This is a genomic window from Streptomyces sp. TLI_146 (genome assembly GCF_002846415.1).
Taxonomy (GTDB): domain Bacteria; phylum Actinomycetota; class Actinomycetes; order Streptomycetales; family Streptomycetaceae; genus Streptomyces.
In genome coordinates, this window is sequence record NZ_PJMX01000001.1 from 6331166 (window position 1) to 6388836 (window position 57671).

Genomic DNA, 57671 nt, shown 5'->3' on the forward strand with positions numbered 1-57671 from the left:
TGGCGCAGGCGCTCTCGGGCGAGGCACCGGTGGTACGGCACGAGGCGCATCCGCCGCTCGACCCGCACACCTGCCCCTCCGAGCCTGTGGAGAGCGCCGGGCCCGCCTTCGAGGTGATCTACCTCCTGGAAGCCGATGACGACGCCGTGGCCCGGCTGCGGGGCCGCCTCGACGTGCTCGGGGACTCCCTGGTGGTCGTCGGCGGCGACGGGCTGTGGAACGTCCACGTACACGTGGACGACGCGGGCGCGGCCGTCGAGGCAGGCGTGGAGGCGGGCCGCCCGTACCGGATCCGCATCACCCACTTCGGGGCCCGCCCCGAGCCGCGCGAGCAGGTCCAGCGGGCCGTCGTGGCGGTCGTGCCCGGCGAGGGCCTGGCCGGGCTGTGCGCCGAGGCCGGGGCGACCGCCGTCCTCGCCCGGCCCGGCGAGCCCCCGGCCAGCGGCGAGCTCGTCGACGCGATCCGCCGCGCCCACGCGCGCGAGGTCGTGCTGCTGCCCAACGACGCCGAGCTGCGCCACACCGCCGCCGCGGCCGCGGAGCAGGCGCGCACCGAGGGCGTACGGGTCGCGCTCATCCCCACCCGGTCCGCCGTCCAGGGCCTCGCCGCGCTCGCGGTGCACGCCCCCGACCGCCGCTTCGACGAGGACGTGGTCGCGATGACGGCGGCGGCCGGGGCCACCCGGTACGCGGAACTGGCCGTCGCGGAGCGGCAGTCGTGGACCACGGCAGGCATCTGCCAGGCCGGGGACGTGCTGGGCCTCATCGACGGCGACGTGGCCGTGATCGGGCAGGACCTGGCCCGTACCGCGAAGGCGGTCCTGGACCGGATGCTGGCGGCGGGCGGCGAACTGGTCACCCTGGTGCTGGCCGCCGACGCCCCCGCCGAGCTGGCGCCCGGCATCGAGGCCCATGTGCGCGAGGCCCATCTCGCGGTCGACACGCTCGTCTACGACGGCGGCAACCAGAGCGCCCCGCTGCTGATCGGCGTCGAGTAGCGGGGCGCGTGGCCCGTCGAGTGGGCGCCGTACGCGGTGAGTTGTCCACAGGGGGCCGGGGGATCCTGCGGGATGTCAGTGGTGTGGTGTGCAATGGATCGCGTGCCTGCGCTCGATGAACCCCTCAAGAAGCTGCTCGGCGGCCCCACCGCGAAGGTCATGGCCGAGCAGCTCGACCTGCACACGGTCGGCGACCTCCTCCACCACTACCCGCGGCGGTACGAGGAGCGCGGCCAGCTGACCAAGCTGGCCGAGCTGCCCCTCGACGAGGACGTGACGGTCGTCGCCCAGGTGGCCGACGCGCGCGTGCACACGTTCAACGGCGGCCGCGGCCAGCGCCTGGAGATCACCATCACCGACGGCAGCGGCCGCCTCCAGCTGGTCTTCTTCGGCCGCGGCATCCACAAGCCGCACAAGGAGCTGCTGCCCGGCAGCCGCGCGATGTTCGCGGGCAAGGTGTCGATGTTCAACCGCCGCCTCCAGCTCGCCCACCCCACGTACGCGAAGCTGAGCGCCGACGGCGACGACTCCGCCGAGGTGGTGGACTCCTGGGCGGGCGCGCTCATCCCGATCTACCCCGCCTGCAAGGGCCTGGAGTCCTGGAAGATCGCCAAGGCGGTCGACGCGGTGCTGCCCAGCGCCCAGGAGGCAGTGGACCCGCTGCCCCCCTCCCTGCGGGAGGGCCGTGGCTTCGTCCCGCTGCCCGAGGCGCTGCTCAAGGTCCACCGGCCGCACACCAAGGACGACGTGGAGCAGGCCCGCCAGCGGCTGAAGTGGGACGAGGCGTTCGTCCTCCAGGTGGCCCTGGCCCGGCGCCGTCACGCGGACGCCCAACTGCCCGCGGTGGCCCGCAGACCCACCCCCGACGGCCTGCTCGACGCCTTCGACGCCAAGCTCCCCTTCACCCTCACCGACGGCCAGCGCACGGTCTCCAAGGAGATCTTCGACGACCTGGCGACCGAGCACCCGATGCACCGGCTGCTCCAGGGCGAGGTCGGCTCCGGCAAGACGATGGTCGCCCTGCGCGCCATGCTCGCCGTGGTCGACAGCGGCGGCCAGGCAGCGATGCTCGCGCCCACCGAGGTCCTGGCCCAGCAGCACCACCGGTCCATCACCGAGATGATGGGCGAGCTCGCCGAGGGCGGGATGCTGGGCGGCTCCGACCTCGGTACCAAGGTCGTGCTGCTCACCGGGTCGATGGGCGCGCCCGCCCGCCGCCAGGCGCTGCTGGACCTGGTCACCGGCGAGGCGGGGATCGTCATCGGCACGCACGCGCTGATCGAGGACAAGGTGCAGTTCCACGACCTGGGCCTGGTCGTCGTCGACGAGCAGCACCGGTTCGGCGTCGAGCAGCGCGACGCCCTGCGCGGCAAGGGCAAGCAGCCCCCGCACCTCCTGGTGATGACGGCCACCCCGATCCCGCGCACGGTCGCCATGACCGTCTTCGGCGACCTGGAGACCTCCGTCCTGGACCAGCTCCCGGCGGGTCGTTCGCCCATCGCCAGCCATGTCGTCCCCGCCCAGGACAAGCCGCACTTCCTGGCCCGCGCCTGGGAGCGGGTCCGCGAGGAGGTCGCCAAGGGCCACCAGGCGTACGTGGTGTGTCCGCGCATCGGTGACTCCGCGGACGAGGCGGACGGGAAGAAGGCGGGCAAGAAGAAGTCCGCGGAGGACGAGGCGGAGAAGCGGCCGCCGCTCGCCGTCCTGGACATGGCCGAGCAGCTCCGCAAGGGCCCGCTCCAGGGGCTGCGCGTCGAGGTGCTGCACGGCCGGATGCAGCCGGACGACAAGGACGACGTGATGCGCCGGTTCGCGGCCGGCGAGGTGGACGCGCTGATCGCGACCACGGTCATCGAGGTCGGGGTGAACGTGCCGAACGCCACCGCGATGGTGATCATGGACGCGGACCGGTTCGGTGTCTCGCAGCTGCACCAGCTGCGCGGCCGCGTCGGCCGCGGCTCGGCCCCGGGCCTGTGCCTGCTGGTCACCGAGATGCCGGAGGCGAGCGCGGCCCGGGCCCGGCTGAACGCGGTGGCCGCCACCCTCGACGGCTTCGAGCTCTCCCGGATCGACCTGGAGCAGCGCCGCGAGGGCGATGTGCTGGGCCAGGCCCAGTCGGGTGTGCGCTCGTCGCTGCGGATGCTCGCGGTCATCGAGGACGAGGAGGTGATCGCGGCGGCCCGCGAGGAGGCGGTGGCCGTGGTGGCCGAGGACCCGGATCTGGAACGGCTGCCCGCACTGCGGACGGCCCTGGACGCCCTGCTGGACAAGGACCGCGAGCAGTACCTCGACAAGGGCTGACATGGGGCTGACAAGGGGCCGACCGGGGCGCGCGGGCGGCGTTCGCGCCGGGTTCTGAGAAACTGGGGGACACCAGTGACGTACGTACACCGACAAGGACTCAGATGACCCGCGTGATCGCCGGCCGGGCCGGCGGACGCCGCCTGGCCGTACCGCCGGGCAACGGCACCCGCCCCACCTCCGACCGCGCGCGCGAGGGCCTCTTCTCCACCTGGGAGGCCCTGCTCGGCACGCTGGAGGGGATCCGGGTCGCGGATCTGTACGCCGGGTCGGGCGCGGTCGGCCTGGAGGCCCTCTCCCGGGGCGCCTCGCACGCGCTGCTCGTCGAGGCCGACGCCCGGGCCGTGAAGACCGTCCGCGACAACGTGCGCGTACTGGGCCTTCCGGGCGCGGAGGTACGTAACGGAAAAGCGGAGCAGATCGTTGCGGGCCCGGCTCCCGAAACCCCCTTTGACGTGGTGTTTCTCGACCCGCCGTATGCGGTGACCGACGACGATCTTCGCGAGATCCTCCTCACACTCCGCACGGAGGGCTGGCTCGCCGACGAGTGCCTGGTCACCGTGGAGCGCAGCACCAGAGGCGGAGAATTCGGCTGGCCGCAGGGGTTCGAGGCACTGCGGGCCCGTCGCTACGGCGAGGGCACGCTTTGGTACGGTCGCGCCGCCTCTACGTGCGAAGACGCACCATGACCGGGAGCGAGGGACATCAGTTGCGCCGAGCAGTCTGTCCGGGGTCGTTCGACCCCATCACCAATGGACACCTCGACATCATCGCCCGCGCCTCCAAGCTGTACGACGTGGTGCACGTCGCGGTGATGATCAACCAGTCGAAGAAGGGCCTGTTCACCATCGAGGAGCGGATCGGGATGATCCGCGAGGTGACCGCCGACTTCGGCAACGTGGAAGTCGAGTCCTTCCACGGCCTGCTGGTCGACTTCTGCAAGCAGCGTGACATCCCCGCCATCGTGAAGGGCCTGCGCGCGGTCAGCGACTTCGACTACGAGCTCCAGATGGCCCAGATGAACAACGGGCTCTCGGGCGTCGAGACGCTGTTCGTGCCGACCAACCCGACGTACAGCTTCCTGTCGTCGTCGCTGGTCAAGGAGGTCGCGGCATGGGGCGGAGACGTCTCCCACCTGCTGCCCGCCACCGTCCACGAGGCACTGGTCGCCCGGATCGCCGAGCAGCGCTGAGCTGACGATGCGTCAGCTGGTGTCGGGCGGGCCCCGACTGGCCTTACAGTCGTCCCGTCCGTCTCCCAACCAGTCGTAGAGAGTGGCGAGCCCACGGTGGACGTGCAGAAGAAGCTGGACGAGATCGTCGACGTCGTCGCCGGTGCCCGCTCCATGCCCATGTCGGCCTCGTGCGTGGTCAACCGCGCCGAGCTGCTCGCGCTCCTGGAGGAGGTGCGCCAGGCCCTGCCCGGCTCACTCGCCCAGGCCCAGGAGCTGATCGGCGGCCGCGAGCAGCTGGTCGAGCAGGCCCGCCAGGAGGCCGAGCGGATCATCGAGTCCGCGCACGCCCAGCGGGGCACGCTGATCTCCGACACGGCCGTCGCCCGGCAGTCGCAGGACGAGGCCGACCGGATCCTCGCCGACGCCAAGCGCGAGGCCGACGAGATCCGCGCCGAGGCCGACGACTACGTCGACTCCAAGCTGGCCAACTTCGAGGTCGTCCTCACCAAGACCATCGGCTCGGTCGACCGCGGCCGCGAGAAGCTGCTCGGGCGCGGCCCCGGCCTGGACGAGCAGGGCCAGGCCGACGCGGACGCCCCCGAGTACAGCCCCGACCCGCAGACCCTGATCCGGCGGGCCGACGAGTACATCGACACCAAGCTCGGCGCCTTCGAGGCCGTCCTCGCCAAGACCCTCGAAGCGGTCGGCCGCGGCCGCGAGACCCTGCACGGCCGGATCGCCAGCGACGAGCTGGGCGCGCACATGGCCGCCCAGGACGCCGCGGGAGCCCTCGGCGGGGGCCACACCAGCGACGCGGACTACCTCGCGGGCCTGGCCGAGCTGGCCGACCCCCAGCCGCAGGCGGCCGCGCCCCAGCAGGCCCAGGTCCCGGCGCAGGTCTACGACCCGTACGGCTACGGCCAGGCCCAGGCGCAGCCCCAGCAGGACCCGTACGCCTACCAGCAGCCCCAGCAGCAGTACGCGCAGTACGGCTACGACCAGCAGCAGCCGCAGCAGGACCCGTACGGCTACGACCAGCAGGCCTACGGCCACCACGGCCAGCAGGCCGTCCCGCAGCAGCCCGCGCACCCGCCGCAGCCCGCCCTGGACGAGACCAGCCTGTTCGACACGAGCATGATCGACCTGGAACAGCTGCGGCAGTACGAGCAGGGGCGGTAGCCGGGCGCCGCGGCCCGGATTGGGTCAATCGCGGCGCGTCCAGTATCCTGGCTGTTCGGTCGCGCGTACGTCCGCGATCAACGCTGCCCGCGCATCGCCGCACCCACGGCGTCGCAAGGCGGCCACCCTCCACGATCCGAAAGCGGGAAGAACCCTGAGCACGCACCTCGACCACCGCAACCCCCTCGTGTTCGACACACACGAGCTGGGCCGGCGTCCCGGTGCGCTCCAGCGGATCTCCCGCACGGTCGAGGCGCCCGCCGATCTCGGGATCGACGGCGTCGTCGGAGTGCCCCAGGGCGCGCCGGTGGAGATCGAGCTCCGCCTGGAGTCGGTCATGGAAGGGGTGCTTGTCACAGGCACCGCCCGTGCATCGGCCGAGGGTGAGTGCGTAAGGTGTCTGGAGCCGCTGGAGCTCGCGCTCGATGCGGACTTCCAGGAGTTGTTCTCGTACCCTGACGCCGACGACCGGGGCCGCAGCAAGAAGGCGGAGCCGGCCGACGACGCCGAGGACGAGGACGACACCATCCCGCTTGAGGACGGACTTTTCGACCTTGAGCCCGTGCTGCGTGATGCGGTGGTGCTCGCACTGCCGATGCAGCCGGTGTGCCGGGAGACCTGCCTCGGCCTGTGTTCCACATGTGGATTCAGGCTTGAGGACGACCCCGACCACCACCACGACGCCGTCGACATCCGTTGGGCGGCACTGCAAGGACTCGCCGGGACCATCCAGGACGGCGAGAAGGACAACATGAGCGGCACTGCCTCTGACGTGCAGCGCGCCGCCGAGAAGCAGGAGAAGTAGCCGTGGCTGTTCCGAAGCGGAAGATGTCGCGCAGCAACACGCGCCACCGCCGGTCGCAGTGGAAGGCTGCGGTCCCCACCCTGGTTACGTGTGAGCGTTGCCAGGAGCCGAAGCAGCAGCACATCGCGTGCCCGAGCTGCGGCACCTACAACAAGCGCCAGGTCCTCGAGGTCTGAGCGGCTGGTGAGAGGCCCGATGTCTGATCTGTCGAATGCCGGCGCCAAGAAGGCGGGCAGTAGCGACAACAACTCGGCCTCGTCCCACACGCTTCTGGAAGGGCGGCTCGGGTATCACCTTGAGTCCGCCCTTCTGGTGCGTGCGCTGACCCATCGTTCGTACGCGTACGAGAACGGCGGTCTGCCGACCAACGAGCGGCTGGAGTTCCTCGGGGACTCCGTGCTGGGCCTGGTCGTCACGGACACGCTGTACCGCACCCACCCCGATCTCCCGGAAGGCCAGCTGGCCAAGCTCCGGGCCGCGGTGGTCAACTCTCGTGCGCTGGCGCAGGTGGGCCGTGGGCTCGACCTCGGCTCCTTCATCCGGCTCGGCCGGGGCGAAGAGGGCACGGGCGGCCGGGACAAGGCTTCCATCCTCGCCGACACGCTTGAAGCGGTGATCGGCGCGGTCTATCTGGACCAGGGTCTTGAGGCGGCTTCCGAGCTCGTCCACCGGCTCTTCGACCCCCTGATCGAGAAGTCCTCGAACCTCGGGGCCGGCCTGGACTGGAAGACCAGTCTCCAGGAGCTCACCGCGGCCGAAGGCCTCGGCGTTCCGGAGTACCTGGTCTCCGAGACGGGTCCCGACCACGAGAAGACCTTCACTGCTGCCGCCCGCGTCGGTGGTGTCTCGTACGGCACCGGCACCGGCCGCAGCAAGAAGGAAGCGGAGCAGCAGGCCGCGGAGTCGGCATGGCGCGCGATCAGCGCGTCCGCCGACGAGCGGCTGGCGAAGGCCAAGGCGGAGGCCGAGGCCGCCGTCACCGAGCCGGAGGGCGGGACGCCGACCCCCGCCGCCGACCCGGCCGCCTGAACCGTCTTCCTTGATCCCCGTCGCACTCCGGTGCGGCGGGGATCGTTGCTTTTCACGCGCGGGGCCGGTGAGCCCGGCCGGCCCACCGGCCGCGCCCGGGGCCGCGATACGCTGCGCACACCCCAGAGACCCGCCCCCCTTCCGAGGAGTCCCCGTGCCCGAACTGCCCGAGGTGGAAGTCGTGCGGCGGGGGCTGGAGCGCTGGGTCGCCGGGCGGGTCGTGGATCACGTGGACGTGCTGCACCCCCGGGCCGTGCGGCGCCATCCGGCCGGGGCGGCGGACTTCGCGGCCCGGCTCAAGGGACACCGCATCGGGGTGGCCCGGCGGCGGGGGAAGTATCTGTGGCTGCCGCTGGCGGACACCGGCCAGTCGGTGCTCGGGCACCTCGGGATGAGCGGGCAGCTCCTGGTGCAGCCCGAGAGCGCGCCCGACGAGAAGCACCTGCGGATCCGGCTGCGCTTCCAGGACGCCGCCGGCACCGAGCTGCGCTTCGTCGACCAGCGGACCTTCGGCGGGCTCTCGCTCCACGACAACACGCCCGACGGGCTGCCCGACGTGATCGCGCACATCGCGCGCGACCCGCTCGACGAACTCTTCGACGACGCCGCCTTCTTCACCGCGCTGCGGCTGCGGCGCACGACGGTCAAGCGCGCGCTGCTCGACCAGTCGCTCATCAGCGGCGTCGGCAACATCTACGCCGACGAGGCGCTGTGGCGCGCCAAGTTGCACTACGAGCGCCCCACTTCGACGCTCACACGCCCCAAGTCCGCCGAACTCCTCGGCCACGTACGGGACGTGATGAACGCGGCGCTCGCCGCCGGCGGCACCAGCTTCGACAGCCTCTACGTCAATGTGAACGGGGAGTCGGGGTACTTCGACCGCTCCCTCGACGCGTACGGGCGCGAGGGCGAGCCCTGCCGCCGGTGCGGCACGCCGATGCGCCGGCGGCCGTGGATGAACCGGTCCAGCTACTTCTGCCCGCGCTGTCAGCGCCCGCCGCGCACCGCGTCGTAACGCTCGCGGGCTTCGAGGACCGTCGGCATCCGGTCCTCCATCAGGTGGATCAGCCCGAGCAGGCGCTCGGCGACCTCGTACCCCAGCGGGGTCAGGGTGTAGTCGACGCGCGGCGGGTTGGTCGGCTGGGCCTCGCGGTGGACGAGCCCGTCGCGCTCCAGCGCGTGCAGCGTCTGGGAGAGCATCTTCTCGCTCACCCCGTCGACCCGCCGCCGCAGCTCGTTGAAGCGGAAGCTCCCCTCGTGGAGCGCGCCCAGCGTGAGGCTGCCCCAGCGGCCGGTGACGTGCTCAAGGGTGCCGCGCGAGGGGCACGCCTTGGAGAAGACGTCGAACGGCAGGTCCGCGGGGTCGGCGGTGGCGGTCTCTTCCATGTCTCCCACCATACGACGAGACAGCGCTAACCAGAAGTTAGCGCTGTCTCATAGAGGGTTCTGGGGAGCGGCTCAGAAGCCGAAGTCCTGCGTCCACCACGGGCCGCCGTCACCGAAGTGCACGCCGACGCCGAGCGTCTTGTAGTCGCAGTTCAGGATGTTCGCGCGGTGGCCGGGGCTGTTCATCCAGGCCTCCATGACCGCCTTGGCGTCCGCCTGGCCGCGGGCGATGTTCTCGCCGCCCAGATTGCCGATGCCCGCCTTCGCGGCCCGGTCCCAGGGGCTCTTGCCGTCCGGGTCGGTGTGGTCGAAGAAGCCGCGCGCCGCCATGTCGTCGCTGAACGCGGTGGCCAGCGCCGCCAGCGAGGCATCGGCCCGCACCGGGCTGCACCCGGCCTGCGCGCGCTGCTGGTTGACCAGGGAGACGATGGTGGCGGCGGCCGCCTGCTCGGCGCTGGGCGCCTTGACCTGCCGCTGCTCCGGGACGACGACCTTCGCCTTGGTGGGCCGCGCGGACGGCGTGGCCGCCTTGGGCTCGGCCGCCGGGGCGGTCGTCTTCTCCCGCGTCGGGGTCGGCGCGGCCGACGACGGCTTCTGGGAGGGCGTCGCGGAGGGAGAGGTGAGGGGCGCGTGGCTGCTCGGCGAGGTGATCGGCGCCGAGGGGGCCGCGCTGGTCGGCTTCACGGACTCGCCGCCCTGCTGACGCAGATCGGAGGTGCCGCCCGCCTGGACGTGCTCGCCCGTGGGCCCGCCGTTGAGCTCGAAGGAGGAGCCGCCCGGCAGCAGGCCGGAGGCTATGGCCACGGCGCCCACCGCCACGGCGGCGGACGCGCCGAGCAGCCCGGTGCGCACGGGCACCACGGGCTTCTTCTTGGTGGGCGCGGCGGAGCGACGATGGCGTCCCATCTGCGGGCCTCCCTCATTGCTTCAGTGCTGTGGTCCCTGAGCCGGGGGTCCCGTCCGGGGGCGATGGATGCTGCTCCGAACGGGTGAGGCTCATTGCGTCGGGACTGTACGCCATGACGTAAGAGGGCGAAGTGCTCCGTGAGCTATTGGCCGGTTAGCGTGCACCCATGAACGAAGATGCACGGCTCACCGCCTGGGTACGCGGCCGAGTACAGGGAGTGGGCTTCCGCTGGTTCACCAGGGCAAACGCTTTGGAGATCGGCGGCCTCACCGGGTTCGCCCTCAACCTCGACGACGGCAGGGTGCAGGTGGTGGCCGAGGGGCCGCGTGATAAATGCCACCGTCTGCTGGAGTGGCTGAGGGACGGCGACACACCCGGCAGGGTCGACGGCGTCACCGAGATCTGGGCCGCGCCGCGCGGCGGCTACGACGGCTTCGCGATCCGCTAGGACGGCCCGGCCGCCCGCAGCGCGGCCCGAGGCTCGCGTACCAGTCGGTCGGTCCGGGTCCGGGGCCCCTGACCTCGTACGACTTCGTTGTTGCCAATCGGGGCCCGGCGTGCAAGGCTGCCGCTAGAAGGATGATCTCCACGCCCCCAGGGCTCCGAGGAGAGGCCTCGCCGGGTGCGTCCCGGCCGAACGGCCCCCGGATTGCCCGCCGATACGGGGCGTGATCGTGTTGACCGTCAAACTTTTTGGTGAGACGCTGGAAGCCCCGCGCACCTTAGCTGTTTGGCATGAAGAACCGCAGTCGAAGTCCAAGCACTGCGGGTGCGATTCCCTCACGACCCACACCGCTTCGGTCGGTCACTCATTGTGGAGGACCATCCATCATGGCAAAGGCGCTTCTCGGTTACGTCGGCGGTTCCGACCCGCGACTCCTCGCCGAGATGCGACGGCTCCAGCAGCGTGTCCAGGACCTCGAGTCCGAGCTCGTACGGATCCAGTCCGAGAAGGACGCGCTGTCCGCTGCCGTTGCTTCGCACCGCGGAGACTCGCTGCTCGAAGGCATCGACATCGACGTACCCCAGGCGGAGCCTGCGCTCACCTGATCCACGGGCCGCACCGCGAAGGCCCGTAGGTGAGATCCACTTCTCCTAGAGTAGAGACAGATATGCAAGGGACGCCTTGGCGTCCCTTCTTTCTTGCCCGGCCCCTCTGCTCTTTCTCATCCGGTGTGCCCTGCGTGGCCAGAGGTGAAACCGCCGGGGCTGTGCCTTCCCGGGGCTCGGGAGGGCGCGGAGAGTAGAGTCCGACGGCGTGCACCTCAAGGCCCTCACCCTGCGCGGGTTCAAATCCTTCGCTTCCGCGACGACATTGAAGTTCGAGCCCGGCATCACCTGTGTGGTGGGCCCCAACGGCTCCGGCAAGTCCAATGTGGTGGACGCGCTGTCCTGGGTCATGGGCGAGCAGGGCGCCAAGTCGCTGCGCGGCGGCAAGATGGAGGACGTCATCTTCGCCGGGACGACCGGCCGCCCGCCGCTGGGCCGCGCCGAGGTCTCCCTCACCATCGACAACTCCGACGGCGCCCTGCCCATCGAGTACGCCGAGGTCACCATCACCCGGATCATGTTCCGGGGCGGCAGCAGCGAGTACCAGATCAACGGCGACACCTGCCGGCTGCTCGACATCCAGGAGCTGCTCTCCGACTCGGGCATCGGCCGCGAGATGCATGTGATCGTCGGGCAGGGCCAGCTCGACTCGGTGCTGCACGCCGACCCGATGGGCCGCCGGGCCTTCATCGAGGAGGCGGCCGGCGTCCTCAAGCACCGCAGGCGCAAGGAGAAGGCGCTGCGCAAGCTGGACGCGATGCAGGCCAACCTCGCGCGCGTGCAGGACCTCACCGACGAGCTGCGCCGCCAGCTCAAGCCGCTGGGCCGGCAGGCCGCCGTCGCCCGCCGGGCCGCCGTCATCCAGGCCGACCTGCGCGACGCCCGGCTGCGGCTGCTCGCCGACGACCTGGTGCGGATGCGCGAGGCGCTGCGGGCCGAGATCGAGGACGAGGCCGCGCTCAAGCAGCGCAAGGACAGCGCCGAGGCCGAGCTGAAGGCCGCCCTCGCGCGCGAGGCGGAGCTGGAGGACGAGGTCCGCAGGCTCACGCCCCGCCTCCAGAGCGCCCAGCAGACCTGGTACGAGCTGTCGCAGCTGGCCGAGCGGGTGCGCGGCACCGTCTCGCTCGCGGACGCGCGCGTGAAGAGCGCCACCGCCCAGCCCCCCGAGGAGCGCCGGGGCCGCGACCCGGAGGACATGGAGCGCGAGGCCGCCCGGATCCGCGAGCAGGAGGCGGAGCTGGAGGCGGCCCGCGAGGCGGCCGAGCGCGCCCTGGAGGACACCGCCTCCCACCGCGCCGAGCTGGAGCGGGAACTCGCGCTGGAGGAGCGCCGTTTGAAGGATGTGGCCCGGGCCATCGCGGACCGGCGCGAGGGCCTGGCGCGGCTGCACGGACAGGTCAACGCGGCGCGGAGCAGGGCGGGTTCGGCGCAGGCGGAGATCGACCGGCTGGCGGCCGCGCGCGACGAGGCGGGCGAGCGGGCGGCGCTGGCCCAGGAGGAGTACGAACAGCTGAAGGCCGAGGTCGACGGCCTGGACGCGGACGACCACGAGCTCGGCGAGGCGCACGAGCGCGCCAAGCGCGAGCTCGCCGAGGCCGAGGCGGCCCTGAGCGCCGCCCGGGAGAACCTCACGGCCGCCGAGAGGAAACGTGCCGCCGTGGCCGCCCGCCACGACGCGCTCGCCCTCGGCCTGCGCCGCAAGGACGGCACGGGCGCGCTGCTCGCCGCCCAGGACTCGCTGCAAGGGCTGCTCGGCCCCGCCGCCGCCCTGCTCACCGTCGTGCCCGGCCACGAGGTGGCGGTGGCCGCGGCCCTGGGCGCCGCCGCCGACGCGCTCGCGGTGTCGGGCCCGGCCACCGCCGCCGAGGCGATCCGGCTGCTGCGCAAGCAGGACGCCGGACGGGCCGCGCTCCTGGTGGGCGGGCTGCCGGGGCCGCAGGAGCCCGAGCCCGTACGGCCGGGCGGGCCGCCCTACGCGGCGGACCTGGTGCGGGGACCCGAGGAACTGCTGCCCGCCGTACGGAAGTTGCTGCGCGGGATCGTGGTCGTGGGCACCCTGGAGGACGCCGAGGACCTGGTCTACGCGCAGCCGGGCCTGACCGCCGTCACCGCCGAGGGCGATCTGCTCGGGGCGTACTTCGCGCACGGCGGGTCCGCCGGGGCGCCCAGTCTGCTGGAGGTGCAGGCGTCGGTCGACGAGGCCGCCGCCGAGCTCGCCGAGCTCGCGGTGCGGTGCGAGGAGCTCACCGAGGTCCAGCGGACGGCGGGGGAGCGGCGCACAGAGTGCGCCGAGCGCGTCGAGGAGCTGGGGGAGCGGCGCCGGGCCGCCGACCGGGAGAAGTCGTCCGTCGCCCAGCAGCTCGGGCGGCTCGCCGGGCAGGCGCGCGGCGCCGCGGGCGAGGCCGAGCGCACGGCGGCGGCCGCCGCCCGCGCCCAGGAGGCGCTGGAGAAGGCCCTTGAAGAGGCCGAGGAGCTGACCGAGCGGCTGCTTGTCGCCGAGGAGATGCCGGTGGAGGAGGAGCCGGACACCTCCGTACGGGACCGGCTCGCCGCCGACGGCGCCAACGCCCGCCAGACCGAGATGGAGGCCCGCCTCCAGCTGCGTACGCACGAGGAGCGGGTGAAGGGCCTGGCCGGGCGGGCCGACGCGCTCGACCGGGGCGCCCGCGCCGAGCGCGAGGCGCGCGCCCGGGCCGAGGAGCGGCGCGCCCGGCTGCGCCACGAGGCTCAGGTGGCCGCGGCCGTGGCGGCGGGCGCGCGGACCCTGCTCGCCCACGTCGAGGTCTCGGTGGTGCGGGCCGAGCGGGAGCGGGCCGCCGCCGAGGCCGCGAAGGCCGCGCGCGAGCAGGATCTGGCGGGCGCCCGGGCCACCGGCCGCGACCTCAAGGGCGAGCTCGACAAGTTGACGGATTCGGTGCACCGCGGCGAGGTACTCGGTGCCGAGAAGCGGATGCGGATCGAGCAACTGGAGACGAAGGCGCTGGAGGAGCTGGGGGTGGAGCCGGCCGGGCTGGTCGCCGAGTACGGCCCCGACCAGCCGGTGCCCCCCTCCCCGGCCGCCGAGGGAGAGGAGCTGCCCGAGGACCCGGACCACCCGCGCAACCGGCCCCGGAGTTTCGACCGCGCGGATCAGGAAAAGCGACTGAGGTCAGCCGAACGGGCGTACCAGCAGCTGGGAAAGGTCAACCCGCTCGCGCTGGAGGAGTTCGCGGCCCTGGAAGAGCGGCACCAGTTCCTCTCCGAGCAGTTGGAGGACCTGAAGAAGACCCGGGCCGACCTTCTTCAGGTGGTGAAGGAGGTGGACGAGCGCGTCGAGCAGGTCTTCACGGAGGCGTACCGGGACACGGCCAGGGAGTTCGAGGGCGTCTTCTCGCGGCTCTTCCCGGGCGGCGAGGGGCGGCTGATCCTGACCGACCCGTCCAACATGCTCACCACCGGCGTGGACGTGGAGGCGCGGCCGCCGGGCAAGAAGGTGAAGCGGCTCTCGCTGCTCTCGGGCGGTGAGCGGTCGCTGACGGCCGTGGCGCTGCTGGTGTCGATCTTCAAGGCGCGGCCGAGCCCGTTCTACGTGATGGACGAGGTCGAGGCGGCCCTCGACGACACCAACCTCCAGCGGCTCATCCGGATCATGCAGGAGCTCCAGGAGTCCTCGCAGCTGATCGTGATCACGCACCAGAAGCGGACGATGGAGGTCGCGGACGCGCTGTACGGCGTATCCATGCAGGGTGACGGCGTCTCCAAGGTCATCAGCCAGCGACTTCGTTAGATCACCGCTAGCTGATCTTCAAGACTTGAACAAGTGCGACACGCAAGGGTCGCTCAACTCACAGGTCTGCCCCTATTGACTTCGAAACTTGAAGGCATAGTCTCTGCAACGTTGCTTTTACCTTCAAGTGGTGGGTGACCTGAAGTTGTGCGCCACTTGAAGTGCCCCCAACGCCCGGCGACGCTGCCGGGCGGCCCCAGGAGTTCACGTGACCAGCACTACGCAGCCACCGGCCTCGGGAGCCCGTACGGCGCACCCCGAGCACCTCGCCCACGTCGTCTTCATCGCGGCGGCGGCAGCGATGGGCGGCTTCCTCTTCGGTTACGACAGCGCCGTGATCAACGGCGCCGTCGAGGCCATCAGAGGCCGTTACGACATCGGCTCCGCGGCGCTCGCCCAGGTCATCGCGATCGCCCTGATCGGCTGTGCGATCGGTGCCGCCACCGCGGGCCGGATCGCCGACCGCATCGGCCGCATCCGCTGCATGCAGATCGCCTCCGTGCTCTTCACCATCAGCGCCGTCGGCTCCGCGCTCCCCTTCGCGCTGTGGGACCTGGCCTTCTGGCGCATCATCGGCGGCTTCGCCATCGGTATGGCCTCGGTCATCGGCCCGGCCTACATCGCCGAGGTCGCCCCCGCCGCGTACCGCGGGCGGCTCGGCTCCTTCCAGCAGGCCGCCATCGTCATCGGCATCGCGATCTCGCAGCTGGTCAACTGGGGCATCCTCAACGCCGCCGGCGGCGACCAGCGCGGCGAGCTGATGGGCCTGGAGGCCTGGCAGGTCATGCTCGGCGTGATGGTCATCCCGGCCGTCCTGTACGGCCTGCTCTCCTTCGCCATCCCCGAGTCGCCGCGCTTCCTGATCTCCGTCGGCCGCGACGCGCGCGCCCGTGAGGTGCTCAAGGAGGTCGAGGGCGAGCACATCGACCTCGACGCCCGCGTCGCCGAGATCGAGCACGCCATGAAGAGCGAGCACAAGTCGTCCTTCAAGGACCTGCTCGGCGGCTCGTTCTTCTTCAAGCCGATCGTCTGGGTCGGCATCGGTCTGTCGGTCTTCCAGCAGTTCGTCGGCATCAACGTCGCGTTCTACTACTCCTCGACGCTGTGGCAGTCGGTCGGCGTCGACCCGACGCAGTCGTTCTTCTACTCGTTCACCACGTCGATCATCAACATCATCGGCACCGTGATCGCGATGATCTTCGTCGACCGGATCGGCCGCAGGCCGCTGGCGCTCATCGGCTCGGTCGGCATGGCCCTCGGCCTCGCCCTGGAGGCCTGGGCGTTCAGTTACGACCTCGTCGACGGCAAGCTGCCCGCCACCCAGGGCTGGGTCGCCCTGGTCGCCGCCCATGTCTTCGTGCTCTTCTTCGCCCTGTCCTGGGGCGTGGTGGTCTGGGTCTTCCTCGGCGAGATGTTCCCGAACCGGATCCGCGCCGCGGCCCTCGGCGTCGCCGCCTCCGCGCAGTGGATCGCCAACTGGGCCATCACCGCGAGCTTCCCGTCGCTGGCCGACTGGAACCTCTCCGCGACCTACGTGATCTACACGATCTTCGCCGCCCTCTCGATCCCCTTCGTACTGAAGTACGTGAAGGAGACCAAGGGCAAGGCGTTGGAGGAGATGGGCTAAAACCCCGCTGCCCTCTCTCCTCGACACACGTACTGCCCCGGCTCACCCATGGAGCCGGGGCAGTACGTCGTCCGTGAACAGGCGCAGGCTGCGCCACCCCTCCTCCAGCGGCATCCCGCCGCACAGCGGGTGCAGCACGAGGCTCTCGGCGCCGAGCGCGGCGCACTCGTCCGGCGTCACGATCCGGTAGACGCCTTCGGCGCGCAGCTGCGCCACGGTCGCGGCCGTGGACCGCACCGCCGAGCGGATGTCCTTGGACTGCCAGGACGCGTACATCCGCGCCTCGTGCAGGAAGTGCTCCCCGTACAGTGCCCAGGCCCGGTCCGGGTCCTCGCTCAGATGCAGCAGCGGGGTCTTCTCGGCGGGCATCATCGTCCAGCCCTCGGTGCCGTGCAGGGCCAGCTGCTCGCGGTAGTACGCCTCCAGGTCCGGCAGATGGGCGCTCGGGAAGAACGGCAGCCCCAGCCGGGCCGCCCGCCGGGCCGCCGCCTTCGAGGAGCCGCCGACGAGCAGCATCGGGTGCGGCTGGGTGAACGGGCGCGGAGTGACCCGTACGGTACGGCCCTCGTAGGTGAACGGCTCGCCCGTCCAGGCCTTGAGCAGCGTCTCCAGGAGCAGGTCCTGGAGCTTGCCGCGCCTGCCCCACTCGACGCCCGCCTGCTCGTACTCCTCGGGCCGGTAGCCGATCCCCGCGACCGTCACCAGGCGCCCGCCGCTGAGCAGGTCCAGGACCGCGATGTCCTCGGCCAGCCGCAGCGGGTCGTAGAGCGGGCCGATGATCGCGGAGACGGTGACCGCGATCCGGCTGGTGGCCCCGAAGACCGCGCCCGCGAAGGCGAACGGGGAGGGCAGCCAGCCGTTGCCGGTGCCGTGGTGCTCCTCGGTCTGCACGGTGTCCACGCCGTGCGCGTCGGCGTACGCGGCCATCTCCACCGCGGCGCGGTAGCGGGCCGACAGGGTCTCGGGCGGCTCGTGCGGGGCCACCAGGTTCATCCGTACGACCGTGAACGGCATGGGAAGTCCCCCTCCGCCGGGCTGGATCCGGTGGAGGGGGACGGTAGCTGACGAGGCGTCAGACAGCCAGGGGTGCGCGCTCCTCGTCCGCTTCGTCCGACCCGGCCGGGGCCGGCACGGCGGGCTTCGGCAGGACCACGTACAGCACGCCCGAGACCACGATGGTGGCCACCCAGCCCAGGCCGTACTCGCCGACCGGGTTGTTGGCGGCGAGCGGGCCGGTGAACCAGTCCGAGGTGGTGAAGAGCAGGCCCGAGCCGAGGCCGATCGCCCAGGCGGCGACGGCGGCGGGGGAGAAGCCGCCCGTGTACCAGTAGGCGCTGGTGGGGGTGGTGTCGAGCAGCGCCTTCGCGTCGTACTCGGTGCGCCGCAGCATGTCCGCGCCGAAGACGCCGACCCAGGCGGAGAAGGCGACGGCGAGCAGCGAGAGGAAGGCGATGAAGGAGCCCATGAAGCTCTTGGCGACCAGCATCAGGACGCCGCCGAAGGCCAGCGAGATCACGGCGTTGACCGAGACCGCCCAGTGGCGCGGGATCCTGAAGCCGAGGGTCTGCGCGGTGAAGCCCGCCGAGTACATCGACATCGAGTTGATCAGCACCATGCCGACCAGGGCGATCAGCAGGTACGGCACCGCGATCCACAGCGGCAGGATCTCGCCCAGGAAGGAGACCGGGTCCGCGGCCGAGGCGAGGTCCGGCGTGGAGACCGCCATGACCGCGCCCATCAGGACCATCGGCAGCACGACGATCCCGGCGCCTCCGACGGAGCTCGCGACCATGGCCTTGGAGGAGGCCGTGCGCGGCAGGTAGCGGGTGAAGTCCGGGGCCGAGGGGATCCAGCTCACGCCGCCCGCGGCGATCAGACCGGTGCCCGCCACCATCAGCGACATCTTGCCCGCCGGGCGGTCGAAGACCGCGCTCCAGTCGGTGTTCATGGCCAGGTAGACCAGCACGAGCACGGAGAACGCGCCGAACAGATAGGTCGCGTACTTGTTGCACTTCTGCACGACGTTGATGCCGAGGCCCGAGATCGCGAAGGTCGTCACCACGAAGAGCAGCAGCGTCACGATGATCAGGAAGGTGTTGCTCTTCACGCCGAACAGGATGTCCAGGACGGTCAGCATCGCGTAGGCGCCGGTGACCGCGTTGATGGTCTCCCAGCCCCAGCGGGCGACCCAGATCAGCGCGCCGGGCAGCAGGTTGCCGCGCTGGCCGAAGACCGCGCGCGAGAGCGCCATGCCGGGGGCGCCACCGCGCTTGCCCGCGATCGAGATGAGCCCCACGAGGCCGTAGCTGACGAGCGGCGCGCAGACCGCGACGACGATCGCCTGCCAGAAGTTCAGCCCGTACGACACGACGAGGCTGGCGCCCATCGTGAGCAGCAGCACGCTGATGTTGGCGGCGACCCAGGTCGGGAAGAGGTCTCTGGTTCTGGCGGTGCGCTCGTTGTCGGGGACGGGCTCCAGGCCACGGGTTTCCAGTGCGCCTTCGGACTGGGATGTGGTGCTCATGAGGTGCTTGTTGCCTCTCGCTCGGCCCTGGCGGGGGCCGTGTGGGGGTCATCTCGGGGGACTCTACGCGCGTTGACGCCTCCCCCTCCATCGTAACTTAATACGACGATTGCCCCATAATTCCCTTTGATCTTCATGCGAAGACACGACCGGGGCCCCTCGGCGGCCCATGACTGATACTGGGGACGTTATGGAATTCGTCATCCTTGCTGTAGTCATCGCCCTGGTCGCGGTCGGCGTGATCAGCGGGCTCGTGGTCAGCGGTCGCAAGAAGAAGCAGCTGCCGCCCACGGCGCCCACGTCCACGCCGACCATCACTGCCCCGCCCGCCGAGCCCCACGTCGGCGAAGACGCCGCGGAGACGGCGGAGGAGCAACGCCGCACGATCGAGGAGGTCGCCCTCCCCGAGGCCCCGGCGAGCCCCGTCGTGGTCGAGGAGGCGCTTCCCGAGGCGCCCGCCGCGCCCGAGATCGAGGTGCCCGAGCCGACGGCCGGCCGCCTCGTACGGCTGCGCGCCCGGCTCGCCCGCTCCCAGAACTCGCTGGGCAAGGGGCTGCTCACGCTGCTCTCCCGGGACAACCTCGACGAGGACACCTGGGAGGAGATCGAGGACACCCTGCTCACCGCGGACGTGGGCGTCGCCCCGACCCAGGAGCTCGTCGAGCGGCTGCGCGAGCGCGTCCGCGTCCTCGGCACCCGCACCCCCGCCGAGCTGCGCACCCTGCTGCGCGAGGAGCTCGTCGCGATCCTCGGCCCGGACTTCGACCGCACGGTGAAGACCGAGGGCGGCGCGGAGACCCCCGGCGTCGTGATGGTCGTCGGCGTCAACGGCACCGGCAAGACCACCACCACCGGCAAGCTCGCGCGCGTCCTCGTCGCCGACGGCAAGTCGGTCGTTCTGGGCGCGGCGGACACCTTCCGCGCGGCCGCCGCCGACCAGCTGCAGACCTGGGGCGAGCGCGTCGGCGCCCGTACCGTGCGCGGCCCCGAGGGCGGCGACCCGGCGTCGATCGCCTTCGACGCGGTCAAGGAGGGCATCGCGGAGGGCGCGGACGTCGTCCTCATCGACACCGCGGGCCGGCTGCACACCAAGACCGGGCTCATGGACGAGCTCGGCAAGGTCAAGCGCGTCGTGGAGAAGCACGGGCCGCTGGACGAGGTGCTGCTGGTCCTGGACGCCACCACCGGGCAGAACGGGCTGGTCCAGGCCCGCGTGTTCGCCGAGGTCGTCGACATCACGGGCATCGTCCTGACCAAGCTCGACGGCACCGCCAAGGGCGGCATCGTCATCGCCGTCCAGCGCGAGCTGGGCGTGCCGGTCAAGCTGGTCGGGCTCGGCGAGGGCGCGGACGACCTGGCGCCGTTCGAGCCGGGGGCGTTCGTGGACGCGCTCATCGGGGACTAGGGCGCCCACTGTCCGGGGGCCGTGTGGTGCATGGCGGCCGCGGGCCTTCTGTGGCTGGTCGCCCAGTTCCCCGCGCCCCTGGGCATAACGGGCTTGCCGCCCGATGAAGGGCCCCGCCTCTGTGGCGGGGCCCTTTCGTCTTCCTCCCTACGACGGCGCCCGGTGGCAGATGTACGCCAGCGTGCCCAGCAGCAAACGGGCCTCCGGGGGGCGCGTCGCCGTGTCCAGGGACGGCGGGCGCAGCCAGCGGACGTCCGCCGACGGGGGAGCCGGTACGTACTCCCCGGGGCCCGGGCAGACCAGGTCCAGGTCGGCGTCGTCCCAGCCCATCCGGTAGAGCAGGCGCGGCAGTTCGGCCGCGGCCCCCGGCGCCACGAAGAAGTGCGTGCGGCCCGCCGGGGTGGTCGAGACCGGGCCGAGCGGCAGCCCCATCCGCTCCAGGCGCACCAGCGCCCGCCGCCCCGCGGGCGCCGCCACGTCCAGGATGTCGAAGCTGCGGCCCACCGGCAGCAGCACCGCCGCCCCCGGGCACTCCGCCCACGCCTTGCCGACCTCGTCCAGGGTGGCGCCCGCCGGGATCTCCGGCGCGAAGCCCAGCGGGTGCGCCCCCGGCGCCGGGCAGCCCGGCTCGCCGCACGAGCACTGGCCGGAGAGCGCGCGGGCCCCCGGGGCGACGTCCCAGCCCCACAGTCCCGTGTACTCCGCCACCGCGGTGACCTCGGTCGCGCGGCCGCGACGCCGCGAGCCGGGCCGGATTTCGCGGATCCCCCGGCTGCCGCCGATCGTGAACCCCATGCCCCCTCCAACGGATCTGACTCGACGGTGGTTACGATCCGGAGTTCCCTGATTGCGCTCTGCTCACCCGACGGCTCGCGGCGGAAGGGGAGGTGGTGCGAACCGGTCCGCGCGCCCCGGCGTGCACCGTTCCATCGACTCCTGATCGACCTGTGTCAAGTGAATCGCGCGCAGCGCCAAGGGAGTTCATTCGAAGGGGTGGCGAATGGTGGCGTTTCTGCAATCGCCCTCGCGGGACCCGTGATCGTAGGATTACTTTCGGTGCATGGACCCTGGAGGCTCACGCGCTCGTGGGTATGCCAACGGCAAGGAGCTGTACCGGCTGTACCGTCCGGGGGCCGCGTCCCGCGGACAACGGGCTGCGGTTAGCGGCATTCTGATAGGGGTTCGCGTGGCAGGGAAGACGCACAAGGCTTTAGCTGAATGGGGGCGTTCCAGTGGGCGGCAGTGGGGCTAGCGGTACGAGCGCCGGCAAGCGCCCCAACGAACAGCTGAGTTCGTGGTTCGTACGGAGCGGCTGGTCGAAGGGCGAGCTCGCGCGGCAGGTCAACCGGCGGGCGCGCCAGCTCGGCGCGCACCACATCAGCACGGACACCTCCCGGGTGCGCCGCTGGCTCGACGGCGAGATGCCGCGCGAGCCCATCCCGCGCATCCTCTCCGAGCTGTTCTCCGAGCGGTTCGGCAGCGTCGTGGCCGTCGAGGACCTCGGGTTGCGCACCGCACACCAGTCCCCGTCGGTCTCCGGGGTCGACCTGCCCTGGGCGGGCCCCCAGACCGTCTCCCTGCTCAGCGAGTACTCGCGCAGCGACCTGATGCTGGCCCGGCGCGGCTTCCTCGGCACGTCCCTGATGCTCTCGGCCGGGCCCGCCCTGATCGAGCCCATGCAGCGCTGGCTGGTGCCCGCGCCCCCCGGCGAGTCGATCAACGTGGAGACCCCCGCCAACGCCCGGCGCCCCTCACGGCTCTCCGAACCGGAGCTCGACCTCCTGGAGACCACCACCGAGATGTTCCGCCAGTGGGACGCCCAGTGCGGCGGCGGACTGCGCCGCAAGGCCGTCGTCGGCCAGCTCCACGAGGTCACCGACCTCCTCCAGGAGCCGCAGCCCCAGGCCACCGCCCGCCGTCTGTTCCGGGTCGCGGCCGAACTCGCGGAACTGGCCGGGTGGATGAGCTACGACGTGGGCCTCCAGCCCACCGCCCAGAAGTACTTCGTACTCGCCCTGCACGCCGCCAAGGAGTGCGGCGACAAGCCCCTCGGGTCGTACATCCTGTCCTCGATGAGCCGCCAGATGATCCACCTCGGCCGCCCCGACGACGCCCTGGAACTCATCCACCTCGCCCAGTACGGCAGCCGCGACTGCGCCACCCCGCGCACTCAGGCCATGCTGTATGCGATGGAGGCGCGCGCGTACGCGAACATGGGCCAGCCCAGCAAGTGCAAGCGGGCCGTCAGGATGTCCGAGGACGCCTTCGGCGACGCCGGGCTCGACGGCGAGCCGGAGCCCGACTGGATCCGGTTCTTCTCCGAGGCCGAGCTCAACGGGGAGAACGCGCACTCGTTCCGCGACCTGGCCTATGTGGCCGGGCGCAGCCCCACGTACGCGACGCTCGCCGAGCCGGTGATGGAGAAGGCGGTCGCGCTCTTCGGCAAGGACGAGGTCCACCAGCGTTCGTACGCGCTGAACCTGATCGGCATGGCCACCGTCCACCTCCTCAAGCGCGAGCCCGAGCAGTCCACCGTGCTGGCCGGACAGGCCCTCCAGATCGCCAAGACGGTCCGCTCCGAGCGGGTCAACACCCGGCTGCGCAAGACCGTCGACACCGCCGTGCGGGACTTCGGGGACGTGGCCGAGGTCGTCCAGTTCACCGATCTGCTCGGCCGGGAGCTGCCCGAGACCGCCGAGGCCGTCTGACCGCCAGAGGAGCCGCCACGGCGGCATACAGGACGCCGGCCGCGACGCCCACCCCGTACACCCCGACTCGGCTCCCCCACGCCAGGTCAACCGGGGGACGTCGCGGCCGGTCACCCGTCCGCGTGTACGCGGATGGTAGCCGCCCCCAGGACGGTGATCCGGCAGTTTATGCCGGTGTAACACGCCCGACCTCTTCGTCACGGTGGCGAAACATCGTGCGGCATCGACGGAAACCGCGCTGCGCCAACCTCATGGCGCATAACGGCCCACCCCTTCGCAGCCACTCGTTCGCCCCCGCACGGGCCGCCGTACCGACGACGAGGAGACGCCGATGCCCCCAGGCATCACGCTCGCAGCTGACGCTCCGCAGCTGTCCAGCGCCAACACCGGTTTCATGCTGATCTGCTCGGCGCTGGTGATGATCATGACCCCCGGCCTGGCCTTCTTCTACGGAGGCATGGTCCGCGTCAAGAGCACCCTCAACATGCTGATGATGAGCTTCATCAGCCTCGGGATCGTCACGATCCTGTGGGTGCTCTATGGCTTCAGCCTCAGCTTCGGCGAGTCCAACGGCTTCATCGGCTGGTCCAAGGACTACTTCGGGCTCAGCGGCATCGGCATCGTCCAGCTCTGGCCCGGCTACACCGTCCCGATCTACGTCTTCGCCGTGTTCCAGCTGATGTTCGCGGTGATCACCCCGGCGCTGATAAGCGGCGCGCTCGCGGACCGCGTCAAGTTCAGCGCCTGGGCGCTGTTCATCACCCTGTGGGTCAGCGCCGTCTACTTCCCCGTCGCGCACTGGGTATGGGCCTCCGACGGCTGGCTCTTCAAGAAGGGCGTGATCGACTTCGCGGGCGGCACCGCCGTCCACATCAACGCGGGTGCGGCGGCCCTCGGCGTCATCCTCGTCATCGGCAAGCGCGTCGGCTTCAAGAAGGACCCGATGCGGCCGCACAGCCTGCCGCTGGTCATGCTGGGCGCCGGGCTGCTGTGGTTCGGCTGGTTCGGCTTCAACGCCGGCTCCTGGCTCGGCAACGACGACGGCGTCGGCGCGGTGATGTTCGTCAACACCCAGGTCGCCACCGCCGCCGCCATGCTCGCCTGGCTGCTCTACGAGAAGCTGCGCCACGGCTCCTTCACCACCCTGGGCGCCGCCTCCGGCGCGGTCGCGGGCCTCGTCGCCATCACCCCGTCCGGCGGCTGCGTCAGCCCCCTCGGCGCGATCGCGGTCGGCGCCATCGCCGGTCTGCTGTGCGCCATGGCCGTCGGCCTCAAGTACCGCTTCGGCTACGACGACTCCCTGGACGTCGTCGGCGTCCACATGGTCGGCGGCATCGCCGGCTCCCTCCTCGTCGGCCTCTTCGCCACCGGCGGCGTACAGTCCGACGCCAAGGGCCTCTTCTACGGCGGCGGCCTCGACCAGCTCGGCAAGCAGGCCATCGGCGTCGGCGCGGTCCTCGGCTACTCGCTGGTGGTCTCCGCGGCCCTCGCCTTCCTGCTCGACAAGACGATCGGGATGCGGGTCCCCGAGGACGACGAGGTCTCCGGCATCGACCAGGTCGAGCACGCCGAGACGGCGTACGACTTCAGCGGCGCGGGCGGCGGCACCGCCACCCGTACGCCCGCCCCGGCCCCGGGCGAGAAGGCAGCGCAGAACAAGAAGGTGGACGCATGAAGCTGATCACCGCGGTCGTCAAGCCGCACCGCCTGGACGAGATCAAGGAGGCGCTGCAGGCCTTCGGAGTCCAGGGCCTCACGGTCACCGAGGCCAGCGGATACGGGCGCCAGCGCGGCCACACCGAGGTCTACCGCGGCGCCGAGTACACCGTCGACCTCGTCCCCAAGATCCGCATCGAGGTCCTGGTCGAGGACGACGACGCCGAGCAGCTGATCGACGTCGTGGTCAAGGCCGCCAGGACCGGGAAGATCGGGGACGGCAAGGTGTGGAGCGTGCCCGTCGAGACGGCGGTCCGGGTCCGCACCGGCGAACGCGGCCCCGACGCCCTCTGAAATAGGTCCCCCGATTCGGTACGGACAGGAGCTGCCGGGTGACGAGTGTGGAAGTCAGCACAGAGACAGAAGACTCCGGATCCGGCGGCTACGCGGCGGCCCGGCTGCGCCTTCTCCACCAGGAGGCGCGGTCCGGGCCGCCGCGCCGTGCCGCCCTGGCCAAGCTCACCGACGACTGGCTGGCCCAGCTCTTCACCGGGGCAGCCAGGGCGGCCGGGGTGCGCGGGGCCGCCCTGATGGCCGTCGGCGGCTACGGGCGCGGCGAACTGTCGCCCCGCAGCGACCTCGACCTGGTGCTCGTCCACGACGGCAGCGCGAGCGCGAGCGCCGTCTCCGCGCTCGCCGACAGCCTCTGGTACCCCGTGTGGGACCTGGGCCTGGCCCTGGACCACTCGGTCCGCACCCCCGCCGAGGCCCGCAGGACCGCGGGCGCCGACCTCAAGGTGCACCTCGGCCTCCTGGACGCCCGCCATCTGGCGGGCGAGCAGTCCCTGACGGCCGCGCTGCGCACCGCCGTCCTCGCCGACTGGCGCAACCTCGCACCCAAGCGGCTGCCCGAACTGGACGCGCTGTGCCGCGAACGGGCCGAGCGCCAGGGCGAGTTGCAGTTCCTGCTCGAACCCGACCTCAAGGAGGCGCGCGGCGGCCTGCGGGACGCCACCGCCCTGCGCGCGGTCGCCGCGTCCTGGCTCGCGGACGCGCCCCGCGAGGGCCTGGGGGAGGCCCGGCGGCGGCTCCTGGACGTCCGGGACGCGCTGCACCTGGCCACCGGCCGGGCCACCGACCGCCTCGCCCTCCAGGAACAGGACGCCGTCGCCGCCGCGCTCGGCGTGCTCGACGCGGACGTGCTGCTGCGCCAGGTGTACGAGGCCGCGCGGACCATCTCGTACGCCAGTGACGTCACCTGGCGCGAGGTCGGCCGGGTGCTGCGGGCCCGCTCCGCGCGGCCCCGGCTGAGGGGGCTGCTCGGGGGCCGGACGGCGGCCCCCGAGCGGACCCCGCTCGCCGAAGGCGTGGTCGAGCAGGACGGCGAGGTGGTGCTCGCGCTCGCCGCGAAACCCGAGCGCGACCCAGTGCTGCCGCTGCGGGCCGCCGCGGCCGCCGCCCGCTCCGGGCTGCCGATCTCGCTGCACGCGGTGCGCCGCCTGGCCGCCGCGGTCCGGCCGCTGCCGGTGCCCTGGCCCGCCGAGGCCCGCGAGGAGCTGGTGACATTGCTGGGCGCGGGGGAGTCCACCGTGCCCGTCTGGGAGGCCCTCGAAGCCGAGGGGCTGATCACCCGGCTGCTGCCCGACTGGGAGCGGGTGCGCTGCCGCCCGCAGCGCAACGCCGTGCACACCTGGACCGTCGACCGCCACCTGGTGGAGACGGCCGTCCGGGCCTCCTCGCTCACCCGCCGGGTCCACCGCCCCGACCTGCTGCTGATCGCCGCCCTGCTGCACGACATCGGCAAGGGCTGGCCCGGCGACCACAGCGTGGCGGGCGAGGTCATCGCGCGCGACGTGGCCACCCGGATCGGCTTCGACAAGGACGACGTGGCCGTCGTCGCCGTCCTCGTACGCCACCATCTGCTGCTCGTGGAGACGGCGACCCGGCGCGACCTGGACGACCCCGCGACGGTACGGGCGGTGGCCGAGGCGGTCGGGACGGCGTCCACGCTCGAACTGCTCCACGCGCTCACCGAGGCGGACGCGCTGGCGACCGGACCGGCGGCCTGGTCGTCGTGGCGGGGCTCGCTGGTGGCGGACCTGGTGAAGCGGGTGGGGGCGGTGCTCGCGGGGGAGCCGGTGGACCCGGAGCCGCCGGTCGCCACGGCCGAGCAGGAGCGCCTCGCGATGGAGGCCCACCGCACGCGCGGCCCGGTCCTCGCGCTGCGCGCCCAGACGGACGCGCCGGTGGACGAGGGGGCCCGCGAACCGCTCGGGGTGGAGCTCCTGATCGCGGTCCCGGACCAGCCGGGGGTGCTGCCGGCGGTGGCGGGCGTGCTCGCGATGCACCGGCTCACCGTCCGCACGGCGGAGCTGCGGGCGATCGAGCTGCCCGATCCCGTGGGCGGGGAGATCCTGCTGCTGGACTGGCGGGTGGCGGCGGAGTACGGCTCGCTGCCGCAGGCGGCCCGGCTCCGCGCCGACCTGGTCCGGGCGCTCGACGGCTCCCTGGACCTGGCCTCCCGGCTGGCCGAGCGCGAGGCGGCCCGCCGCCGCGGCCCGGCCGCGCCCCCGCCGCGCGTCACGGTGGCCCCGGCGGCGTCCCGCCTGGCCACGGTGATCGAGGTCCGCGCCCAGGACGCACCGGGCCTGCTGCACCGCATCGGGCATGAGCTGGAACGGGCGGGGGTGCGGGTGCGCAGCGCGCACGTGTCGACGCTGGGGGCGAACGCGGTGGACGCGTTCTATGTGACGGACGGGGAGGGCGAGCCGCTGGGGGTGGAGGCGGCGGTGGGGGTCGCGCGGGGGGTGGAGCGGGCGCTGGGTTCTGAGGGCGGCTGATTCCCCCGCCCCGCCCCTTCCCTCAAGCCCTCTGGTGGGCGGCCTGGGGCTTTGCCCCGGACCCCCTTGGCTTGTCTGCGGGCCGTCCCCAACTGGTCGCGCAGTTCCCCGCGCCCCTAAATGCGCCCCTTCGAGGCGCCCAGGGGATTGCCGCGCAGCGGCATTCCTAGGGGCGCGGGGAACTGCGCGAGCAACCATCGACGGTCCGCAGACGAACGACGGCCGGGGGTCCGGGGGCGCAGCCCCCGGGAAAACGCCTCCGCCCCCACCCACCCCCGGAGGGTTAAGGGAACGGGGCGGGGTGGGGAAAACCTCTCCCGGGATACCCTGGGGGGCGTTCACCCGACCGCCCTACGAGCCGAGGATCCGCGACCACCGTGTTCGACACCCTCTCCGACCGCCTCAGCGCGACATTCAAGAACCTCCGGGGCAAGGGCCGCCTGTCCGAGGCGGACATCGACGCCACGGCCCGCGAGATCCGCATCGCGCTCCTCGAAGCCGACGTCGCCCTGCCCGTCGTGCGCGCCTTCATCAAGCAGGTCAAGGAGCGCGCGTCCGGCGCGGAGGTCTCCCAGGCGCTCAACCCCGCCCAGCAGGTCGTCAAGATCGTCAACGAGGAGCTCATCACCATCCTCGGTGGTGAGACCCGCCGGCTGCGGTTCGCCAAGACCGCCCCGACGGTCATCATGCTCGCCGGTCTCCAGGGTGCCGGTAAGACCACCCTCGCCGGAAAGCTCGGCCAGTGGCTCAAGGGCCAGGGCCACGCGCCGCTGCTCGTCGCCTGCGACCTCCAGCGGCCGAACGCCGTCAACCAGCTCTCCGTGGTCGCCGAGCGCGCGGGCGTCGCCGTCTACGCGCCGGAGCCCGGCAACGGCGTCGGCGACCCGGTCAAGGTCGCCCAGGACTCCATCGAGTACGCCCGGTCGAAGCAGTACGACGTGGTCGTCGTCGACACCGCCGGCCGCCTGGGCATCGACCAGGAGATGATGCAGCAGGCCGCGGACATCCGCGACGCCGTGAAGCCCGACGAGATCCTGTTCGTCGTCGACGCCATGATCGGCCAGGACGCGGTCAACACCGCCGAGGCCTTCCGCGACGGCGTCGGCTTCGACGGCGTGGTGCTCTCCAAGCTCGACGGCGACGCCCGGGGCGGTGCCGCGCTCTCCATCGCGCACGTCACCGGCAAGCAGATCATGTTCGCCTCCAACGGCGAGAAGCTCGACGAGTTCGACGCGTTCCACCCGGACCGCATGGCGTCGCGCATCCTCGACATGGGTGACCTGCTCACCCTGATCGAGCAGGCGGAGAAGACGTTCAGCCAAGAAGAGGCCGAGAAGATGGCCTCCAAGCTGGCGTCGAAGAAGGGCCAGGACTTCACGCTCGACGACTTCCTGGCGCAGATGGAGCAGGTCCGCAAGATGGGCTCCATCTCCAAGCTGCTCGGCATGCTCCCGGGCATGGGGCAGATCAAGGACCAGATCAACAACATCGACGAGCGCGACGTGGACCGTACCGCCGCGATCATCAAGTCGATGACCCCGGCCGAGCGCCACGAGCCGACGATCATCAACGGCTCGCGCCGCGCCCGTATCGCCAAGGGCTCCGGTGTCGAGGTCAGCGCGGTCAAGAACCTCGTCGAGCGGTTCTTCGAGGCCCGCAAGATGATGTCGCGGATGGCCCAGGGCGGCGGGATGCCCGGGATGCCCGGCATGCCGGGCATGGGTGGCGGCCCCGGCCGCCAGAAGAAGCAGCAGAAGGCCGCCAAGGGCAAGCGCAAGAGCGGCAACCCGATGAAGCGCAAGGCCGAGGAGCAGGCGGCCGCCGAGCGCCGCGAGCAGGGCGCCGCGGGCCTGCCCGCCCCCGCCCAGGCCCCGCAGGACTTCGAACTGCCGGACGCGTTCAAGAAGTTCATGGGCTGACGTCCGACCCGAGCGTCTCCTGCGTACTTCGTACGTACGGGACGTCCGGCGAAGGTGTCGCAAGGGCCCGCGAGCCGTACAGGCCGCGGGCCCCTGCGCGTACCCGGGCCCCGGCAGCCCTGTCGGCCCACCCGGAATGCCCCGCTCGGCCCGCTCTCCGATAATCGCCGTACAGGCCAGAGGAGAGCAGCGTGCCCAATCCCGTACCCCCACGAGATCGCACCGACCAGCCATGGCGCTCCGAGGGCGCGCCCCCGTCGCCCCCGCCGAAGCGGAAGATGCCCGGGGGCTGGGGCAGCCTGATCCTCGCCGCGCTCGTCGTCTACCTGATCACCAATCTGATCCTGTCGTTCCTCGACGAGGGCAACGAGCCGACGCTGTCGTACACCGAGTTCAGCAAACAGGTCTCGGCCGGCAACGTGGAGAAGATCTACTCCAAGGGCGACGCCATCCAGGGGCAGCTCAAGAGCTCCCAGACCGTCCCCGGCGGCAGCGACAAGTACACCAAGTTCACCACCCAGCGGCCGACCTTCGCCGACGACGACCTGTGGTCCCAGCTGACCAAGCAGAACGTCACCGTCACCGCCCAGCCGGTCGTCGAGCACCGCAGCTTCCTGGCCAACCTGCTGATCTCGCTCGCCCCGATGCTCCTGCTGGTCGTCCTGTGGCTGTTCATCGCCCGCCGGATGAGCGCCGGGCTCGGCGGCGGGATGCTGGGGCGCAAGGCGCCGCCCAAACCCGTCGAGCTGACCGAGGACAAGAGGACCACCTTCGAGGACGTGGCCGGCATCGACGAGGTCGAGGGCGAGCTCAACGACGTCGTGGACTTCCTCAAGAACCCGTCCGCGTACCGGAAGATGGGCGCCCGGATGCCCGGCGGCGTCCTGCTCGCGGGCCCGCCCGGCACCGGCAAGACCCTGCTCGCGCGGGCCGTCGCGGGCGAGGCCGGGGTGCCGTTCTTCTCCGCATCGGCCTCCGAGTTCATCGAGATGATCGTGGGCGTGGGCGCCTCGCGGGTACGCGAACTCTTCGCCGAGGCACGGAAGGTGGCCCCCGCCATCATCTTCATCGACGAGATCGACACCATCGGACGGGCGCGCGGCGGCGGCGCCGGGATGGGCGGGCACGACGAGCGCGAGCAGACGCTGAACCAGATCCTCACCGAGATGGACGGCTTCTCCGGATCCGAGGGCGTCGTCGTCATCGCCGCCACCAACCGGGCCGACGTCCTGGACCCGGCGCTCACCCGGCCCGGCAGATTCGACCGGATCGTGCAGGTCAGCCCGCCCGACCGGGGAGGCCGCGAGTCCATCCTGAAGATCCACACCCGTGAGATCCCGATGGCCCACGACGTCGACCTCGCCCAGCTGGCCCGCACCACCCCCGGCATGACCGGCGCCGAACTCGCCAACCTGGCCAACGAGGCGGCCCTGCTCGCCGTCAAACGCCGCCAGAGCGAGGTCACCCAGTCCGACCTCTCCGACGCCCTGGAGAAGGTCCAGCTGGGCGCCGAGCGGCCGCTGGTGATGCCGGAGGAGGAGCGCCGCCGCACCGCCTACCACGAGAGCGGCCACGCCCTGCTCGGCATGCTCCAGCCCGGCGCCGACCCCGTCCGCAAGATCACCATCGTGCCCCGGGGCCGGGCGCTCGGCGTGACGCTGTCCACCCCGGACGCCGACAAGTACGCGTACACCGAGGACTATCTGCGCGGCCGCATCATCGGCGCGCTCGGCGGCATGGCGGCCGAGCACGTCGTCTTCGACGTGATCACCACCGGCGCCGAGAACGACCTCGAACAGGTCACCAACCTGGCCCGGGGCATGGTGGCCCGATGGGGCATGAGCAAGAAGATCGGCCCCCTCACCGCCCTGCCGGGCGACGCCCAGCAGGCGTACGGGCTCGCCGCGGCCCCCGAGACCCTGGACGCCATCGCCACCGAGATGCGCCGCATCGTCGACGAGTGCTACGCCGAGGCGTGCCGCCTGCTGCGCGAGCACCGCCCCAAGCTCGACGCCCTCGCCGAGGCGCTGCTCAAGAACGAGACGCTGGAGGAGGAGGCCGCGTACCGCGCGGCGGGCATCCCGCGCCTGGCGAAGACGGACTCCTGAACGGGCCCGGCACTCGCTCTACGCGCGCGTGGTCGAAGGGCGCGCCTGCGACGGTCGGCAAAGGGCTCGCCCTACGCGCGCGTGGCTGCCCAGGCTCGCTCTACGCGCGCGTGGCCCAAGACCGTGCGCCTGCTACGGCGTGCGCGCGATCAGATAGCGGAATACGTTCGGCATCCACACCGTGCCGTCCCGGCGCAGATGTGGGTGCAGCGCCTCCGTCAGCTCCTTCTCGACCTGGACCTGGTCGGTGGCCCTGGCCGCCGCGTCGAACAGGCCCGTCGACAGCAGCCCGCGCACCGCGCTGTCGGTGTCCGCGTAGCCGAACGGGCACGCCACCCGCCCCGAACCGTCGGGCCGCAGCCCCGCCCGCGACGCCAGGTCCTCCAGATCGTCGCGCAGGCTCGGCCGCCAGCGCGGCGCGTCGGCGAGCCGGGTCGCCACCCGCAGCACGCCCGAGGTGGCACACCGCTCCGGCGGGCCCCAGCCGGCCAGCACCACCGCGGCGCCGCGCTCGGCGAGCCCCACCGCGGCCTCCAGGGCCGCCCCGGGGCCGTCCGCGTCGCCCGCCGCGCAGCCCACCGGCTCGAAGGCGGTCACCAGGTCGTAGCGGGCCGCGGCGGGACCGGCGGCCTCCGGGCCGCCCTCCAGGACGCGGGCGCCGTCGCGGTCCCCGGCGCGCCCCCACACCCCCTCCGGCAGCAGCCGCTCACGGGCCAGCGCGAGCCGCTCCGGCCGGGTGTCCACACCCGTCACGCGCGCGCCGCGCGAGGCCGCCATCAACAGGGCGAGCCCGGAGCCGCAGCCCAGGCCGAGCAGCCGGGTGGCGGGTCCCACCTCCAGCCGCTCGTACACCGCTTCGTAGAGCGGTACCAGCATCCGCTCCTGGATCTCCGCCCAGTCACGCGCGCGTGCACATGCCTGCGCGGGCGGGGCGGAGGCCGCGGGGGACTGATGCCGGACGAGCGTAGGTGTCATGGAAAGCGCCCCAATCCGCAGAAGAGGTCAGCCGTGCGCTGATGGAAAGCCCCCGTACACGTGCGGTCGCACTCCCCCCGTATGCCAGGGAACTCCGCATCCGCCATCGCGTCCAGAGGGAGGGCGATTCACGTTCGGGGCCGCCGGGCCCGTACCATTCGCGCCATGGCAAAGGCACCCGTTCTCACGCCCCAGGCGGAAGACTTCCCCCGCTGGTACCAGGATCTGATCAACAAGGCCGAGCTCGCGGACAACGGTCCGGTGCGCGGCACCATGGTGATCCGACCGTACGGCTACGGCCTGTGGGAGCGGATGCAGCAGGAGATGGACGCGCGCATCAAGGACGCGGGCGCCCAGAACGCGTACTTCCCGCTGTTCATCCCGCAGTCCTACCTGACCCGCGAGGCCGAGCACGTCGAGGGCTTCGCGCCCGAGCTCGCGGTGGTCACGCACGGCGGCGGCAAGGAGCTCGAAGAGCCCGTCGTGGTGCGCCCCACCTCCGAGACGATCATCAACGACTACTTCTCGAAGTGGGTGCAGAGCTACCGCGACCTGCCCCTGCTCATCAACCAGTGGGCCAACGTGGTCCGTTGGGAGATGCGGCCGCGCGTCTTCCTCCGTACGAGTGAGTTCCTCTGGCAGGAGGGCCACACCGCGCACGCTTCCTATGAGGACGCCCGCGACTACGCGGCGCGCATCCACAAGGACGTCTACGCGGACTTCATGACCAACGTCCTGGGCATCGACGTGGTCCTGGGCCGCAAGACGCCCAAGGAGCGGTTCGCCGGCGCCATCAACACCCTCACGCTCGAAGGCATGATGGGCGACGGCAAGGCCCTCCAGCTGGGCACCAGCCACGAGCTGGGCACCAACTTCGCCAAGGCCTTCAACACCCAGTACCTGTCCAAGGACGGCAAGCAGGAACTGGTCTGGCAGACCTCGTGGGGCGTCTCCACCCGCATGGTCGGCGGTCTGATCATGTCGCACGGCGACGACAACGGCCTGCGGGTGCCGCCGCGCCTGGCGCACGTCCAGGTCGTCGTCATGGCGATCAAGGGCGACGAGGCCGTCGCCAAGGTCCGCGAGCTCGGCGACCGCCTGAAGGCGCTGGGCATCCGCGTCCAGGTCGACGACCGGGTGGACACCCCCTTCGGCCGCCGCGCGGTGGACTGGGAGCTCAAGGGCGTGCCCGTACGCGTCGAGATCGGCCCGCGCGACCTGGAGGCCGGCACCGCGATGCTCGCCCGCCGCATCCCCGGCGGCAAGGAGCCCGTCGCCATCGACGCGCTCGGCGAACTGCTGCCCAAGGTCCTCGAAGAGGACCAGGCACAGCTGCTGCGCGAGTCCCGCGAGCGCCGCGAGTCCCGCACCAGCGAGGTCACCACCCTGGAGGAGGCCGCCGAGGCCGCCACCGCCGGCGGCTGGGCGCGCATCCCGTGGGCGACCCTGGGCGCCGAGGGCGAGGCCAAGCTCGCCGAGCAGGCCGTGTCCGTACGGTGTCTGGTCGCCGAGGACGGGTCGGTCCCCGACGCCGACGACGCCCCCGGTACCGTCGCCATCGTCGCCCGCTCCTACTGAGCGGCCCGCGGCCCGTTCGGGTCGGCCGAAAACGCCTCTTGCGCACCGGCTGATTCCTGGCACCCCGGCGTGTGGACATCATCTACGCGCCGGGGCGTACGCGCCGCTACGTACTACCTTGGTGTGAGCTGTGAGGCTTCTCCGCAGATCAGCGCACCCGCCCTCGTCCGGACGCATCAACGGCAACTGACGGGTACGTGCAAATTATTTGGGATGCCCCGGAATAGGAACACCGGGGCACTCCGGCTCGTTGTCACGACGTGAGCACGACACCACCTGTTCTCGCCGCAGAGCTGGCGCAGGCGTGGGCCGACATTCAGCGGTACCACCCCGAGCTGCCTGACCTTGCCGCGCCCGAGTCCCTGATCGGAGAGTCGTCGTCCGCCTGCGGCGCCGAGCTCTCCTTCGAGCGACTGCTCCATGAGGCAGTCCACGGCATTGCCGCCGCCCGGGGTGTCCGCGACACATCCCGGGCCGGGCGGTACCACAACCGCAGATTCCTGGCCATCGCCGAGGAGCTCGGCCTCGACCATCCCGAGGAACCGCACCCCAGCAGCGGCTTCTCCCTGGTCGCGCTGAACCCCGAGGCGAGGCGCCGCTACCGGCCGACGATCGAGCGGCTGCAGCGGGCCCTCAAGGCACACACCGTGGCCACCGCCGCCGACACCAAGCGCTCCTTCAGAGGCCCGGCGGCACGGCACGGCTCCTCCGGCGGCGGCGTCCGCGTCAAGGCCGTCTGCGACTGCGGCCGCAACGTGCGCGTCGTCCCCTCCGTGCTCGCCCAGGCGCCGATCGTCTGCGGCGGCTGCGGCAAGCCGTTCCGCATCCCCGAGGTCGTGGCCGCCGCGAGCTGATCCCGGACCGGTCGCCGGACGGGGGCGGCGCGGCCGGGAGGCGGACCCCACACGCAGGTGCGCCGCCCGGGGGTGCCCCACGGACCCCCGGCGTGCCCGGCGCCGGCATGTGGCACAATGGCTAGCTGTACTCGACAGCCGCACAGGAACCCTCTCGCCTCCGGCTGACGCGTCCATCGGGCACTCCGAGTACCGCAACCCCACGTGGCATCCCGTTGTGCCCAACCACGTCAAGACCAGGAGACACCACTCCAGTGGCAGTCAAGATCAAGCTCAAGCGCCTCGGCAAGATTCGCCAGCCGCACTACCGCATCGTCGTCGCCGACGCCCGCACCCGTCGTGACGGTCGCGCGATCGAAGAGATCGGTATCTACCACCCGACGTACAACCCGTCGCGCATCGAGGTCGACGCCGAGCGTGCGCAGTACTGGCTGTCGGTCGGCGCCCAGCCCACCGAGGCTGTGCTCGCCATCCTGAAGCTGACCGGTGACTGGCAGGCGCACAAGGGCCTCCCGGCCCCCGCGCCGCTGCTGCAGCCGGAGACGAAGGAGAGCAAGCGCCGCTCCTTCGACGAGTTCGCCAAGGCTCTCGAGGGCGACGACGCCAAGGGTGAGGCCATCACCCCCAAGGCCAAGAAGGCTGACAAGAAGGCGGACGAGGCTGCGGCCGACGCCGCCGAGTCGACCGAGGCCTGAGCATGCTCGAGGAGGCTCTTGAGCACCTCGTGAAGGGCATCGTCGACAACCCCGACGACGTGCAGGTCGCCTCGCGCACCCTGCGCCGGGGGCGCGTGCTGGAGGTCCGGGTCCACCCCGACGACCTCGGCAAGGTGATCGGCCGCAACGGCCGCACCGCCCGCGCTCTTCGTACCGTCGTGGGCGCCATCGGTGGCCGTGGTATCCGCGTCGACCTCGTCGACGTGGACCAGGTCCACTGACAAAGTTGGTTGTTTTACCAGATGCGCCGGCTCGGGCCGGGGAGGGCCATAGCGCCTTCCCCGGCCCGCAGTCGTCTCTGGACCCCACACACCGAGAAGCCGTAGGCATCCGACAGGAAAGTTGAACGACGTGCAGCTGGTAGTCGCGCGGATCGGCCGCGCCCACGGCATCAAGGGCGAGGTCACCGTCGAGGTGCGCACCGACGAGCCGGAGCTGCGGCTCGCCCCCGGCGCCGTACTGGCCACCGACCCGGCCTCCACCGGGCCGCTCACCATCGAGACCGGCCGCGTCCACAGCGGCCGTCTGCTGCTGCGCTTCGAGGGCGTACGCGACCGGACCGGCGCCGAGGCCCTGCGCAACACCCTGCTCATCGCCGACGTGGACCCGGAGGAGCGTCCCGAAGAGGACGACGAGTACTACGACCACCAGCTCATCGACCTCGACGTGGTCCTCACCGACGGCACCGAGGTCGGCCGGATCACCGAGATCTCGCACCTGCCGTCCCAGGACCTCTTCATCGTCGAGCGGCCCGACGGCACCGAGGTCATGATCCCGTTCGTCGGCGAGATCGTCACCGAGATCGACCTGGACGAGCAGCGGGCCGTCATCGACCCGCCGCCCGGTCTGATCGACGACCGCGCCGAGATCGCCTCCGCGCGCGACGAGGAGGCCGGCGACGCAAGCGCTTCCGGCGACTCCGGCGACGTCAGTGGGGACGAGAACTGATGCGCCTCGACGTCGTCACGATCTTCCCCGAGTACCTGGAGCCCCTGAACGTCTCCCTCGTCGGCAAGGCACGCGCGCGTGGACAGCTCGACGTCCACGTGCACGACCTGCGGGAGTGGACCCACGACCGGCACAACACGGTCGACGACACCCCCTACGGCGGCGGCCCCGGCATGGTCATGAAGACCGAGCCCTGGGGCGCCTGCCTCGACGACGCGCTGGCCGACGGGTACGAGGCGGGGGCGCACGGTCCCGTCATGGTGGTGCCCACGCCCAGCGGACGGCCCTTCACCCAGGAACTCGCCGTCGAGCTCTCCGCCAAGCCGTGGCTGATCTTCATGCCCGCGCGCTACGAGGGCATCGACCGCCGCGTCATGGACGAGTACGCCACGCGGATACCGGTGTACGAGGTCTCCATCGGCGACTACGTCCTCGCGGGCGGGGAGGCCGCCGTCCTGGTCATCACCGAGGCGGTGGCCCGGCTGCTGCCCGGCGTCCTCGGCAACGCCGAGTCCCACCGCGACGACTCCTTCGCCCCCGGCGCCATGGCCAACCTCCTCGAAGGGCCCGTCTACACCAAGCCCCCCGAGTGGCGCGGCCGCGGCATCCCGGACGTCCTGCTCAGCGGGCACCACGGCAAGATCGCCCGCTGGCGGCGGGACGAGGCGTTCCGCCGCACCGCCCTGAACCGGCCCGACCTGATCGAGCGCTGCGACCCCGCCGCCTTCGACAAGAAGGACCGCGAAGTGCTCTCCATCCTGGGCTGGGCCCCCGAGCCCGGCGGCCGATTTTGGCGCAGGCCCCAGGACGTGGAAGAATAAGCCGCTGCTGTACGCCCGGCCCACGCCCCTGCCACAGGGGGAAGGGCAAAGCGTTCCCCGCGCACGCGGGAGTCGCCCCACGGCGGTCCGGTGCGAACGGCAACCTGAACCCCATCACGACATTCCGCTGATGACCTGTGGCATCGGCGAGGAAGCAGAAGAACATGGCCAGCCTGCTCGACTCCGTCAACGCCGCGGCGCTCCGCACCGACGTCCCGGCCTTCCGCCCGGGTGACACCGTCAACGTCCACGTCCGCGTGATCGAGGGCAACCGCTCCCGTATCCAGCAGTTCAAGGGCGTTGTCATCCGCCGTCAGGGCGCCGGCGTCTCCGAGACCTTCACGGTCCGCAAGGTCTCCTTCTCCGTCGGCGTCGAGCGCACCTTCCCGGTGAACTCCCCGATCTTCGAGAAGATCGAGCTCGTCACCCGCGGTGACGTCCGCCGCGCGAAGCTGTACTACCTGCGCGAGCTCCGCGGCAAGGCCGCGAAGATCAAGGAGAAGCGCGACAACTGAGCTCCGGCTCGGCGGTGAGCCACGGCCCACCACACTCGCGTACGGGTCCACAGGCCGGGCGGATAGGCTCTGCCCCCGATGGACACCGAAGCACAGCACACGGAGCGCGACCTCCCCTCCACCTCTCAGCCGGGGCCGGAGCGGGGGTCGCGCTCCGCGCGTTTTCCCGCCCTCGCCGCCCTCCTGGAAGGGCCCTGGCGCAAGGCCGCGGCCCTGTTCGCGGTGTGCCTGGTCTTCCTGCTGCTGCTCAGCCACTTCGTCCTGCAGCCCTTCCTGATCCCCAGCGGCTCCATGGAGCCCACCCTGAAGGTGGGCGACCGGGTCCTGGTCAACAAGCTGGCGTACCGTTTCGGCAGCCATCCGGCCCGCGGTGACGTCGTGGTCTTCGACGGCCGGGGTTCCTTCACGGACGAGCCGCCGGACGGGAACCCGGTGGGCAGGGCCCTTCGTTCAGCGGTTGCGTCCCTGGGGCTGCGGGAGCCCGAGGGGAATGTGTACGTGAAGCGGGTCGTCGGCGTCGGCGGCGACCGGATCGTGTGCTGCGACAAGGGCGGGAGGGTGCGGGTGAACGGGACACCGGTGACCGAGGAGTACGTGCACCCGGGCGACGCCCCCTCCCAGGTGCCCTTCGACATCGTGGTGCCCGACGGCACCCTGTTCGTCCTGGGCGACCACCGCTCGCGCTCCAGCGACTCCCGCGACCACCTCGGCTCCCCGGGCGGCGGCATGGTGCCCGTGGACCATGTGGTGGGGCGCGTCGACTGGATCGGCTGGCCGTTCGGCCGCTGGTCGGGCATCGGCGGCTCCGGCGCCTTCGCGCGCGTGCCCGCACCGGGCGGCGCCCATGGGTAACCGCGGGCGCCCGCGCTCGGCGCCCCGCCCCGCCGACGAACCACTGCCCACCGGCACCCGGCCGACGTCGCGTGCGGGGGCGCGGGGGGCGGGGGCGAGAACGAGAGGGGCCGCGGGACGCGCCTCGCAGGCGGATGCCTTCGCGACCGGCCCCGATGCCTTGGCGACTGCCCCTGATGCCTTCGCGACCGCCGCGGATGCCTTCGTGACTGCCGAGGCGCCCGCGGTCGCTCCTACGGAGCCCGATCTCTCCGTACCCGATCTTTCGGGACCCGATCCGTACGCACCCGATCCGTACGCACCCGATCCGTACGCATCCGATCCGTACGCATCCGATCCTTACGCACCCCCCGGACCCGCCACGGAGGCGACGGAACCCGCCACGGAGGCGGCGGCAGCCTCCGAGCGCCCGCCCGGCCGCCGGGCCCAGCAGGGCCGGGCCGACCGGCGCAGGCTCGCCCGCAAGGTGAAGCGGCGCCGCCGCAGGTCCGCGGTGAAGGAGATACCCCTGCTCGTCGGGGTGGCGGTGCTCATCGCCCTCGTACTGAAGACGTTCCTCGTCCAGGCCTTCGTCATCCCGTCCGGCTCGATGCAGGAGACGATCACCATCGGGGACCGGGTGCTCGTCGACAAGCTCACGCCCTGGTTCGGCTCCCGGCCGCAGCGCGGCGACGTGGTGGTCTTCAAGGACCCCGGCGGCTGGCTCAAGGAAGAGAAGAAGACCACCGGCGGCAGCGACCCGGTGGTCGTCAAGCAGGTCAAACAGGGACTCACCTTCATCGGACTGCTGCCCTCCGACAACGAGCAGGATCTCATCAAGCGGGTCATCGCGGTCGGCGGCGACACCGTGAAGTGCTGCGACGCGGGCGGCAAGGTCACCGTCAACGGCGTGCCCCTGGACGAGCCCTACGTACACCCCGGCAACCCGCCCTCGGAGATCAGGTTCGAGGTCAAGGTGCCCGAGGGACGGCTCTTCATGATGGGCGACCACCGCTCGAATTCGGCCGATTCCCGCTTCCACCTCGACGAGGCGTACCACGGGACCGTCTCCGAGGACGGCGTCATCGGGCGGGCCGTCGTCATCGGCTGGCCCTTCGACCGCTGGAAGTGGCTGGAGGAGCCCGGGACATTCGGCTCGGTGCCGGACGCGCCCGGCAGGTCGGACACCGCGCTCGGTGCGTCGCATAGGGTGTCCTCCCGGGATCCGGCAGCGGATCCCGACAGATCACGCGAAGTAGCAGTAAATAAATCGATATCGGATGACCCGAAATCGAACGAGACGATCCGGCTCCCGAGCCCTGCGGAACTCCCGCTCGTTATGGGAGTGGTGGGCCTGCGCCTGGCACGGCGCGGGCGGTGGCACGGACTGAGGAGTGGATGTGGGGGATTTGGCGGTCGGCGCACGATCCGGACACGACGAGCCCGAGGAGCGGCCGGACGGGCCCGCCGACCCGCCCGCACAGGCTCAGGCCGACAGCGGCGGTGGCGGCACCGCCGACGGCTCGGGGGGTGACGGTGAGCCGGGCGGCTCGGGCAGCGGCCCCAGGAAGCAGCGCTCCTTCTGGAAGGAGCTGCCGCTGCTCATCGGTATCGCGCTGATCCTGGCGCTGCTGATCAAGACGTTCCTGGTGCAGGCGTTCTCGATCCCCTCGGACTCGATGCAGGACACCCTCCAGCGCGGTGACCGCGTCCTGGTGGACAAGCTGACGCCGTGGTTCGGCTCCACGCCCGAGCGCGGCGAGGTCGTCGTCTTCCACGACCCGGGCGGCTGGCTGGAGGACCAGAAGCCGGCCGAGCCCAACGCGGTGCAGAAGTTCCTCAGCTTCATCGGCCTGATGCCGTCCGCCGAGGAGAAGGACCTGATCAAGCGGGTCATCGCGACCGGCGGCGACACAGTGGAGTGCAAGAAGGGCGGCCCGGTCAAGGTCAACGGCCACGCCCTGAACGAGCCGTACATCTACCCCGGCGACAGCGCCTGCGACGACATGCCGTTCGGCCCGATCAAGGTCCCCAAGGGCCGGATCTGGGTGATGGGCGACCACCGCCAGAACTCGCTGGACTCCCGCTACCACCAGGAGCTGCCGGGCGGCGGCACCGTCTCCAACGACGAGGTCGTGGGCCGCGCGTTCACCATCGCCTGGCCGCTCAACCGCATCGACTGGCTCGGCATCCCGGGCACCTTCGACCAGAAGGGCATCAACGGCATGGCCGCGGCCGGCACGGCGGCCCCGGTGGCCGCGGGGCTCGCGGGCGCGGTGCCGGTCGTGCTGTGGCGGCGGCGCAGGCTCACCCGGCAGAGTGACGCGATCGAGGGCGCCGACCTCACCCGGGAGGGCTGACCGCGCGGGATACCGCCGGGTAGGGTGCCGTCCCAGATCGTCGATCTCCGGGACCCGCGCAGAACGCGGGTGACCGGGGGAGGAGCACTGGGATGAGCGGAACAGGACGTACGGACGACGGCCGCGGCCGCGGTCTCGGCAATCTGCTGTCGGGGCTGGCCGTGGCCGTCGGCTGTGTGCTCTTCCTCGGCGGGTTCGCCTGGGGCGCCGTCGAGTACAAGCCGTACACGGTCCCGACCCAGTCCATGGAGCCGACGGTCAAGGCGGGCGACCGGGTCCTCGCCCAGCGCATCGACGGCGCCGACGTCAAGCGCGGCGACGTGGTGATCTTCGAGGACAAGGTCTGGGGCAACGTCCCCATGGTCAAGCGCGTGGTCGGCATAGGCGGCGACACCGTCAAGTGCTGCGACCAGGGCGGCAAGCTGACCGTCAACGGCCAGGCGATCGACGAACCGTATCTGCACAACACGGCCCCCTCCACGACCAAGTTCAGCGCCACCGTCCCGAAGGACCAGCTCTTCCTCCTCGGCGACGAGCGCGACGTCTCGCTGGACTCCCGGGTACACCTGGAGGACGCGGCGAACGGCTCGGTGCCGCGCTCGGCCGTCAGCGCGCGCGTGGACGCGGTGGCGTGGCCGCTGGACGGCATGCTGAAGCGCCCGACGGGCTTCAAGGCACTTCCGGGCGGTATCTCGCAGCCGGGGCCGCTGACGCTGATGGTGGGCGCGGTGGTCGCCGGAGCCGTGCTGATCGTGCTGGGCGCGGCGTACGGACCGCTGGCGCGGCGCCTGGGGCGGCGGCGCGGGGCGGGACGGGAGGTGCCGGTTGGGGGGCAGTGAGGCGGGTGGGGCCGGGGGCGGGGCCGAGCCCGGGGCCGGCGAGGCTGGCGGGATCGGTGAGACCGACGGGTCGAGCGGGGCCGGTGGGCCGCTGGGCAGCGAGGCGTCCGGATTTCGCAAGGTCGCCCGGGTCGTACTGCTCGATCCGCAGGACCGCATTCTGCTGATGCACGGCTACGAACCGGACAATCCCGACGACACCTGGTGGTTCACCCCCGGCGGAGGCGTGGAGGGCGACGAGACCCGGGCCGAGGCGGCCCTGCGCGAGCTGGCCGAGGAGACCGGGATCACGGACGTGCAGCTGGGGCCCGTGCTGTGGCGCCGGATGTGCTCGTTCCCCTTCGACGGCCGCCGCTGGGATCAGGACGAGTGGTACTTCCTGGCCCGAACCACCCAGACCGAGGCCGCGCCGACCGGCCTCACCGAGCTGGAACGACGCAGTACCACGGGGCTGAGGTGGTGGACCTCCGCCGAACTGTCGGCGGCCCGTGAGACGGTGTACCCGACCAGACTCGCCGAGCTGCTGCGCACGCTGCTCGACGAGGGTCCTCCGCGTGCGCCGGTGGTCCTGGCTCCGGAAATCGTCTAGAGGCCCGGGGGGCTGACGCACAATAGGGGGACGCACGGCTGAAGGGGAACATGCCATGAGCGCCGAGGACCTCGAAAAGTACGAGACCGAGATGGAGCTGAAGCTCTACCGGGAGTACCGCGACGTCGTCGGTCTGTTCAAATACGTGATCGAGACCGAGCGGCGTTTCTACCTCACCAACGACTACGAGATGCAGGTGCACTCGGTCCAGGGTGAGGTGTTCTTCGAGGTGTCGATGGCGGACGCCTGGGTCTGGGACATGTACAGGCCGGCCCGCTTCGTGAAGCAGGTCCGCGTTCTCACGTTCAAGGACGTGAATATCGAGGAGCTCAACAAGAGCGATCTGGAGCTCCCGGGGGGCTGATCCGCCGCGTTCGCGGTGTCGGCAGGGGGCAATCGCGGCCACCGATTTCGCCGCGCCCACGACGTACGTCCTCTGTGCGTACGTCAGTCGTGCGTACCCCCACCGTGCTCACATCCACCGTGTGGGTGACCGAGTTATCCACAACAGCCCGGCTGTCCACCAAGATCCACTCGCTGGCGGCGATTGCGTGACAGTCGGTGCCGGAGGTGGTGCCGAAATGAACGCACGAGGAGCACTCGGGCAGTACGGCGAAGACGTGGCGGCCAGACTGCTGGCCGACGCCGGAATGACAGTGGTCGCCCGCAACTGGCGCGGCGGCAGGACCGGAGAGATCGACATCGTCGCCCACGACGGCGACGTACTGGTGATCTGCGAGGTCAAGACCCGCAGAGCGGGCCCGTTCGAACACCCCATGGCGGCCGTCACCCCCGCCAAGGCCGAGCGGCTCAGACACCTCGCCGAGCGCTGGCTCGCCGACCACGGAGGACCGCCGGGCGGCGGCGTCCGCATCGACGTCGTCGGCGTCGTCCTGCCCCAGCGCGGCGCACCCCGCGCCGAGCACGTGCGGGGGGTGGCGTAAATGGGATTCGCCCGCACCTGCTCCGTGGCACTCGTCGGCGTCGAAGGCGTCGTCGTGGAAGTCCAGGCCGACCTCGAACCGGGCGTCGCCGCCTTCACCCTCGTCGGCCTGCCCGACAAGAGCGGCAGCGGCTTCGACCTCGCCGTTGCCTGCGCGGTCCTCGGCGCAGCCGAACGCATCGACCCCAGAGAACTCGCCGACCTCGTGATGATCGGCGAACTCGGACTCGACGGCCGGGTGCGCCCCGTGCGCGGCATCCTGCCCGCCGTCCTCGCCGCCGCCGAAGCCGGATACGAACAGGTCGTCGTCCCCGAACAGACCGCCGCCGAAGCGTCCCTGGTCCCCGGCATCTCCGTCCTCGGCGTACGGAGCCTGCGCCAGCTCATCGCCGTCCTCACCGACGAACCCGTACCCGAAGAAGAACCCGACCAAGAAGGCAGGCCCGACGCCATGCTCGCCGGACTGGTCGTCCCCGGCGCCGGCGTCGGCACCGGCCTCTCCATCGACGCCGACACCAGCCCGCACGACCTCGCCGACGTCGCCGGACAGCACACCGCCCGCACCGCCCTGGAAGTCGCCGCGGCCGGCGGCCACCACCTCATGCTGTACGGACCGCCCGGCGCCGGCAAAACCATGCTGGCCGAACGGCTCCCCGGCATCCTGCCGCCCCTCACCCGCCAGGAATCCCTCGAAGTCACCGCGATCCACTCGGTCGCAGGAATCCTGCCCCCGGGCAAACCCCTCGTCCACAAAGCCCCCTACTGCGCACCCCACCACTCGGCGACCATGCAGTCCCTCGTCGGCGGAGGCAACGGCCTGCCACGGCCGGGAGCCGTCTCACTCGCCCACAGAGGCGTCCTCTTCCTGGACGATGCGACTGACGGGCTATGCACCCTTCAGGCCAGACGCATCACCAGGGGGCGTCAGGTGGGTGTGTAAGCCAGCGTACGTCCGCTCCCGACGTGGGAGTCAGACCTGCCAGCGCCAAAGCCCGCTAAGAGGCACGTAGGCCTTCGCCCAGGAACGTGAAGGAGGCCCGGCCAGGTCGGAACTCTCGGCTACCCGGTCAGTCACCAGGCCCTCGGACGGCATGAAGACGAACCCCCGCACGAACTGGGTCGTGACCGCTCGACGGTGAAGCTGAAGATTTCGGTTCTATTCGATACAAGCCGGGCTTTTGCACCTAATGGTTGACTTAGCGTGGCAGTGCTGTGTCATTCGTCAAAGCCCTCAGCTGGAGCAGGCGGCTGGACGAGCACTGTGCGGTCTGCGAGGTACCAGGTGTGGAGACCACCAACCGATGATCTATACGCCGTGCTGCGGGTGCCGAAAGATGCGGACAAGGCTGCTCTCCGCAAGGCCTTCCGTATCCGCATGCGGCAGATCCACCCAGACCATCGTCCGCCCGAGGACGCCCGGACGGCCAACCAGGAGATGATCCTGCTCAACCTGGCGTACGAGACGTTGGCGGACCCCAGCAAGCGGGCTGCCCACGACCTCGACCGCCGAGCAGCCGGCACTGCCAAGCGCGAGGAGCGGCGCGAGCCACCTCCACCCCGGCCACCACGGGTCGTCGTGGTCAAGCCTCAGGTGGTGGACTTCGGGTCGGTTGCCGCTGGTGAGGTACCGCCCGACCGGGTCGTCACCGTCAGCCTCAGCGACGGCTCGACCATTCGCTACGCGTGGGTGCTGGAGCCCAGTGGGGACTTCTGGGAGATAGTCGAGCAGCAGCCGTTCCGCGACGTCCCCGCGGTGAGGCTGCGACTCCGAGCCCGGCCGCTGTCAGCGCACGACGTGCTGGGCCCCCGCGAAGACCGACTCCGGCTGGTGGTCGACGACCTCATCGTGCTGGTGCCGGTCTGCATCACCGTGGTGGAACCGGCTCCACCACCGCCACCTCCACCGAGACCTCGGCCGCCGCGACGCCCGGCCCCTCCGCCGCCACGACGGACGCCACCGCCGAAGCCGCTCGCGCCTCGACTGACGCTTGAGAACTGGCGCAACTTCCGGCTGACGTGCCTGGGCTTGTTCCTGCTCCTCAGCCTTCTGTTGCTGTTGGGCGCCATCTTGTTCAGCGGCCTCTACGCCCTGCTGCACGCGGCCCCCTGAGGCGTTGCCACTAAACCCCGACGACGGCCCAATTCCACCGCCAGGCGGTTACCTGTTCTGCGTACTGGAAGGCCGCCTCGGCCCTCGGCGAACGCCTCCGCCGCACGGCGTTCATGCCAACGAGAGTGGCGACTGTTACTTCTTTCCCAGCCCTTTTCTGGCGCTGGCAGATTAGAGCCCGGATTTTCTGCTCAGCGCAGCAGCCTATTTCGTCAGAGCCGATCCATGCTATTGCATTTTGCAACCATTTATGTTATATTCGCTAAAGTCCTTTGAAGCTTTAGCGCTCATTTCTGCTGCGTGTTGAGATCGGCCTCCTGCACCCAAGCCACTTGGTGCTAGGAGGCCGATCTCAACAGCTATTGAGGCCATAGCGATGCAACAGGCATCAGCATGGATAAGCAGCGGCAGAGAAGAGCTCACCATGAGTCGCAAGAGGCCCGTGTTCACCGTTCCCGAGGTCCGGTTCACTGCTCCCGAGGTCCAGCTACGCCAGTTCCACCTCTGGAACCACCGGGAGGGACTGGGCTTCTCCAAAGCCCAGATTGCCACCGTCGAACCGGCCATCCCGCCGGCTCCGGCCAGCCCGTTGGTCGTGCGGGTACTGTGCTGGACCCTGGATAACCTCTCATCCAGCCTTGACGCCAAGCTGAAGCTAATCTGCGAGGTGTACGGGGACGATAGGACCGACATCTCGGACAGCTTCAAAACCGGCCCCGACCACCTGTGGCAGGTCGATGGCGCTCCAGCGTTCCAGCCCCATCGCCTGTGGTGGGAGATCATCGACCTTGGTTCGGTCCGAGACACCGCCCCGGACCAGGTGGACCCCGAAATCGCAGCCGGCCTCCAGGTCTTCGACCTCGCCAGCCAGTGCCCGGACTACCTGAAGCGCCACAACGGCCGGGACATCCCTTATCTGGATGTTCCCGGTCTGTATCTCAAGGGCCTGGACAAGTCGAGACTGTACGTTCCGTACTTCGAGGGCTCTTCGGACCGCAGCGTCTACGTGAACACCGGCTGGGCCGACGACGCCTACTCAGACACTGCCCAGGCGGTGGTGGTGAGGGAGGGCTAGCGCTTGATCCTTGGAGCCTTGGTTTCATGACCCCGGAAGACACTTGTCTTTCGGGGTCTTTTTCTAGCCGGAGCTGCCCGGCCATCCTCCATGAAAGGTCGCGACACAGTCGCGGCCCTTTTCAATCCCTGGTCTCGCTTGTGGAAGTGCGCTTACGTCTGCGGCTAGGTCTGCGCCTCGGAGGTCGCTCAGCCTCAGTGCTCGTGGTGCTCTCAATGACCGGTTTCGAGTTGTCCCTCTCTTCCTTGTCTTGTTCTGGGGCATGCGGCTTCGGCTTACTCTGATAGGCAATGGACGGCATCTGCAATCCGCCCGGGTAGTCGTCAAATAGCAACATGAATCCGAGGTATGTGTTCGGGACCGGTTTTCGGAAGGTTGCACGGTAGCTGCCATCCTGCAATGGTTTAATTCTCGTCATCTCGGAGTCGGCGCGGTGATAACGGGGCCGATCCCTCTTGTTCATGAAAGCCCACACCGATGCCGGTTGGGGCTCATTTGGAAGAATAACCTGGAGGGTCAAGCGATCGTATGGTTCCGATGGTTGGATTAGTACCGCATTCTCAAGTAGCTGCTGGGGCCGGAAGACTCTCCTGTATCCCAAGGTTCTTGATTGGCCATACTTGGACTTAGGGAATATTATTTTTACCACGCCGTCGTCAGGGGACGCCGTAATTCGTACTCGGCAGTTTCCGTGCGTCGGCACGTACATGCTTCCAGAGTCGGGTGACCAAGCGCCTATCAATTCGCCTTTCTCCAGTATCCAAGTGCGTTTACTGGAGTTAGGCCTCAAGGTTCTGGTTATATCCATGTGTCGAACTGCTAGTCGGAAATCCTGCCAGAAGGTCCCGTATACAAGGTCATTTCCATCATTCTCTTCCATGAACAGCGTAAGCTCAATTTGTTCCGTGGACCCTCTGGCGCCGACCGCCTCTAGTTCGATAAGTTGTTTAGCGAGAATCCTCATGAGGTCAAGTTCTGGGCAGGGTATGCCCTCCGTTTCGCAGTATGTTTTTTCGCTGCAGTTCAGCCTTAGGATCGACTTAGCCTTGGCGCGTCGCTTCTTCGCGGTGTCAAGATCTTTATCGTGTCGGAGATTGAAGCTACTAATGATTGCCTCAGTCAGTCGGTCGATAGTCACCCTGACTCGCTTCTTGCGACCGGTTAGTAGATTCTGTGCATAAGTTAGGCTATAGACGCCGTCGAAAATTGCCTCTTCAACGGCGTCCCGCCATATCTCGACTTCGTCGTAATTGCGAGTGACACGATCTCGTACGAGCGATAGCTCCCTGATGCAGCCGAAATCTTCTGGATCCGTTACCTCTTCGAGGCCCTTTCCCAGGAGCCTTCTGAGTTCCTGCTGGAGGTCTGCGATGTCAGGCAATCCGTCAGAGGTGTTCGTGTCCATGACAGGCCTCCCTTCGAGCTGCCGGCCACAGCCAGCGCACCGCCCAGGCGACGTCCGCTGATCTTACAGCGGCGTTACATCGACCATTCCTGCATCTAGGGAGACCGGCCGCACTCTGGAGGTCATCCGGGTCCGACGGGCCCACCGAGCAAGGAAGGGTGTGGTCCAGATGGATGCACCGAACGAACAGCTATGGCGAAGGGGAGTCATGGGAGCGTTCCTCTACGCCGTGGCGGATATCAAGATCCGCCACTTCTTCCTGCGGACGATCGCCGTGGGTTACCCCGACGCTGTGTTCCGTGAGCTGGATGAGATCGAGGCGAAGTGCTTCAAATTGCTCCGCATGATCAACCAGATCAACAAGGAACTGGCATGAGTAGCGCATCCCCTGAGAACAACGGTATGCCCGGGCCCTCTGGTCCGCGACTCTGGTCGGCCGGCGCCCGACGAGCAGCGACGCATGCCGCGCAGCACATTCCGTCTACGATCCGTCTCGTCGAGACCATGATCAAGAACGGTGGCCGCCGCTTCCAGCGGCGAATCCAGCTCTACATCGCGCAGATAGAAGTTGATCTGCGCTTCCTCCGCATAGTCGCCCAGGGCGACCAGGAAGTTGAAAGTGTCGTTGATGCCCTGGAGGAAGAGGCCTGCTGGCTGAGGCACTGGGCCGACCAGTGCGGCGACTGGGGGGAAGCCGCGTGAGCGCCCTCGCCCCCCAGGGGAACAACCGGCCGGAGCGTCGCCCGCGGACCCGCGCGGAGAAGCATGAGCTTCGCATGGCTGAGCTCCGCGCCGACGTCGCCCACATCAACGCCCGGACGGCAGCGGAAGTGGCACTCATCCGAGCTGCGGGTCGGGCTCAGCTCCACCTGGAGCGGGCTCGGTTCACGCGCATGCTCACCCGTGAGGTGGCCGAGCAGTACGAGGCCATGCATCACGAGATCGCCCGCATCCAGGAGCGCAACCCCGACGACCTGGGCCTGGCTCTCGGCCTCGCCGAGATTCTGGACGACGGCCAACAGGCAATGCGCAGCGTTATTCACGACCACATCCGCGACGGTGGGAGGCTCTCGTGAATGTCTTCGGCGACATCATCTCGTGGATCTTCGCCAGTCCTCTAAACTTCCTCATCACTCTGGCCGGCCTGATCGTTCTGGCCCACCTGCTTTCGGACTGGCCGGACTTCTCGTCTAGCAGCCGGCGGTCCGAGCGCCGGGCCGAGCGACTCGCCGCGATGGCGGCTGTCCGAGACGCGACGTACAACGCAACCCGCCGTGCAGCTGAAGTCCGGCAGCACGTGACCCGCGAACTAGCCGAGGCTGGTCGGCTCGCCCGACGTCGTCGGGCCGAGGCCCGTCAGCAAGCCGCGAAGACCATCGAGAAGGCGCGCAAGCTCGCGTGGCTCTTCGAGGAGGTCAAGGAACCTCCTCGTGGCAGGGGCCGTAAGTGAGTGGCCAGCCGAGCCGGTGGACCACTGTCCTGGTCCTCCTGATCGTCGCCATGGTGGTGGCACGGTCGCTGGTGGCGGCCCTCGCGCCAGTACTGCCCTGGCTCGTCATCGCGCTCGTCGGTGGCGGAGTACTGAGCGTGGTTGTGCTGCTGCTTGTCCGCCGCACGAGTCGTTGGTAGGCGCCTTGGACGACATCGCCGACTGGGTCCGCCGGTCTCGGGCCGCCCAAGGGCTCCCCGAGAAAGTGCTCGACCCGGCAACCGTCGCCAGGCTGGCAGAGCTTGTGCACCTGGCACTGGAGACAGAGCAGACTCGCCGCTCTGAGCGATCCGGACGAAAACCCGGGCATCTCCCGCCCACGAGGGCATGCGGATGCGCCGCATCCCACCAGGACGGCGGCGACCGTCACTGACGCCACGCCCCCGCGTCGGAGCAGGTCCTTTGCTTCGGCGCTTTTTCATCCGTCATACAGGAGAGGCGTTGAACACTCCCGCTGGGATTGATCGCAGTCGCCGTACGTACCTCGTGCTCTTCCCTCATGATCTCCACCGCGATGCGGTACTCGCCGTCCTCCGAGCCCTGTACGGCCCTCTGCGTCTGTCGCTCCTGGGCGGGGACAGCACGGTCGCCCTGGAGGTCTACGCCGACGTACGCGGTATCCGCTACTACTTCACCGTGGCGGGCGCGACAGACGGTGTGGAGAACATGCTCCAGACCCACCTGGCCGGCGCTACCGTGACGCCGGTTGACGGCACCGACGACATCATGGCCACGACGCTTTGGTCACGAGTCGTAGAGGTCGGAACATCCAACGCCCACGTGCCGCTGCGGATCGCCTCGCCAGCAGCAGTCACGGCTGGCCTGCTCAGCTGCTTTACGAGCCTGAGCGGCAACGAAGCCCTCGGGCAGCAATGGATCATCACGGCGGCTCGGTCGCAGGGTGCGACCCCCAACCGAAGGTGGACCCAACGACCCATCGACGAGGCGGCGCACAAGCAGAAGAACGCCGAACCGGTCTTCCTCGCGGTCGGCCGCATGGCAGCTCGTGGGCTTGGTGCGAAGGCTCTCCTTGGTCGGCTCCAGGCGCACTACAGCAGTCTGCGCACACACGGCGTGAGGGTGAAGAAGCGGCGGTTCGTGCGGTCAGCGACCGCTCGCCAGCGCCTTCAGGCCAGGTCGAACCCGCTGGTCTACCCCGCCACTCTCAACGCGGCTGAGCTGGCCGCGGTCATCGGCTGGCCGTTCGGCTCGCCCCAGGTCGCCGGTCTGGCACTCGGCCACTCGCGCCGGCTGGCCCCGAGCTACTCCCTGCCCCGGCAAGGGCTGGTCATCGGGACGTCGAACTTCCCCGGTGACATCCGGCCCCTGGCCATCGCCGCCGAGGACCGGGCTGCCCACACCCTGATCGTCGGCCCGACCGGTACCGGCAAGAGCACCTTGATCGAGAACCTGATCACCGCCGACATCCAGGCCGGCGCGGGCCTGGCCTACATCGACCCCAAGGGCGACTCCGTCCGGCGCATCCTCGACGCCATACCGCGTGAGCGCCTGGCCGACGTCTTGCTGTTCGACGTCACCGACCTTGAGCGGCCCATCGGCTTCAACGTGCTGGCTGGAGACCGCGCCGACCGGGTGGCCGGTCAGCTCATGCTGGTCTTCGACAAGCTCTTCGGCCTGTCGATCAACACCCCTCGCGCCTATGACGTGTTGCGCAACACCCTCATGACGCTGGCCGAGTGCGGCTACACCGTGATCGAGGTGCCGCTCGCCCTTCTGCCTGGTCCCCGAGGCCAGGCCTTCCGCGACACCCTGACCGGCCAGCTGCGGAACCCCGAACTGTTGGACTTCTGGCAGTGGTTCGACAACCTCAGCACCCGTGAGCAGGCCGAGACCGGAGCGCCCATCACCCGCCGACTGCGTCCTTTGCTCCTCTACCCCGAACTGCGGGCGACGTTCGGCCAGGTCCAGTCTGGCCTCGACTTGGCGGCGGCCGTAGCGGCGCGCAAGATCGTGCTCATTCCGCTCAACAGCGCGCAGCTCCACGAGGAAGCCGCCCTCGTCGGCACGCTGTGTCTGAACGCGCTGTGGAACGTCATCCAGGTCACCGAGCGAGCCGAGAACTTCGCCTTGTACGTCGATGAGTTCCGCGACCTGATCAACCTGCCGATCTCCTTCGGCGACATGCTCGCCAAGGCCCGCGGCCACCGCCTCCCGATCACTGTGGCCACCCAGGACGTCAGCCGTCTGACCGACGGCATGCGCAAGGACGTCATGAACAATGCCCGGACGAAGATCTTCTTCCAACCGGCGGCTTCCGATCTGGCCTTGTTGGCCCAGGAACTGGGCGGCACGGCGACCGCGGCCGACCTGGCCCACCTGGGCCCGCGCGAGATCATCGCTCGCATCTATGTCGATGGCGTGGCGACACCGCCGGTCACCGGCCGGACCCACCCGCCGCCCGCACCTGTCGGGCTAGGACAGGCCGCCCAGAGCGCTTCTCGCTCGCGCTACGGACGGCCCCGAGCCGAGGTCGAGGCAGAGATCGACGAGCGGCTGAGGCTGGCGACACGGCGGGTAGGTCGTACGACCGGGACCGCTCCGGAGCCGACGCCACCAGAGCAGATCGGCTGGGAGGAGTGGGAGCTGTGAGCATCACGCGGAAGTACCTCAACCAGCTGGCGCCGCAGCTGAGCCCGCGAGACCTCGCCATCATCTCCGAGGTCGGTCGATTCAAGATCATGACCGGCGGCCAGGTGGAGCGGCTGTTCTTCGCTGACTGCTCGGACACCAGCCGGGCCCGGAACCGTCAGGCGGTGTTGCGCCGGCTGACCGAGCACCGTGTTCTCGCCCGGGTTGGAGAGCGGCGGGTCGGCGGTGCCCAGCGTGGCTCGGCCTCGTTTCTGTACACCCTCGATGTCGCTGGTCAGCACCTGAGCCAGGGCACCAGCACGCGACCGCGGCGGCCGTACTCCTGGTACGAGCCGACGATCGGGCACTTCCTCGGTGTCGCCGAGCTGTACGTCGTGCTCCGAGAGGCCGACCAGTCCGGGCTGTTCTCGCTGCTCAACTTCCAGACCGAACCGTACTGCTGGCGCACCTTTGGCCAGCGCACCCTCAAGCCCGACGCCTTCACGCAGGTCGGCATCGTCACGGCCGATGGCCGGCGGCGTAAAGGCAGCTTCTTCATCGAGGTGGACCGGGCCAACCAGTACGGCGCGAAGATCGAGACGAAGGTGCCACAGTACGTGGCGTACTACCAGCATGACCGTCTTGCCCAGCCCGAGAGAGCCTTCCCGCGCATCGTCTTCCTGGTCCCGGACCAGCAGCGCGCCGAGTACCTCAGCCGACTCGTCCAGAGCCGGCCGGAGGTTCGTCAGCTCTTCTCCGTTGGGCTGCTGGAGGACCCGATAGCGGCTCTCTTGCGGTTTTAGGATCGCCATGTTGAGCACACGCCTGAGCTGCCAGCGAGACCGTAGACCGTAGACAGGCTGCTTCACCAGGGCCGCCATTCAGTCTCTTTCGGCAAGCAAGCCCGCCGGCGAAACGTCCGCCAAGCGTATGAGCACTGCAAGACTGAGATCGGCGGAGCCTCCGACCGGCCATGCCAGGCCGAGGGCCTGACCTCACTCGGCTTCGTGACCACCACCAAGCTCTGACCTCGACCAGCGCCCACCCGACCGGATTGTCAGACTCTGCGGCCACTGGACACCATTAGGGACCAGGAAACTGTCCGAGCACCCCCACTACGTCCCCGCCTGGGCGCCCACCGTCGGGCCGGGCTGGGCCACCCTGCTCGACCGACTCGTCCTTGTCTCTGTTCAGATCAGTCTCATGAGATCTGTGGTTCAGACTCGATCCATTGTTGCGGTACGAGACAGGTGAAACACAAGGGCAGTTACTTCCTCGCCTTTCTCAGCCGAAGGCCACCGCATGAGACAGTCTCTTAGTGATCAAGCCAGTCGAGGTGATCGCCAATGGCAAGCGCCAGATGAGGATATTGAGCCAAGGCGTAGTGGCACATGCATTCGATGAGCGAAGAGCTCCAGCCTGGCACCCCTCGCGCTTCCTGCGACAAGCTGAACGCCGACATGACGAAGCCATGCAAACTGGTGGTCTCTCCGCCAGTTTGCGTATTTTTAGAACCACGGCTTGACGTTCCCGACGCCACAAGGGACGGTTCCTAGATGACGACAAGGGGCGGGAAGGTCTCCAGTTAGCGGAAGCGCGTCGAGCGATAAACTGCAGCAGGCAAAGGGACCCATCATGTGGCCTCAGCGGAACCGCGGAAGCCTCCGCATATCGGCCACCATCGTGGCCCTATTCGTCACCTTCAGTCTCGCGCTGGGCGCTTGCAGCAGTGGAAGTCACCAGCCGAAAGGCCTTACCGCCACGGTAGGGAGTAAAGGTGGCACGATTAGCGGCCAGGCCGGTGCCCAGAGCGTCACGATTACGGTTCCGCCCGGCGGGGCAGACGACAATACAGAAATCACGTTCCAAGATCGCCACCAGGTCAATACCGATGCCACCGACGGACAGCTCGGCATTGCCAGACTGGGTACTCCGGTAGAAGTGACCACAACCCGAGGTCGCCTTGCGCAGGGTCGCGTCACCCTGTCGTACAACCCCAAGCAGCTCCCGCCAGGTAGTACAGCCTCCCAGATCGGCATCCTGGTCTTCGATCCCAAGCTGGGTGCTTGGTTTCCGCTACTCGACTCGCGCGTTGATAGTGCCGCCCACCGCGTCACCGGCACCGCACCGCATTTCTCCCTCTTCAAGACCTACGTCATCGCTCCGGGGAAGCGACTCCTTCACATCGCCGGCCGTGGCATCCAGATGGCAGTCGACGCCACCACCAGTGTTCTGAGTTACTTCCAAAAGCTCATTACCGTCACGGCATCCACCATCGTTGAAGACCTCTTTGCCGTACCGCCAAAGCTCAAGTGCGATAAGCCAAGCGCAGTTGTCACCGCTAGCACCCACACCGCCGTCGGTGATGGCCGGTTCCACGCCTGCACCGATGGCGATGGAAAAGACATCACTCTTAACATGGTCAACGGGGTGGGTTATCCACTCCGTCTCGACCGACTTCCGCAAGGCGTCACAGTCAGCATTAAAGATGCACTTGGCAGCGGCGATACCGTCAGTGTAATCCGCAACCTGTATTACATGACCCAGGGGCAGAAGGTGATCGCCGGCGCCAAGCAGGGAAGTGTCACTGTCAATGACAAAATGACCAGAACTGCCAATCTGCACGGGCACATGGATGGCACTGCTGTCGCCTTCGACATGATGTTGGGCACTCTTCTGGTCTTCATGCCAGCCCTCAGCGCCGACAAGTCATGGCTTGAAGGCATTGTGCAGAACATCGCTGTATCTCAAACTTCCAAGACCGGTGGTTCCGGTCTCGCCAAGGCCGCCCAAACCGCCACTCACACCGCCACTAGCACTCCAGCGAAATCCGAAGGGCAGCCTGACCGGGCTGCGGAACTCGGCAACGTGCTCGCAGCAGGCGACTGCATCCTTGACTCGAAGGATGCACTCGCCTCCGACGGCTCTCCCGGCGACCGCTTCAAGTCGGCCGTCAAGGCTGCTCAAACCTGCGGAAAGCTCGTTCTCGCCCAGTTCAATACCACCGCCCTGATCCCCGCTCTCCTGGACAGCCTCAAGCTCGTCCCGGAGATCGTCCAGGCTCAACTCGCCGGTATCAGTAATGTCTTCACTGGCGGCAAGTACAAACTGACCAGCGTCTACGTTGATCTGACCCGATTCGACGCCGCCGCTGCACTAAAGGCAAATTTTCAGGGCGAATGGTACGCTCACCGGCGCCTGATCACGATCGATGAAAACGGAGCCGGCACCCTCAACTGGGGCCCCTATTGGAACTATCGCGACCCCAGCAGCGCCCCGGCTTGCACCAAGGCTAAACATGGATGTGAGATGAGTTTCCAACTCACTGTCACCCCAGCTGGCGCCACAGCCCGCATTACCGCCTCCAATTCGCCACAGGACTGGCGAGTAGGCCAAGTAGTCGGTGTCCTTAGCCAGCCCAGCACCGACACCATAATCTTCGATACTGCCAACAATATTGACGATGCAGGAATTGGTGGCACCAACCAATTCTGTGGACCCCGCTCCAACCACCAGTGTGGCGCCTAAGTACTGAGCGAGTCCCACCAGGAAACGACCAACTTCCGGATATGTCGATGGGCTAGCCGGGAAAGAACACCACGGCCTACCTCCCGAGCCCCGACGGCACGCCCGGAGGCTCGAAGACGCCTGTCCCCGATAGGGCCGTCGGTTGCCCACCTAGTGACTGGCTCCAGAAACCCTGCGCTTGCCGCCCGGCGGGATACTCCCTACGCGCCGGCCTACGCATCGGCCTACGTGTCGAACGGGACCATCAGGGCGCTGAGCTGCACCAACGGCTGATTCTTCCTCGGATAACCTCCGGTCCTCCTGCTAACTACTCGCCGATCGTCAGCCAGTCGTCGCCTATGCCGTCAAGGTCGTTCGTCCGTCCCTTCCACTGCTAGCTCTCGGGTACGGGCGCTCCACCGTGACGGCGTCTCCTACTGGCCCGTATCGGTCTCGTAGTTAGCAGGAGGACCGACCCATCGTGAAACGTTACGTCGATATGGAAACCGGCGAGGTTATCGATGTGGTGAGCTTCCAAGCAATGCAGGCACGGCGAGTGATGCAATCCCGGCCACTGCGTGAACTGCGTGAGTCTCAGGCCAAGCCGCAAGCCTGGAGCACGTGGGCGATGAAGCTGGTCCGACACTTCGCAGCGCTGCTGGTGCTTGCCGCGGTGCTCGGATTCATTCTCCTGAGTCGCTAACTACGGCACATAAATCTAAGGAGGATTCCACCATGGAAACTACCTACCCCTGCAACATCAATGAAGTCGAGGCATCGGTGCTGGTGCCCGTCTGGTATCACTGCGACGGCAATGGTAAGCCAACAAGCATGACGAGTGACCGGGAAGACCTGGTTGAATGGGCATCGGAGCACGGCGACGTCGAAGATTACTTCTGCCCTTGCGGCCAGATGTTTGAGTCCTGGTCAGAGGTCATGGACCATGTGAGTTCGCCACAGGCTATGGCGGTGGCACGGTGATGTACCGAGAGCCACGACTTGCCAAGGCTGAGCGACTACAGGGCCGGGCGGACAACCGGGGGAGAAGGGCGGCTGCATCTCATGATGCGGCCGCCGCTACATTTGCGCGTCGGAGCTGCAGTCCTGCGGAGGGGATGTAGTCGAACACCACCCAGTCCGCGACGTCTCAGTGGTGAGGCTGCGACTCCGAGTCCGGCCGCTGTCACCGCACGATGGGCGGGGTCGCCGTCACGACCAACGACGCTGCCCCGGACTGGCGCTCGCCAACTGGCGCGACTTCCGAGAGGTCAGGCTGCTCTTCACGTATTCCGGCCCCGGGGTATCTGTTCGGCCAGTATGGTCTTCTCTGTGACGCTCCTGAATTGGCTACAGTTCGCTTCTGCTTGCACTGCAGTAGCACTGGTTTCCTTCGTGCTTACCAAGTTTGTTAATTTGTTCCTCTTTGCAACCCATCAGCCGCCACCGAGCCGTCGGCGCCCCGACATCCGAGTCTTTTCCCGGGGTAGTCGGGCGGTATTTAGCCGGAAGGGCCTCGTTTCCAACCTCCGCCTTAGCTGTCGAACCTTTGGCATCCACTTTTCTATATCGGGCGCGAAGTTGAATGCTATGGCCCTTGACGGGTACTGGATGTCTGAGTTGGTTCCTCTCGCAGGTATTGTGTCCGCGTTCCTCCTCCCAATCTCGGCCTTTGTGTGGTCAACTCATTCCGCTGTGCCCTTCGTTCGAGAGGCGTACGAGGCGCATTTTCATAGGCTCGCAGACAGAGAATCCTTCTATACGGCAATCGCCCTCTATGTATTTGCAATCCTATGGTGGCCTCTTGAGCTCAAGCGTGTGCGGTCGTTCCTGGCGGCGGTGGGGCATCGAAGGGCCTTCTACGAATGTTGCAAATGTGTAGTGCTGTGCCTCGATGTCCAAGAGCAGCGGTCCTCTATTTTGTTGGTCGATCGGGGTGTATATCGAATCGGCAGGACGCTTATCCAGTTCAGTAAAAGTGAAACGCGCAGAGGCGGTACTGCTCGGCAGAGGGAGCTTTTTGAGCATGCGGTTCGGGTGGAATTAGCTCTCGATGAGTGCGTGGGGCGAGTGCTGAAAGAGGGTGTCAGTGAACTGCCTAATTTGGTCGCCATGCTTATGAGGATCCTAGAGCGTCTTGCGGCAGGT

53 protein-coding genes and 2 pseudogenes (2 of these 55 running past the window's edge) are annotated in these 57671 nt (G+C 69.4%); 48 read left to right on the top strand and 7 right to left on the bottom strand.

The genetic code is table 11. The annotated features are described in order from the left end of the window. The 9 genes from BX283_RS28415 to mutM form a co-directional block, all read left to right on the top strand. A protein-coding gene (locus BX283_RS28415; RefSeq protein WP_101390327.1) for a DAK2 domain-containing protein crosses the window boundary here: on the top strand, nt 1-998 show its 3' portion. 751 nt of this gene lie to the left of the window's left edge; the window shows 998 of its 1749 coding nt (coding positions 752-1749); its start codon lies off the left edge, out of view; its stop codon occupies nt 996-998. A gap of 93 nt (nt 999-1091) precedes the next feature. Next, nucleotides 1092-3299, top strand: a complete 2208-nt coding sequence (gene recG / locus BX283_RS28420; RefSeq protein ID WP_101390328.1) for an ATP-dependent DNA helicase RecG — start codon at nt 1092-1094, stop codon at nt 3297-3299. Between the two features lie 104 nt (nt 3300-3403). Then, complete coding sequence (rsmD, locus tag BX283_RS28425) at nt 3404-3988, top strand: 16S rRNA (guanine(966)-N(2))-methyltransferase RsmD (RefSeq protein ID WP_101390329.1); 585 nt, start codon at nt 3404-3406, stop codon at nt 3986-3988. Between the two features lie 20 nt (nt 3989-4008). Further along, the gene (gene coaD, locus BX283_RS28430) at nt 4009-4491 is read left to right on the top strand and encodes a pantetheine-phosphate adenylyltransferase (protein ID WP_180357494.1); all 483 of its coding nucleotides are present in this window, start codon (nt 4009-4011) and stop codon (nt 4489-4491) included. Between the two features lie 96 nt (nt 4492-4587). After that, nucleotides 4588-5652: a cell division initiation protein gene (locus BX283_RS28435; protein ID WP_101390331.1), complete on the top strand. Its 1065-nt coding sequence runs from the start codon at nt 4588-4590 to the stop codon at nt 5650-5652. 154 nt (nt 5653-5806) lie between these two features. Beyond that, nucleotides 5807-6457, top strand: a complete 651-nt coding sequence (locus tag BX283_RS28440; protein WP_101392620.1) for a DUF177 domain-containing protein — start codon at nt 5807-5809, stop codon at nt 6455-6457. A gap of 2 nt (nt 6458-6459) precedes the next feature. Next, the gene (gene rpmF / locus BX283_RS28445; RefSeq protein WP_101390332.1) at nt 6460-6633 is read left to right on the top strand and encodes a 50S ribosomal protein L32; all 174 of its coding nucleotides are present in this window, start codon (nt 6460-6462) and stop codon (nt 6631-6633) included. Nucleotides 6634-6652: 19 nt separating this feature from the next. Further along, nucleotides 6653-7486: a ribonuclease III gene (gene rnc, locus BX283_RS28450; protein WP_101390333.1), complete on the top strand. Its 834-nt coding sequence runs from the start codon at nt 6653-6655 to the stop codon at nt 7484-7486. Between the two features lie 154 nt (nt 7487-7640). Next, nucleotides 7641-8501, top strand: coding sequence for a bifunctional DNA-formamidopyrimidine glycosylase/DNA-(apurinic or apyrimidinic site) lyase (gene mutM / locus BX283_RS28455; protein ID WP_101390334.1), 861 nt, complete (start codon nt 7641-7643; stop codon nt 8499-8501). On the opposite strand, the gene BX283_RS28460 is transcribed toward mutM, so the two are convergent. Then, complete coding sequence (locus BX283_RS28460) at nt 8474-8872, bottom strand: helix-turn-helix domain-containing protein (protein ID WP_101390335.1); 399 nt, start codon at nt 8870-8872, stop codon at nt 8474-8476. The genes mutM and BX283_RS28460 overlap by 28 nt on opposite strands. Before the next feature lie 72 nt (nt 8873-8944). Further along, the gene (locus BX283_RS28465; protein ID WP_101390336.1) at nt 8945-9778 is read right to left on the bottom strand and encodes a CAP domain-containing protein; all 834 of its coding nucleotides are present in this window, start codon (nt 9776-9778) and stop codon (nt 8945-8947) included. A gap of 167 nt (nt 9779-9945) precedes the next feature. Between BX283_RS28465 and BX283_RS28470 the strand changes: the two genes are divergently transcribed. The 4 genes from BX283_RS28470 (at nt 9946) to BX283_RS28485 (ending at nt 16222) form a co-directional block, all read left to right on the top strand. Then, nucleotides 9946-10227, top strand: coding sequence for an acylphosphatase (locus BX283_RS28470; protein WP_101390337.1), 282 nt, complete (start codon nt 9946-9948; stop codon nt 10225-10227). A gap of 383 nt (nt 10228-10610) precedes the next feature. Continuing rightward, nucleotides 10611-10829: a hypothetical protein gene (locus BX283_RS28475; protein WP_067164723.1), complete on the top strand. Its 219-nt coding sequence runs from the start codon at nt 10611-10613 to the stop codon at nt 10827-10829. A 208-nt stretch (nt 10830-11037) separates the two neighbouring features. Beyond that, complete coding sequence (gene smc, locus BX283_RS28480; protein WP_101390338.1) at nt 11038-14595, top strand: chromosome segregation protein SMC; 3558 nt, start codon at nt 11038-11040, stop codon at nt 14593-14595. A gap of 208 nt (nt 14596-14803) precedes the next feature. Then, nucleotides 14804-16222 carry a sugar porter family MFS transporter gene (locus BX283_RS28485; protein WP_101390339.1) on the top strand — a complete coding sequence of 473 codons (1419 nt, stop codon included), beginning with the start codon at nt 14804-14806 and terminating at the stop codon, nt 16220-16222. Nucleotides 16223-16264: 42 nt separating this feature from the next. Here BX283_RS28485 and BX283_RS28490 read toward each other — a convergent pair whose 3' ends face one another. Both BX283_RS28490 and BX283_RS28495 read right to left on the bottom strand, forming a co-directional pair. Beyond that, a complete protein-coding gene (locus tag BX283_RS28490) occupies nt 16265-17236 on the bottom strand; it encodes an LLM class flavin-dependent oxidoreductase (protein WP_101390340.1) in 972 nt (323 codons plus the stop codon). A gap of 58 nt (nt 17237-17294) precedes the next feature. Continuing rightward, the gene (locus tag BX283_RS28495) at nt 17295-18746 is read right to left on the bottom strand and encodes a cytosine permease (RefSeq protein WP_101390341.1); all 1452 of its coding nucleotides are present in this window, start codon (nt 18744-18746) and stop codon (nt 17295-17297) included. Nucleotides 18747-18936: 190 nt separating this feature from the next. Here BX283_RS28495 and ftsY point away from each other — a divergent pair, with 190 nt between their 5' ends. Continuing rightward, a complete protein-coding gene (ftsY, locus tag BX283_RS28500; protein ID WP_101390342.1) occupies nt 18937-20151 on the top strand; it encodes a signal recognition particle-docking protein FtsY in 1215 nt (404 codons plus the stop codon). Nucleotides 20152-20298: 147 nt separating this feature from the next. Here the strand turns inward: ftsY and BX283_RS28505 are convergent, their stop codons facing one another. Then, entirely contained in the window at nt 20299-20946 is a 648-nt protein-coding gene (locus tag BX283_RS28505; RefSeq protein ID WP_101390343.1) for a bifunctional DNA primase/polymerase, read from the bottom strand. A gap of 437 nt (nt 20947-21383) precedes the next feature. Between BX283_RS28505 and BX283_RS28510 the strand changes: the two genes are divergently transcribed. The 6 genes from BX283_RS28510 to ftsH all read left to right on the top strand — a co-directional run bounded on the left by BX283_RS28510 (nt 21384) and on the right by ftsH (nt 31382). Continuing rightward, nucleotides 21384-22859, top strand: coding sequence for a hypothetical protein (locus BX283_RS28510; RefSeq protein WP_101390344.1), 1476 nt, complete (start codon nt 21384-21386; stop codon nt 22857-22859). Nucleotides 22860-23190: 331 nt separating this feature from the next. Continuing rightward, nucleotides 23191-24534 carry an ammonium transporter gene (locus tag BX283_RS28515; protein ID WP_101390345.1) on the top strand — a complete coding sequence of 448 codons (1344 nt, stop codon included), beginning with the start codon at nt 23191-23193 and terminating at the stop codon, nt 24532-24534. Further along, nucleotides 24531-24869, top strand: a complete 339-nt coding sequence (locus BX283_RS28520) for a P-II family nitrogen regulator (protein ID WP_101390346.1) — start codon at nt 24531-24533, stop codon at nt 24867-24869. The genes BX283_RS28515 and BX283_RS28520 overlap by 4 nt, the downstream gene beginning before the upstream one ends. A gap of 38 nt (nt 24870-24907) precedes the next feature. Then, entirely contained in the window at nt 24908-27355 is a 2448-nt protein-coding gene (locus BX283_RS28525; protein WP_101390347.1) for a [protein-PII] uridylyltransferase, read from the top strand. A 377-nt stretch (nt 27356-27732) separates the two neighbouring features. Next, nucleotides 27733-29274: a signal recognition particle protein gene (gene ffh / locus BX283_RS28530; RefSeq protein WP_101390348.1), complete on the top strand. Its 1542-nt coding sequence runs from the start codon at nt 27733-27735 to the stop codon at nt 29272-29274. 191 nt (nt 29275-29465) lie between these two features. Next, nucleotides 29466-31382 carry an ATP-dependent zinc metalloprotease FtsH gene (gene ftsH / locus BX283_RS28535; protein WP_101390349.1) on the top strand — a complete coding sequence of 639 codons (1917 nt, stop codon included), beginning with the start codon at nt 29466-29468 and terminating at the stop codon, nt 31380-31382. Nucleotides 31383-31514: 132 nt separating this feature from the next. Here the strand turns inward: ftsH and BX283_RS28540 are convergent, their stop codons facing one another. Further along, nucleotides 31515-32357 carry a methyltransferase domain-containing protein gene (locus tag BX283_RS28540; RefSeq protein WP_101390350.1) on the bottom strand — a complete coding sequence of 281 codons (843 nt, stop codon included), beginning with the start codon at nt 32355-32357 and terminating at the stop codon, nt 31515-31517. Between the two features lie 165 nt (nt 32358-32522). Between BX283_RS28540 and proS the strand changes: the two genes are divergently transcribed. From proS to BX283_RS28625, 17 genes and pseudogenes are all read left to right on the top strand, one after another. After that, nucleotides 32523-33935 carry a proline--tRNA ligase gene (gene proS / locus BX283_RS28545; RefSeq protein WP_101390351.1) on the top strand — a complete coding sequence of 471 codons (1413 nt, stop codon included), beginning with the start codon at nt 32523-32525 and terminating at the stop codon, nt 33933-33935. Nucleotides 33936-34195: 260 nt separating this feature from the next. Further along, nucleotides 34196-34789: a hypothetical protein gene (locus BX283_RS28550; protein WP_101390352.1), complete on the top strand. Its 594-nt coding sequence runs from the start codon at nt 34196-34198 to the stop codon at nt 34787-34789. A 254-nt stretch (nt 34790-35043) separates the two neighbouring features. Beyond that, nucleotides 35044-35484: a 30S ribosomal protein S16 gene (rpsP, locus tag BX283_RS28555; RefSeq protein ID WP_067164757.1), complete on the top strand. Its 441-nt coding sequence runs from the start codon at nt 35044-35046 to the stop codon at nt 35482-35484. A gap of 2 nt (nt 35485-35486) precedes the next feature. Further along, complete coding sequence (locus BX283_RS28560; RefSeq protein ID WP_033266910.1) at nt 35487-35726, top strand: RNA-binding protein; 240 nt, start codon at nt 35487-35489, stop codon at nt 35724-35726. A gap of 130 nt (nt 35727-35856) precedes the next feature. After that, entirely contained in the window at nt 35857-36453 is a 597-nt protein-coding gene (gene rimM, locus BX283_RS28565) for a ribosome maturation factor RimM (protein ID WP_101390353.1), read from the top strand. Next, complete coding sequence (gene trmD, locus BX283_RS28570; protein ID WP_101390354.1) at nt 36453-37274, top strand: tRNA (guanosine(37)-N1)-methyltransferase TrmD; 822 nt, start codon at nt 36453-36455, stop codon at nt 37272-37274. The genes rimM and trmD overlap by 1 nt, the downstream gene beginning before the upstream one ends. Before the next feature lie 164 nt (nt 37275-37438). After that, nucleotides 37439-37789, top strand: a complete 351-nt coding sequence (gene rplS / locus BX283_RS28575) for a 50S ribosomal protein L19 (RefSeq protein ID WP_101390355.1) — start codon at nt 37439-37441, stop codon at nt 37787-37789. A 78-nt stretch (nt 37790-37867) separates the two neighbouring features. Further along, nucleotides 37868-38641, top strand: coding sequence for a signal peptidase I (gene lepB, locus BX283_RS28580; protein WP_101390356.1), 774 nt, complete (start codon nt 37868-37870; stop codon nt 38639-38641). 466 nt (nt 38642-39107) lie between these two features. Then, a pseudogene (gene lepB, locus BX283_RS28585) lies at nt 39108-40115 on the top strand (signal peptidase I); the annotation flags it as partial. After that, on the top strand, nt 40030-40980 hold the full coding sequence (gene lepB / locus BX283_RS41730; protein ID WP_101390357.1) for a signal peptidase I: 951 nt from the start codon (nt 40030-40032) through the stop codon (nt 40978-40980). The pseudogene lepB (BX283_RS28585) and the gene lepB (BX283_RS41730), both read left to right, overlap by 86 nt. Before the next feature lie 92 nt (nt 40981-41072). Continuing rightward, nucleotides 41073-41819 carry a signal peptidase I gene (gene lepB, locus BX283_RS28595; protein ID WP_101390358.1) on the top strand — a complete coding sequence of 249 codons (747 nt, stop codon included), beginning with the start codon at nt 41073-41075 and terminating at the stop codon, nt 41817-41819. Nucleotides 41820-41910: 91 nt separating this feature from the next. Continuing rightward, nucleotides 41911-42408, top strand: a complete 498-nt coding sequence (locus BX283_RS28600; protein ID WP_101392621.1) for an NUDIX hydrolase — start codon at nt 41911-41913, stop codon at nt 42406-42408. 55 nt (nt 42409-42463) lie between these two features. After that, on the top strand, nt 42464-42772 hold the full coding sequence (locus BX283_RS28605; RefSeq protein ID WP_003965949.1) for a DUF2469 domain-containing protein: 309 nt from the start codon (nt 42464-42466) through the stop codon (nt 42770-42772). 187 nt (nt 42773-42959) lie between these two features. Next, on the top strand, nt 42960-43352 hold the full coding sequence (locus tag BX283_RS28610) for a YraN family protein (RefSeq protein ID WP_101390359.1): 393 nt from the start codon (nt 42960-42962) through the stop codon (nt 43350-43352). After that, nucleotides 43353-44234, top strand: a pseudogene (locus tag BX283_RS28615) (ATP-binding protein); the annotation flags it as partial. 432 nt (nt 44235-44666) lie between these two features. Further along, nucleotides 44667-45461 (top strand): J domain-containing protein, encoded by a 795-nt coding sequence (locus tag BX283_RS28620; protein ID WP_180357276.1) that lies wholly within the window; start codon nt 44667-44669, stop codon nt 45459-45461. Between the two features lie 424 nt (nt 45462-45885). Further along, nucleotides 45886-46536: a hypothetical protein gene (locus BX283_RS28625; RefSeq protein WP_143676465.1), complete on the top strand. Its 651-nt coding sequence runs from the start codon at nt 45886-45888 to the stop codon at nt 46534-46536. Nucleotides 46537-46657: 121 nt separating this feature from the next. On the opposite strand, the gene BX283_RS40110 is transcribed toward BX283_RS28625, so the two are convergent. Then, nucleotides 46658-47941: a hypothetical protein gene (locus tag BX283_RS40110; RefSeq protein ID WP_143676467.1), complete on the bottom strand. Its 1284-nt coding sequence runs from the start codon at nt 47939-47941 to the stop codon at nt 46658-46660. A 169-nt stretch (nt 47942-48110) separates the two neighbouring features. On the opposite strand from BX283_RS40110, the gene BX283_RS40115 reads away from it, so the two are divergent. The 11 genes from BX283_RS40115 to BX283_RS40130 all read left to right on the top strand — a co-directional run. Then, a complete protein-coding gene (locus BX283_RS40115; protein ID WP_143676468.1) occupies nt 48111-48317 on the top strand; it encodes a hypothetical protein in 207 nt (68 codons plus the stop codon). Nucleotides 48318-48445: 128 nt separating this feature from the next. Further along, the gene (locus BX283_RS28630; protein WP_101390362.1) at nt 48446-48643 is read left to right on the top strand and encodes a hypothetical protein; all 198 of its coding nucleotides are present in this window, start codon (nt 48446-48448) and stop codon (nt 48641-48643) included. A 74-nt stretch (nt 48644-48717) separates the two neighbouring features. After that, the gene (locus BX283_RS28635; protein ID WP_101390363.1) at nt 48718-49017 is read left to right on the top strand and encodes a hypothetical protein; all 300 of its coding nucleotides are present in this window, start codon (nt 48718-48720) and stop codon (nt 49015-49017) included. Beyond that, nucleotides 49014-49391: a hypothetical protein gene (locus BX283_RS28640; RefSeq protein ID WP_101390364.1), complete on the top strand. Its 378-nt coding sequence runs from the start codon at nt 49014-49016 to the stop codon at nt 49389-49391. Before BX283_RS28635 ends, BX283_RS28640 begins: the two co-directional genes overlap by 4 nt. Next, nucleotides 49388-49570, top strand: coding sequence for a hypothetical protein (locus BX283_RS28645; protein ID WP_101390365.1), 183 nt, complete (start codon nt 49388-49390; stop codon nt 49568-49570). Before BX283_RS28640 ends, BX283_RS28645 begins: the two co-directional genes overlap by 4 nt. A gap of 301 nt (nt 49571-49871) precedes the next feature. Beyond that, complete coding sequence (locus BX283_RS28650) at nt 49872-52040, top strand: type IV secretory system conjugative DNA transfer family protein (protein ID WP_180357277.1); 2169 nt, start codon at nt 49872-49874, stop codon at nt 52038-52040. Next, nucleotides 52037-52822 (top strand): replication-relaxation family protein, encoded by a 786-nt coding sequence (locus BX283_RS28655; RefSeq protein WP_101390367.1) that lies wholly within the window; start codon nt 52037-52039, stop codon nt 52820-52822. The genes BX283_RS28650 and BX283_RS28655 overlap by 4 nt, the downstream gene beginning before the upstream one ends. Before the next feature lie 880 nt (nt 52823-53702). Next, entirely contained in the window at nt 53703-55547 is a 1845-nt protein-coding gene (locus tag BX283_RS40120; RefSeq protein WP_143676470.1) for a hypothetical protein, read from the top strand. Nucleotides 55548-56007: 460 nt separating this feature from the next. Continuing rightward, nucleotides 56008-56229, top strand: a complete 222-nt coding sequence (locus BX283_RS28665; RefSeq protein ID WP_143676472.1) for a hypothetical protein — start codon at nt 56008-56010, stop codon at nt 56227-56229. A gap of 32 nt (nt 56230-56261) precedes the next feature. Further along, nucleotides 56262-56507, top strand: coding sequence for a hypothetical protein (locus BX283_RS40125; RefSeq protein WP_143676474.1), 246 nt, complete (start codon nt 56262-56264; stop codon nt 56505-56507). A 606-nt stretch (nt 56508-57113) separates the two neighbouring features. Further along, nucleotides 57114-57671, top strand: partial view of a hypothetical protein gene (locus BX283_RS40130; protein ID WP_143676475.1) — the 5' portion only. 372 nt of this gene lie beyond the right edge of the window; 558 of the gene's 930 nt are visible here — the first part of the coding sequence; the start codon lies at nt 57114-57116; the stop codon falls past the right edge of the window.

What these genes read in the sequence shown, in the direction of transcription:
- lepB (WP_101390358.1), top strand. Translation starts at nt 41,073, where the DNA reads ATGAGCGGAACAGGACGTACGGACGACGGCCGCGGCCGCGGTCTCGGC.
- BX283_RS28560 (WP_033266910.1), top strand. Translation starts at nt 35,487, where the DNA reads ATGCTCGAGGAGGCTCTTGAGCACCTCGTGAAGGGCATCGTCGACAAC.
- lepB (WP_101390356.1), top strand. Translation starts at nt 37,868, where the DNA reads ATGGACACCGAAGCACAGCACACGGAGCGCGACCTCCCCTCCACCTCT.
- BX283_RS28625 (WP_143676465.1), top strand. Translation starts at nt 45,886, where the DNA reads ATGAGTCGCAAGAGGCCCGTGTTCACCGTTCCCGAGGTCCGGTTCACT.
- BX283_RS28605 (WP_003965949.1), top strand. Translation starts at nt 42,464, where the DNA reads ATGAGCGCCGAGGACCTCGAAAAGTACGAGACCGAGATGGAGCTGAAG.
- rnc (WP_101390333.1), top strand. Translation starts at nt 6,653, where the DNA reads ATGTCTGATCTGTCGAATGCCGGCGCCAAGAAGGCGGGCAGTAGCGAC.
- BX283_RS28515 (WP_101390345.1), top strand. Translation starts at nt 23,191, where the DNA reads ATGCCCCCAGGCATCACGCTCGCAGCTGACGCTCCGCAGCTGTCCAGC.
- BX283_RS40110 (WP_143676467.1), bottom strand. Translation starts at nt 47,941, where the DNA reads ATGGACACGAACACCTCTGACGGATTGCCTGACATCGCAGACCTCCAG.
- trmD (WP_101390354.1), top strand. Translation starts at nt 36,453, where the DNA reads ATGCGCCTCGACGTCGTCACGATCTTCCCCGAGTACCTGGAGCCCCTG.
- BX283_RS28630 (WP_101390362.1), top strand. Translation starts at nt 48,446, where the DNA reads ATGATCAAGAACGGTGGCCGCCGCTTCCAGCGGCGAATCCAGCTCTAC.
- proS (WP_101390351.1), top strand. Translation starts at nt 32,523, where the DNA reads ATGGCAAAGGCACCCGTTCTCACGCCCCAGGCGGAAGACTTCCCCCGC.
- BX283_RS28475 (WP_067164723.1), top strand. Translation starts at nt 10,611, where the DNA reads ATGGCAAAGGCGCTTCTCGGTTACGTCGGCGGTTCCGACCCGCGACTC.
- ftsY (WP_101390342.1), top strand. Translation starts at nt 18,937, where the DNA reads ATGGAATTCGTCATCCTTGCTGTAGTCATCGCCCTGGTCGCGGTCGGC.
- BX283_RS28505 (WP_101390343.1), bottom strand. Translation starts at nt 20,946, where the DNA reads ATGGGGTTCACGATCGGCGGCAGCCGGGGGATCCGCGAAATCCGGCCC.
- BX283_RS28490 (WP_101390340.1), bottom strand. Translation starts at nt 17,236, where the DNA reads ATGCCGTTCACGGTCGTACGGATGAACCTGGTGGCCCCGCACGAGCCG.
- BX283_RS28520 (WP_101390346.1), top strand. Translation starts at nt 24,531, where the DNA reads ATGAAGCTGATCACCGCGGTCGTCAAGCCGCACCGCCTGGACGAGATC.
- rsmD (WP_101390329.1), top strand. Translation starts at nt 3,404, where the DNA reads ATGACCCGCGTGATCGCCGGCCGGGCCGGCGGACGCCGCCTGGCCGTA.
- BX283_RS28495 (WP_101390341.1), bottom strand. Translation starts at nt 18,746, where the DNA reads ATGAGCACCACATCCCAGTCCGAAGGCGCACTGGAAACCCGTGGCCTG.
- BX283_RS40115 (WP_143676468.1), top strand. Translation starts at nt 48,111, where the DNA reads ATGGATGCACCGAACGAACAGCTATGGCGAAGGGGAGTCATGGGAGCG.
- rplS (WP_101390355.1), top strand. Translation starts at nt 37,439, where the DNA reads ATGGCCAGCCTGCTCGACTCCGTCAACGCCGCGGCGCTCCGCACCGAC.
- BX283_RS28635 (WP_101390363.1), top strand. Translation starts at nt 48,718, where the DNA reads ATGGCTGAGCTCCGCGCCGACGTCGCCCACATCAACGCCCGGACGGCA.
- BX283_RS40125 (WP_143676474.1), top strand. Translation starts at nt 56,262, where the DNA reads ATGGAAACTACCTACCCCTGCAACATCAATGAAGTCGAGGCATCGGTG.
- recG (WP_101390328.1), top strand. Translation starts at nt 1,092, where the DNA reads ATGGATCGCGTGCCTGCGCTCGATGAACCCCTCAAGAAGCTGCTCGGC.
- BX283_RS28470 (WP_101390337.1), top strand. Translation starts at nt 9,946, where the DNA reads ATGAACGAAGATGCACGGCTCACCGCCTGGGTACGCGGCCGAGTACAG.
- BX283_RS28460 (WP_101390335.1), bottom strand. Translation starts at nt 8,872, where the DNA reads ATGGAAGAGACCGCCACCGCCGACCCCGCGGACCTGCCGTTCGACGTC.
- BX283_RS28540 (WP_101390350.1), bottom strand. Translation starts at nt 32,357, where the DNA reads ATGACACCTACGCTCGTCCGGCATCAGTCCCCCGCGGCCTCCGCCCCG.
- BX283_RS28465 (WP_101390336.1), bottom strand. Translation starts at nt 9,778, where the DNA reads ATGGGACGCCATCGTCGCTCCGCCGCGCCCACCAAGAAGAAGCCCGTG.